Below are 47628 nucleotides of genomic sequence, written 5' to 3'. Positions count from 1 at the left end.
GGACCGTGAAACGACTCCACGCCGATGATAGTGCGGATACCCGTGTGAAAGTAGGTAATCGTCAGGCTCCTCATGCTTCAAACAAAAACCCCACCCCAAAAAGGTGGGGTTTTTGTGTTTGAAGCGCGGCAACCGTGAATCCGGATAACCCGCGCTGCGACTTGCCTCGCGCCCCATCGGCGCATCCTTCTATCCGCCAGCTGTTTACCCTCGCCCGCAAAAATACTGTATAAATATACAGTAAACCGGAGGCCCACCGAGCGCTTGCGCCATGAGCAGGCCCCTGTATTCGCGTCGGACGGGGAAAACTCATGGGTGCAGCACTTTCATTGCTCGACATCGGGCTGACATCGCATCTGCAGCGTCAGGTCTGGCAGGGCAGTCCGGTCAACGATCCCGATTCGAACATCATCTCGAGCGGCTTTCGAGCGCTCGACTTGGCCTTGCCCGGCGCAGGCTGGATGCCCGGCTCAGTCACCGAGTTGCTGATCGAAGAGAGTGGCGTAGGCGAAATCAGACTGCTCGCGCACTCGATCCGCGAACTGACAGCAAGCAAAGGCCGCTCCGTCATCTTCGTCGCGCCACCGTGGAAGCCCAATCTGGCCGCGCTTCGGACGATGAACATCGCGGTGAACAAGCTGGTCTGGGTCAAAGCGGCCGAGGATCAGGTGCTCTGGGCCGCGGAGCAGTCGTTGAAGCAGGAAGGCATCGGCGCAGTGCTGATCTGGCTACCACAAGTCGATGCCAAAGCCTTGCGAAGACTGCAGGTGGCGGCTCAGGAAGCGCAGTCGCTGGCATTTCTGTTCCGCCCGCTCAAAGCGGCGAAGCAATCCTCCGCTGCGCCGCTGCGCATGGTCTGCAAGCCGATACTTCCCGCCAACGCGCAGACGATGAACCGTCGCGAATGGATGCAGGCCGTCATGCTCGAAATCGACATCATCAAGCGGCGCGGCCCATTGCTCGGCAAGCCCTTGCAGTTGAACTTGCCGCTGCAGATGCCTGCGCTGCCCGAACATATTCGTCGGGCGCATCAGGCAAGGAAAGCACGAGAGGTCAAACATGTTGTGGATAGCGGTGACATTGCCGCTTTTATCGCTCGAAGCCGTCAGGCCGCCTTCGATGCCCTCAGCGCCGGCGAACTCGACATCGCCTGGAGCGAGCTCGACGGCGAATGACAATATCGATCAGTCATGCTTCGCGCTAGCCGATCACGCGCGCGTCCTGATGCCCGATCTCGTCGCGTTTCGGCTCGGCGTGCGGCCCGGCAGCACGCGCTCGCATGCGTTCGCGCTCGCGCCCCAACTGACGCTGCTTGCCGTCGACATTCGCGAGGAGCAGAACGCGCTCGAAGCCGTTGCGCTGGCGCTGCTCGCGTTCACGCCCAAAGTCGTGCTCGCGCATGCGAATACGGTACTGCTCGAAGTCGGCGCCAGCATGCGGCTCTTCGGCGGATTGCGCGCGTTGCTGTCCAGAGTGACATCGACGGTTAAAGGATGTGGCTTCACGTCCCGCATGGGCTGCGCGCCGACAGCGTGGGGCGCGTGGCTGCTGGCGCACGCGCGCACGCGCCGGGTCGCGCGGCGCGTACGCATCGTGAAAGAGACGACGCTCGTGCACGTACTCGATGAGTTGCCCGTATCGCTCATCCCATCGGCGCATTCGCACGGCAACGTGTTCGAGCAGATCGGTTGCGCGACGCTCGCCGATTTGCGTCGTCTGCCGCGCAAGGGCGTCGCGCGCCGCTTCGGGCAAGGCGTTCTGCAATGGCTCGCGCAAGCGTACGGACAGGCGCCCGACCCGCGCGAGGCATTTTGTGCGCCGGCGTCGTTCGAAGCGCGGCTCGAATTGCAGGCGCGCGTGGAAAGCGCCGAGGCGCTGCTGTTCGCCGCGCGCCGGCTCGTGCTGCAACTCGCCGGCTGGCTCTCTGCGCATCATGCGGCGGTCAGCGAATTTTCGCTCTTGCTCGAACACGAACTGGCCGCCCGTCACACGCCGAAAACGTCGACATTCAAGGTGGCGTGGGCCGTGCCGACGCGCGACGCCGACCACATCCTGTGGCTCTTGCGCGAGAAGCTGAATCAGACGACGCTCGCCGCGCCCGTCATCGAGATGAAACTCCTGGCCGACAAGGTCAGCGAGTATGCGCCGCCGCCCGACACCTTGTTTCCGATGCCTGGTTCCGACAGCGAATCGATGGCGCAACTGCTCGAACGCCTGAGCGCGCGGCTGGGCGCGGAGAACGTGGTGCAACTGGTCGCGCGCGACGATCATCGGCCCGAGGCGGCGATGACCGTCGAACCTTATAAGCCCGCAAGCGAAACGAAATCCAAGCGCGGAAAAAAGTCGCCGAAGACGCAAACGGCAAGGGCAGAAACAGAACCCGAAGTGCAAACGGAGTCAGACGAACCGCTCGAACTTCCCGATCTCGCCGTGCCTCAGCAGCCGCGTCCGTCGTGGATACTCGAAACGCCGCAAAAGCTGATGCTGCGCAACGAGCGGCCGTTCTATCGGCGTCCGTTGAAGCTGATCAGCCGGACCGAGCGTATCGAGGCGGGATGGTGGGACGGCAACGGCGTCCAGCGCGATTACTACGTCGCCGCCGACGATCGCGGGCGCATGTTCTGGCTCTATCGCGAACGTCTTACGGGCGACTGGTTCCTGCACGGTTTTTTCGGATGATGCGCGATGGATGATCTGAACGACATCATCGGTCTGGATGGAGACAACGCGTTTCCCGGCTCGATGTCGGCGTCGGCGTTGTTGCCCGGTTATGCCGAACTGCATTGCCTGAGTAACTTTTCGTTTCTGCGCGGCGCATCGCATCCGCAGGAACTGGCGGCGGCCGCGCTCGAACACGGCTACACCGCGCTCGCGATTACGGATGAATGCTCGCTCGCGGGCGTCGTGCGCGCGCATGCCGCGATCAAGGACATCGAGGCGAAGGCGCAAGCCGACGCCGAAGCCGCGCGGCTTGCCGGCGAGCCGCCGCCCAAGAGCCAGGATCTGAAGCTGATCATCGGCAGCGAACTGCATCTCACGGACGCCGATGGCGAGCCGTTCTGCACGCTTATCGCGCTCGCGACAAATCGGGCGGGCTACGGCAACCTGTCCGAGCTGATTTCGCACGCGCGCGCGCGTTCGCCGAAGGGCAGCTATCGGATCGGTCCGGAAGACTTCACCGATCCCGCCGCTTCATCCGATACATCGGACTTGCGCGGCGATATCGCGCATCTGAAGCACTTGCCCGATTGCCTGCTGATTCTCGTGCCGCAGCGCGCAGCGACGCTCGCCGATACGCTCGATCGCGCGCACTGGCTGGCCGGTTTCGCCGCGGGCCGCGCGTGGCTCGCGCTGGAGCTCTGGCAGGACGGCAGCGACGACGAGCGTCTCGCTTCGTGCCGCGTGATCGCGCAGGCGAGCGGATTGCCGCTCATCGCGGCAAGCGGTGCGCTGATGCACGCGCGCTCGCGCAAGCCCTTGCAGGACACGCTCACCGCGATTCGCCTGAACCGGCCGCTCGCCGAATGCGGCTATGCGCTCGAAGCGAACGCGGAGCGGCATCTGCGCACGCGGTTGCGCATCGGCGCGCTTTATCCGAAAGAGGCGATCCGGGAAACGTTGAAGGTGGCCGCGCGCTGCACCTTCTCGCTCGACGAACTCAAGTACGAATATCCCGAGGAACTGGTGCCGCCCGGCGAGACGCCCGCGAGCTATCTGCGCAAGCGGGTGATGGCGGGCGCGCTGCAGCGCTGGCCGAACGGCATGGACGCCGAGACGATCGGTCTCATCGACAAGGAACTGGCGCTCGTCGCGAAGCTGGAATACGAGAAGTACTTCCTGACGGTCTACGACATCGTCGCGTTCGCGCGCAGCAAAGGGATTTTGTGTCAGGGACGCGGCTCGGCGGCGAATTCGATCATTTGTTATTGCCTCTTCATCACCGAGCTCGATCCGGTGCGGATGGGTCTCCTGATCGAGCGCTTCATCTCGCAAGCGCGCAACGAGCCGCCCGACATCGATGTCGATTTCGAGCATCAGCGGCGCGAGGAAGTCATCCAGTACATCTATCAGAAGTACGGGCGGCATCGCGCGTCGCTGGCGGCGTCGCTCATCACGTATCACACGCGCAGCGCGCTGAAGGATGTCGGCAAGGCGCTCGGGCTCGATGCATCGCTGATCGAGCGCATCGGCAAATCGCAGCAATGGTGGGACGGGCCGTCGGCGGTGGCGGGTTATCTCCGGGAAGCCGGCTTCAGCGACGATTCGCACGTCACGAAGCATCTGATCCGGCTCACGCGCGAGTTGCGCGGCTTTCCGCGGCATTTGTCGCAGCATGTCGGTGGCTTCGTGATCGCGCGGGAACGTCTGTCGCGGCTCGTGCCGATCGAAAACGCCGCGATGAAGGACCGCTGCGTGATTCAATGGGACAAGGACGACATCGATCAGCTGAAGCTCCTGAAAGTCGACGTGCTCGCGCTCGGCATGCTTTCGGCGATCCGGCGCGCGCTCGAATTCGTCGCGCTGCGGCGCGGCGTGCCGGGCTTCGGGCTGTCGCATATTCGTCGCGAGGACAAGGCCGTCTACGAAATGTGCTGCCGCGCGGACACCATCGGCGTGTTTCAGATCGAATCGCGTGCGCAGCAGAGCATGCTGCCGCGCTTGCGGCCTCAGAAGTATTACGACCTCGTCATCGAAGTGGCGATCGTGCGGCCCGGCCCGATCCAGGGCGGCATGGTGCATCCGTATTTGCGCCGCAAGCAGGGCCTGGAAGAGGAGGATTATCCGAAAGAGGAACTGCGGCCGGTGCTCGGCCGCACGCTCGGCGTGCCGATCTTTCAGGAGCAGGTGATGAAGCTCGCGATGGTCGCGGCGGGCTACACGGCGGAACAGGCCGATCAGTTGCGCCGCGCGATGGCCGCGTGGCGCCGCGGCAGTCATCTGGAAAAGTATCAAGCCGATCTCATGCAGAAGATGCTCGCGCGCGGCTACGAGCACGATTTCGCCGCGCGCGTGTGCAAGCAGATCGAGGGTTTCGGCGAATACGGCTTTCCTGAGAGTCACTCGGCGAGCTTCGCGCTGCTCGTCTATTTCAGCGCGTGGATCAAGCGTTACGAGCCCGCGGCGTTTCTGGCCGGCCTGCTGAACAGCCAGCCGCTCGGCTTTTATTCGCCGTCGCAACTCGTGCAGGACGCGCGGCGTCACGGCGTGCCGGTGTTCGCGCCCGATGTTTCGCTGAGCGATTGGGAGTCGGTGCTGGAAGCGCGCGCCGGCGATGGCGAGCGCATCGGGTTCGATGCCGGCAAGGAGCGGCGGCGTCAACAGTTTTACGGCGCGGCAGAGTCGGATCGCGTGTTCCGGAAGACCGTGCAGCGAGCGGCGCGCAGGCTCAGAAAGCGCGTCGAGCTGGATGGACGGCAATACGGCGCGAAAGGGCCAGGCGTGCGGATCGGCCTGCAACTGATCAAAGGTCTGCCGCAAGCGGCGGCCGAGCGGATCATGGCCGCGCGCGCAGAAGCGCCGTTCATCGATGTCGACGATCTCACGCGCCGTGCCGCGTTGTCGCGCCGCGAACTCGAAGCGCTCGCGGCGGGCAATGCGCTCGCGAGCATTGCAGGACACCGGCGTCAGGCGTGGTGGGCGGTCACCGCACAGCAGCGCGCGCCGGAATTGCTGCGCGACGCGCCGATGAGCGAGGCGCCGCTGCTGCTGCCGGAAGCATCGGAAGGTCGCGAAATCGTCGACGATTACGCGAGTCTCGGGCTCACGCTCAATCGGCATCCGCTCGCGCTTTTGCGCGCGAAGCTCGCGCGTATGCGCTTCAAGACCGCGGCCGAACTCGCGGATATCAGAAACGGGCGCTTCGTGCGGGCGTGCGGCATCGTGACGGTGCGGCAGCGGCCGGGCACGGCCAACGGCACGATTTTCGTATCGATCGAGGACGAAACGGGCGCAATCAACGTGATCGTCTGGCCGGGGCTCGTCGAGAAACAGCGCAAGGTGCTGCTAGGCGCGTCGCTGCTCGGCGTGCACGGCGTCTGGCAAATGGAAGGCGAGGTGCGCCATCTGGTGGCGCAGCGGCTCGAAGACCATAGTGCTTTGCTCGGCCGCCTGGCCGCGCCGAGCCGCGATTTTCACTGAGATGAGACGTCCGGATACTTCGCGAGCAGTCTGCCGATCGCGATGTCGAACGGCGTGCGCCGGCCGATGCCCAGCGCTTCCAGCCGGCCGGAATCGAGATGACAGTCGCGCGGGCGCGGCGTCGCGTCCGCGGGCGTGCGCTGCGCAACGAGCTTCGCGTCCACTTTCAGTGCTCGCGCGATGCGTTCGGCGATATCGAACTTCGTCATCGGCTCGTCGCCGGACCATTGCGTGATCCCGGAGATCGTCGCGCCTTTCGCGTGATGTTCGAGCATGCCGCGAATCACCACGGCGACATCGGGCGTGTATGTCGGATAACGCGTCGCCCAGGCGTCCATCGAGGCGGGCGCGCCGGCAGCCTCGGACGATTTCACGATCGCGGGCGTGAGGCTCGTCACCGCAGATTCGCTCCAGTCGGTGAACGGCCCGTAAAGCAGCGGCAGACGCAGCACGCAGGACATCGGATCGCTCGCGAGCAGCGCGCGTTCGCCGTCGAGCTTGCTCTGGCCGTAGGCGTTGAGCGGCGCGGGCGCGTCGTCGGGCAAATAGGGCGGCGACGCGCCGTCGAAGACGTAGTCGGTCGAAATCGACAATACCCATGTGCCGAGCGCGCGCGCTTCGGTGGCGATCACGCTCAACGCCTCGACATTCAACGCGCGCGCGAGCGCCGGATCGTTTTCGCAGATGTCCGGACGCCGCTCCGCTGCCGCGACCACGATCGCATCCGGCGCGAGATCGCGCACGAACGCGCGTACCGCGTCATGGTCGAGCAGGTCGAGCTTCACGCTCGCGGCGTCGGCGCGCCGGTGAGCCGTATGCACGACGCGCCACGTCTGCGTGCTGGGCGCGCTCGCCAGTTCCGTGGCAACCGCCCGGCCCAGCAACCCCGACGCCCCGATCAGCGCAACGGTAAAGCGCTCGTTTTGCCTCATGCCGAAGCGACGCCGACGACCGTATAGCCGGCCTCGTCGATGGCTTCCTTGAGCGCATCGTTCGATTTTGCGGATTCGACGGCGACCTTGCCTCGCTCCAGATCGACGCGAACTTGCGCTTGCGGATCGATTTCCTGAATCGAGCGCGTCACAGCGGCGACGCAGTGCTGGCAACTCATGCCCTGAACTTCGAATTCGGTCATTGCTGTTTCCCCTTGAAAAAGTCCGGATCAACGACATCGTATACCTTGCCATCATGGGAAGGTGTAGAGTCGGAATGACATTTTTCAGGAGCAGACGATGAATATCGGCGAAGCGGCCCGCGCCTCGGGCGTGACCGCGAAAATGATCCGCTACTACGAGAGCGTCGGATTGCTCAATCCGGTCGGACGGACGTCATCGGGATATCGCGTGTATGGCGATCACGAGGTCCACGCGCTGCGTTTTGTGCGGCAGGCACGCCGGCTCGGCTTTCTCGTCGACGATATCCGCAAGCTGCTCGCCTTGTGGCAGGACCGGTCGCGGGCGAGCGCGGAGGTGAAGTCGATTGCGCTGGAACACGTTGCGGAACTTGACCGGCGGATCGCCGAATTAACCGAGATGCGCGACACGCTGTCGCATCTGGCTAATCATTGTCACGGCGACGCGCGGCCGGATTGCCCGATATTGGACAAGCTGGCGCAGTAATGCACGAAAATGGTGCGTGTGCAACGACCAGATTGTTGGCAATGAGCGAATTCATACGAGAAATCAGTGGATTAAGCAAGAATGCAGCCTGCACCATTCCGAATCCGAATGCACACTATTCAAGCATTTCACTACCCCGGCACGGACGTTCTCCCCTATAATCCGGGTATTCCCTAACGCGGGTAATCCCTGACCCGAACCGCCAGGGATCTTTCGAAGACCTTGGAGAACACCATGTTTGCATTCCTCATCGAAAAACTGAGCATCTGGTTTGAAGCCGCCGAGCAGCGCCGCCGCGAAGCCTATCTTGCGCAATCGACGGACATCGTCCAGCTTGAACAGCGCATCCGCTCGCTGGAAACGAACGGCTACAACGCTTAAGCGTTTCGTTCCTGGCGTCGAACACGCCCGATGTGAAAGCAAAAGCCCCGCGATTGCGGGGCTTTTGCTTTTTGCTCGTCACGTGGGCGGAGCGTTTTACTGCTTGTGCGGATGCTGCTCCAGCCACTGTTTCATGAATGCGATTTCCTTGTTCTGCGCGGCGATGATGTCCTTCGCCAGCTTGCGCAGCTTGGCGTCCTTGCCGTACTTCAGTTCGACCTTCGCCATTTCCACCGCGCCCTGATGATGCGGAATCATGTGCGCGACGAAATCCCGGTCGGCGTCCCCCGTGTACTCGATGCTCGACATGCCCGACATCATTTTCTGATCGGCGGCCTGGAACGCGGCGGTGGACGAGACGTCCGTCGGCTTCGGCGCGTGCTGTTCCATGTTCATGCCTGGCATTGCATCGCTCGCCGGCGCGGCGGTCTGGGCATTCACGCTTGCGCTGCAGAGGATGGTGAAGATGGCAAGTGCGATTCTTGTTGATTTCATCGTATCTCCTGTGGAAGGGGCGGTTGCAAGGCTGCTTATGTGTGGAACCACCTAGCCTAAAGCTTGCCACCGGGGTAAGGTAAAGCGGTTTCGTCTACACAAAAGAGCGCGCGATGCCAGGCCATATCAATGACACGACGAATATCGGGTTCCGCCATCGAATCACGAAAGTCACGCAGGTTTGCATCGCGCTCGCCGCAGTCTTGCCCGGCTCGCAACCGGCGCTCGCCAAGCCGGGCGGCGAACCGCTCGTACTCGATACGCAAACCGGTATCCACAGCGGCGTGAGCGGCACGGTGCTCCAGAGCGGCCCGCTCGGCGGCCCGGGCATGGTGCCGATGGCGACATTGCCCGGCATCCCGCAGGAGGCTCAACCGCCCATCGTCGTTTCACCATACGTCGAATATTCAAGCGGACAGAACACGGTGCCCGTTCAGCCTGGCGGCGGCGTGCGCCCCAGAACTCCGCGCGCGCCTCATCCCTGACCGCGAAACCGTGCTCAGTCGGCGCGATGTTCAAGCTTGAACGAAGCGTTGCCGTCCTCGCCGAGCGCGTCGACGAGGTAGGGCAGTGATTCCTTCAGTTCCTTCGCCAGCGTGTAGGGCGGGTTGATTACGAACATGCCGCTGCCGAACAACCCGAAGCCGTCCGTCGGCGGTTTCCTCACCGTGAGGGCCGCATGCAGCCAGCCGTTCGGCTGGATGGCCTTCAGCTGATCGGCGAAACGCTGCGACTCCTGGCGCGTGACGATCGGGTACCAGACCGCATACGTTCCGGTCGAGAAGCGCTTGATACTTTCTTCGAGGCACGTAATCGTGCGGGCGTAGTCGCGCTTGTCCTCGTACGACGGATCGATCAGCACGAGCGCACGCCTCGGCGGCGGCGGAAGAATCGCCTTGATGCCGTCGAAGCCGTCGCCTTCGTAGATCATCGCGCGCCGGCCGGCATCGCGGAAATTGTGGCGCAGCACGTCGATTTCCGTGCTGTGCAACTCGAAAAGCCGCATGCGATCCTGCTCGCGCATCGTGCGCCAGGCCAGATAGGGCGAGCCGGGATAGAAACGCAGACCGCCATCGGGATTCAATGCCTTCACTTCGTCGACATAGTCGGCGAGCAGCGCCGGCAGGTCGCCGCGATCCCAAAGCTTGCCGATGCCCGTCTCGAACTCGGCGTTCTTCGTCGCGAAGCCTTCGGTGAGCGAATACACTCCGGCGCCGGCGTGCGTGTCGACATACCAATACGATTTGTCCTTCTGGCCGAGATAGCGAAGCATCTGAATGACGATCGCGTGTTTCAGCACATCGGCGTGGTTGCCCGCATGAAAGGCGTGACGGTAACTGAGCATGACAGGAGGCCCGCGTCGGGCGCGAGAAGCAAAATGAAAAGGTGCGGCGGAAGGGCGCCTATTCTAGCCGACCCCGTGCGCTGCATGACTCACGACGCCCAGCGCGTGCTGCGGCGCATTGCGTCCTTCATGCACAATAACCGCTCCCGGACTTTCATGAACAGTCGGCCGAATGGCCTAAGCGTTCTGAGTTTCGCCCGACTTTTCCTATGCCGAACGGCCAGCTTGATAGCCGTGCCGACGGATGTTGTCATACACCCGATGTCTTCCCACTGGATAGGAGGTTCGCATGTCATCAAACGGTAAGCTCGACGGCAAGACCGCGATCGTGACGGGCGCGGCGAGCGGTATCGGCAAGGCTATCGCGTTCACGCTCGCCGGCGCGGGCGCGGCGGTCGCCATCGCCGATCTGAATCAGGCGGGCGCGGACGCGGTCGCCGAAGAGATCCGCGGCAAGGGCGGCAAGGCTATCGGCATCGCGATGGACGTGACGAACGAAGACGCCGTCAATCAGGGCATCGATCGCGTCGCTGCGGAACTGGGCTCTGTGGACATCCTCGTGTCGAACGCGGGCATTCAGATCGTCAATCCCATCGAAAACTACGCGTACGCCGACTGGAAGAAGATGATGGCGATCCACGTCGACGGCGCGTTTCTCACCACCAAAGCCGCGCTCAAGCATATGTACAAGGACGATCGCGGCGGGGTAGTGATCTATATGGGTTCGGTGCATTCGCACGAGGCGTCGCCGCTGAAGTCCGCCTATGTGACCGCGAAACACGGACTGCTCGGCCTCGCGCGCGTGCTGGCGAAGGAAGGCGCGAAGCACAACGTGCGCTCGCACGTCGTCTGTCCGGGCTTCGTGCGTACGCCGCTCGTCGACAAGCAAATTCCCGAGCAGGCCAAGGAGTTGAAAATCAGCGAGGAAGAAGTCGTCAGGCGCGTGATGCTCGGTGGCACGGTCGATGGCGTATTCACGACCGTCGAGGACGTCGCTCAGACCGTGCTCTTCCTTTCCGCGTTCGAAACGGCGGCGCTGACGGGGCAATCGTTCGTCGTGAGTCACGGCTGGTTCATGCAATAAGGAGAACGCGCGGGATGTCGGAAATCGAGAACGAAGAAGTCATAGGACGGGAAAGCGCGCGGACTCGGGCGTCCGCCGGGCAGCAAACCCGCGTGCACCTGCCGCCCTACGAGACGATCGCGCTCATGCTCCAGGGCGGGGGCGCGCTCGGCGCCTATCAGGCGGGCGTCTATCAAGGGTTGCACGAGGCGGACATCCATCCGAACTGGATCGCCGGCATCTCGATCGGCGCGCTCAACACGGCGATCATCGCGGGCAACGCGCCCGAGCATCGCGTGACGCGTCTGCTTGAATTCTGGCAGACGATCTGCCGGCCTGCGTTCGGTTTCCCGTTGCCCGCGTTCCTCGAGCGCGCGCTATTCGATTCCGCCGACGAAATTCGCAAGGCGTTCACCGCGATGCAGGCTTTCGGTGCGATCGTCGAAGGGCAGAAGGGATTTTTCATCCCGCGCTTTCCGCCGCCGTCGCCGATCGCGTCGAGCTCGCCGCAGACCGCGAGCTATTACGACACCACGCCGCTCAAGGCCACGCTCGAGCGGCTTTGCGATTTCGACCGCATCAATTCCGGCGAAACGCGCGTGTCGGTAGGCGCGGTGAACGTCGCGACCGGCAACTTCGCGTATTTCGACAACACGCAGATCCGCTTGCGCGCCGAGCATTTCATTGCCTCGGGCGCCTTGCCGCCGGGCTTCGCCGCAGTCGAGATCGACGGCCAGTTCTATTGGGACGGCGGTCTCATGTCGAACACGCCGCTCTACGAAATCGCGCAGGCGACGCCGCGCCGCGACACGCTCGCCTTCCAGGTCGATCTGTGGAGCGCGCGCGGGCCGGTGCCCGACAGCATCGTCGACGTGATGGGGCGCGTGAAGGACGTGCAGTATTCGAGCCGCACGCGTCTCGTCACGGATCAGATGCAGCGCGCGCAGCGCTACCGTAACGTGTTGCAGCACGTTCTCGATCTCGTGCCCGAAGACGTCCGCGAGAGCGACGAATGGTGCAGGCTCGCCGCCGAACTGGCATGTTCGAAGCGTTACAACATCATCCACCTGATATACCGGCAAAAAGAGTACGAGGGGCATTTCAAGGACTACCAGTTCGGCTTTTCGACGATGCGCGAACACTGGGAAAGCGGTCTCTCCCATATGCGCCGAACGCTTGCGCATCGTGACTGGCTCGACATGCCCAACGGCGAGTCGCGCTTCATCACGCACGACATCCATCGGGACGAGCGATGAAAGCGTTGCGCAAGATGGAATGAGCCGTGTGGGCGAGAATTTGTGCCCCTTTGTATAATTCGGGACGCATTCCGGTGCTGTTTCTATCGACGCCGGACATCACGACTTTTCCCGGCTTTAGATGAACTCGATCGCGGTCTGCTTCGTCTGTCTCGGCAATATCTGCCGCTCGCCCAGCGCGGAAGCGGTGATGCGCGACCTCGTCGAGCGCGCGAAACTGGCTGAGCGCATCGTGATCGATTCGGCGGGCACCGGCGACTGGCACATCGGCGAGCCACCGGACGAACGCGCGCAAAAGGCAGCGAAGAAGCGCGGCTACGATCTGTCGAAGTTGCGCGGCCGTCAGGTCGCCGCGGCCGATTTCGCGCGCTTCGATCTGTTCATCGTCATGGACGACGCCAACGCCGCCGCCTTGGCGGAAGTCTGCCCGTCCGAGCACCGCGACAAGATTCGCCTGCTGATGGAGTTCGCGACGCGCGACGACAGCCGCGTGGTGGTCGATCCGTATTTCGGTGGCGAAGAGGGCTTCGAAAAAGTGCTCGACCAATGCGAGGACGCATGTGAAGGCTTGCTGAAAGCCTTGCGCGCTCAGTTGACTGCCTGAGCGGCGGCGCGGCCGCGCGATCCGAAAAAACGCGTTAAAAGACTACTTATCTCGCCCCGGATACTTGACTAAAAACGTGGGCTATTTATACTTGACGAAAACCATCGAGTATTAGCGTTAGCCCCCAATTATGAGACTCACCACGAAAGGCCGTTTCGCCGTCACGGCGATGATCGACCTGGCGCTGCGCCAGGAGCAGGGCCCGGTGACGCTGGCAGGCATCAGTCAGCGCCAGCGCATCTCGCTTTCCTACCTCGAACAGCTCTTCGGCAAGCTGCGGCGGCATGAGATCGTCGAATCGGTTCGCGGACCGGGCGGCGGCTACAACCTCGCGCGCCGCGCGGAGAACGTCACGGTTGCCGACATCATCATCGCGGTCGACGAGCCGATCGACGCCACGCAGTGCGGCGGCAAGGGCACGTGCGAAGGCACGAAGCAGCACGACGGCCACTGCATGACGCACGAGCTCTGGGCGACACTGAACCAGAAGATGGTCGAGTATCTCGATTCCGTCTCGTTGAAGGATCTGGTCGACCAGCAGCGTGCGCGCGAAGGTTCGTCGGCGGTGCTGCGCGACCGGCGCGCGGAATCGGCTGGCGTCGAGGCCGCGCGTGTCGTGCCCAAGGGGCCGAATTCCATTTTCAATCTGGCCGGATGACATAAACCGCGCCGGCGCGAGCCGCGCGCGCAGACGAAAGCGTCCCAGCCAAGAGCTTTGACCGATTTTCCCGGAGCGACTGATGAACAACGATATTCCCCACCTGCCCATTTACATGGACTACAGCGCGACGACCCCCGTCGATCCGCGCGTGGTGGACAAGATGATTCCGTATCTTCGCGAGCAGTTCGGCAATCCGGCCTCGCGCAGCCACCAGTACGGCTGGGATGCGGAGCGTGCGGTCGAGGAAGCGCGCGAGAACGTCGCGGCGCTCGTGAATTGCGATCCGCGCGAGATCATCTGGACGTCGGGTGCGACGGAATCGGACAACCTCGCCATCAAGGGCGCGGCGCACTTCTACAAGAGCAAGGGCAAGCACATCATCACCGTGAAGACCGAGCACAAGGCCGTGCTCGACACCACGCGTGAGCTGGAGCGCGAAGGCTACGAAGTCACGTATCTCGACGTGAAGGACGACGGTCTCATCGATCTGGAAAAGTTCAAGGCGGCGATCCGTCCGGACACGATCCTCGTCTCCGTGATGAGCGTGAACAACGAAATCGGCGTGATTCAGGACATCGAGGCGATCGGCGAGATCACGCGCGAGAAGGGCATCATTTTCCACGTCGATGCGGCGCAGGCCACCGGCAAGATCGAAATCGATCTGCAAAAGCTGAAGGTCGATCTGATGTCGTTTTCGGCTCACAAGACGTACGGTCCGAAGGGCATCGGCGCGCTGTATGTGCGTCGCAAGCCGCGCGTGCGCATCGAAGCGCAGATGCACGGCGGCGGTCACGAGCGCGGCATGCGTTCGGGCACGCTCGCGACGCATCAGATCGTCGGCATGGGCGAAGCGTTCCGCATCGCGCGGGAGGAAATGGCGACGGAGAACGAGCGCATCCGCATGCTGCGCGACCGTCTGCTGAAGGGGCTGCAGGACATCGAAGAGGTGTACGTCAACGGCGACATGGAACGCCGCGTGCCGCACAACCTCAACATCAGCTTCAACTTCGTCGAAGGCGAATCGCTGATCATGGCGGTGAAGGACGTCGCGGTGTCGTCGGGTTCGGCGTGCACGTCGGCGTCGCTCGAGCCCTCTTATGTGCTGCGCGCGCTCGGCCGTAACGACGAACTCGCGCACAGCTCGATCCGCTTCACGGTCGGCCGCTTCACCACCGAGCAGGACGTCGACTATGTGATCAACCTGCTGAAGAACAAGATCGCGAAACTGCGCGATCTGTCGCCGCTCTGGGAAATGCACAAGGACGGCATCGACATCTCGACCATCCAGTGGGCTGCGCACTAAGCGACCACTGAGCGCCACGCGACACCGAATATTAGGAGAGTTTGAATCATGGCTTATAGCGACAAGGTTCTGGACCACTACGAAAACCCGCGTAACGTCGGCTCGTTTTCGAAGGACGACGACACCGTCGGCACCGGCATGGTCGGCGCGCCGGCGTGCGGCGACGTGATGAAGCTGCAGATCCGCGTGGGCGCGGATGGCGTGATCGAGGACGCGAAGTTCAAGACCTACGGCTGCGGCTCGGCGATCGCATCGAGCTCGCTCGTCACCGAATGGGTGAAGGGCAAGACGCTGGATCAGGCGCTCACCATCAAGAACACGCAGATCGCCGAAGAACTGGCGCTGCCGCCGGTGAAGATCCACTGCTCGATCCTCGCGGAAGACGCGATCAAGGCGGCGGTTGCGGACTACAAGCAGCGTCATGGCGTCGCGGCGCCGGAAGCGGCAGCGGCTGAATCGAAGCAGGCAGCGGCGTAATTGTGACGACGGGCGTCCGGGGCGGCGCCCCGAAGAGAGAAGCGAAGACTATGGCAATCACGTTGACGGATAAAGCGGCACAACACGTGCAGAAGTATCTGACGCGGCGCGGCAAGGGCGTCGGCTTGCGGCTGGGCGTGCGGACGACGGGCTGTTCGGGCCTCGCGTACAAGCTCGAGTATGTCGACGAGCTCGCACCGGAGGACACCGTGTTCGAGTCGTCGGGCGTGAAGATCGTGATCGATCCGAAGAGTCTTCCGTATCTCGACGGCACCGAGCTGGACTTCGCCCGCGAAGGCCTGAACGAAGGCTTCAAGTTCAACAATCCGAACGCGAAGGACGAATGCGGCTGCGGCGAATCGTTCCGCGTCTGACGGGAATGACGCCGGCGGTATCGGCAAAAGAGGCGGCGCGTGCCGCCTTTTTCATTCGCGCACACTGAATTCACAGACATAGCATGGCCACGCTCACCGACAGTCACTTCGATCTCTTCGATCTGCCGCAGACCTTCGCCGTCGACCAGCAGAAGCTCGACGACGCTTATCGCACCGTGCAGGCGCAAGTGCATCCGGACCGTTTCGCCGCGGCCGGCGATGCGCAGAAGCGTCTCGCGATGCAGTGGGCCACGCACGCGAACGAGGCGTATCAGACGCTGCGCGATCCGCTGAAGCGCGCGCGCTATATGCTCGCGCAGCGCGGCATCGACGTCGGCGCGGAGAACAACACCGCGATGGAGCCGGCGTTCCTGATGCAGCAGATGGAATGGCGCGAAAATATCGAGGATGCGGCGAACGCGAAGAACATCGGTGCGCTCGAAGCGCTGCTCGACGAACTGCGCGACGAAGAGCGCATTCGCTTCACCAAGCTCGAGGCGCTGATCGACAGCAAGTCGGATCAGGCGGCGGGCGAGGCCGTGCGTCAGTTGATGTTCATCGAACGCGTGGCGCATGAAATCGGCGCGCAGATCGAACGGCTCGAACACTAAAGGCAAACGCGCCGCATACAACCTCATAAGACCAACGATGGCTTTACTGCAAATCTCAGAACCCGGCATGGCGCCGGCGCCGCATCAAAGGCGCGTGGCGGTCGGCATCGATCTCGGCACGACGAACTCGCTCGTCGCGGCCGTGCGCAGCAGCGTGCCCGAAGCGCTGCCCGACGAGGACGGCCACGTGCTGCTGCCGTCGGTCGTGCGCTATCTGGAGAAGGGCGGACGGCGCATCGGCCGCGCCGCGAAGGAAGAAGCGGTCATCGATCCGCGCAATACGATCGTCTCGGTCAAGCGTTTCATGGGCCGCGGCAAGAGCGAGGTCGAGGGCGCGGAGAACGCGCCGTACGATTTCATCGACGCGCCGGGCATGGTGCAGATTCGCACCGTCGACGGCGTGAAAAGCCCGGTCGAAGTATCGGCGGAAATTCTCGCGACGCTGCGTTATCGCGCGGAAGACACGCTCGGCGAGGATCTCGTCGGCGCGGTGATCACGGTGCCCGCCTATTTCGACGAAGCCCAGCGTCAGGCGACGAAGGACGCGGCGAAGCTCGCCGGCCTGAACGTGCTGCGCCTGCTCAACGAGCCGACCGCAGCCGCGATCGCTTACGGTCTCGATAACGGCGCGGAAGGCCTCTACGCCGTCTACGACCTCGGCGGCGGCACATTCGATCTGTCGATTCTCAAGCTCACGAAAGGCGTCTTCGAAGTGCTCGCGGCGGGCGGCGATTCCGCGCTCGGCGGCGACGATTTCGATCACGCGCTGTATCGGCACGTCTTGACGGCGGCGGGCGTGTCGGTCGATGCGCCGGAAGACGTGCGCTTGCTGCTCGATCTCGTTCGCAACGCGAAGGAAGCGCTGTCGTCGACGAACGAAACGCGCGTCCAGGCGACACTCTCGACTGGCCAGCAGATCGATGTCGCCGTGACCGAAGCCGAGTTCGCCGCGCTGACCGAGGCGCTCGTCGCGCGCACGCTCACGCCGACGAAAAAGGCGCTGCGCGATGCGAAGGTCGCCGCGAAGGACATCAAGGGCGTCGTACTGGTTGGCGGCGCCACGCGCATGCCGGTGATCCGCCGCGCGGTCGAAACGTTTTTCGGCCAGCCGCCGCTCATCAATCTCGATCCAGATCAGGTCGTCGCGCTGGGCGCTGCGATTCAGGCCGATCTGCTCGCGGGCAACCGTCGCGGCGAAGGCGACGACTGGCTGCTGCTCGACGTGATTCCGCTGTCGCTCGGCGTCGAAACGATGGGCGGCCTCACCGAGAAAATCATCCCACGCAATTCGACGATCCCGACCGCGCGCGCGCAGGATTTCACGACCTTCAAGGACGGCCAGACCGCGATGGCGATCCACGTCGTTCAGGGCGAGCGCGAACTCGTGTCCGATTGCCGGTCGCTCGCGCGCTTCGAGTTGCGCGGCATTCCGCCGATGGCGGCGGGCGCGGCGCGCATTCGTGTGACCTATCAGGTCGACGCGGACGGTCTCTTGTCCGTGTTCGCGCGCGAGCAGATGTCGGGCGTGGAGGCGTCGGTGGTCGTGAAGCCGTCGTACGGACTCGCCGACGACGAAGTCGCCCGCATGCTCGAAGAGAGCTTCAAGACCGCCGAGACGGACATGCGCGCGCGTGCGTTGCGCGAGGCGCAGGTGGAAGCGGAGCGTCTCATCGAAGCGACGCACGTTGCGCTCGAAACCGACGGCGAACTGCTCGACGACGATGAACGCGCGCAAATCGTCGCGCTCGTGACCGAACTGGCGGCGCTCGCGAACGGCGATTCGGTCGAGAAGATCGAAGATGCGACGAAGACGCTCGCCACCGGCACCGATGAATTCGCCGCGCGCCGCATGAACAAGAGCATCCGCCGCGCGCTCGCGGGCCGCAAGCTCGACGACGTCTAAATCATCCTATTCGAGAAATACGAAACATGCCTCAAATCGTTGTGCTGCCTCACGTGGAGCTTTGCCCGGACGGCGCGGTGATCGACGCCGACACCGGCAAGAGCATCTGCGACAATCTTCTGGATCACGGCATCGAGATCGAGCACGCCTGCGAGAAATCGTGCGCGTGCACGACGTGCCACGTCATCATTCGCGAGGGCTTCAACGCGCTCGAGCCGTCCGAGGAAGACGAGGACGATCTGCTCGATAAAGCGTGGGGTCTCGAACCGACATCGCGGTTATCATGTCAGGCAATGGTGCCTGCCGACGAGGATCTGGTGGTCGAGATCCCGCGGTACTCCATCAATCACGCCAAAGAAAATCACTGACAGGAGGCTCGCCCATGAAGTGGACAGATACCCAGGAGATCGCGATGGCACTCACCGACGCGCATCAGGATGTCGATCCCCAATATGTGCGTTTCACTGACCTGCATCGCTGGATCACCGAACTCGACGGTTTCGACGACGATCCCGAAAAGTCCAACGAGAAGATTCTCGAGGCAATCCAGGCGGCCTGGATCGAGGACGCGGACTACTGACCGGTTCTAATTCGCCATGACGGCGGCTTCGTGAGAAGCCGCCGTTTTGTTTTGCGGGCATTCTTTTGCGCCGATGCTTCGCATTGCAGAAGTTCAGACCTTCGCGCCGCGCTCCGCGAGCTGTCGCTGCAACGTCGGCCACATCTTGGCGACGGCTTCCTCGCCCGCGAGGATCGATGCATTGCGCTGGCTGAAATCGCTGCTGCTCATCGCGTTGAGGTTGGGGCGGACGACCGCGTTCGCGTATTTGTCGAGCTCGTAGGCCTTGATGGTCTGGCCCATGATCGTGAAGGTCTGCATCAGCACGTCGAACGAGCTCGATGTCAGCCCGCTTTCCGGCCGTGCCGAAATATCGACGGCGATCACATAATCCGCGCCCATCTTGTGCGCGAACGCCGCTGGCACCGGACTCACGAGCCCGCCGTCGACATACTCGCGATCGCCGATCTTCACCGGCTCGAAAATCGACGGCACGCTGCACGACGCCCGCACAGCGACGCCCGTGTTGCCGCGCTGAAAGAGAATCGGCTGGCCGCTCTTCAGATCCGTGGCGACGATGCCGAGCGGCTTCGCCATCTTTTCGATCGGACGGTTGTCGAGCGTCCTGTTCAGGTAGTTCTGCAGCGCGACGCCTTGCAGGATGCCGCGCGCGCGAAAGGGCATCGCCCAGTCGCTGATCGAGGCTTCGTCCATCGTGAGGGCGAGCTTGTTGATCGCGATGCCGCTCATCCCCGATGCGTACAGCGCCGCGATGACCGAGCCGGCGCTCGTGCCCGCGACGAGATCCACGCGCACGTTGCGCGCCTCGAGCGCCTTGATCACGCCGATATGCGCGAAGCCGCGCGCGGCGCCGCCGCCGAGCGCGAGCCCGATACGCATCGGTTGTTGCGGTTCTGCCTTCGGCGGCGCCGGCGGCGTGACGATTGCCGTTTCGCCTGAATTGCCGCCGCTCGTGGTGGTGCAGGCGGCGAGAACGGACGACGCGGCCGCGAGCGAAAACGCGCGGCGCGAAAGACGGGGTGACGATGAACTCAAAGTGTGCTCCAGCGGTGCGGCGGGTTCCGGCAGGCCCGTCGATGCGGGCGTTCGGGGAGATCTTGAAAAGCGCGCACATCATAAAACAAAAGGCGCGCGGACCGGCGCGAAGCGGGCGGCGAGTATAATTTCGTCTCATTTTGCGCGGCATTTCAGCGCCTGGCGCACTGCCATTCATCGAGTAAACAGCAATGACCACCCAAGTCCGCACACGCTTCGCTCCGAGTCCGACCGGCTTCATCCATCTCGGCAACATCCGCTCCGCGCTCTATCCGTGGGCGTTCGCGCGCAAGATGAAGGGCACTTTCGTGCTGCGCATCGAGGACACCGATCTCGAGCGCTCCACCGATGCGTCGGTCGATGCGATTCTCGACGGCATGGCGTGGCTCGGGCTCGATTTCGACGAAGGCCCGTTCTATCAGATGCAGCGCATGGACCGTTATCGCGAGGTCATCGCGCAGATGATGGAAAAGGGGCTCGCGTATCACTGCTACATGTCGACGGAAGAGCTCGACGCGCTGCGCGAGCGTCAGCGCGCCGCGGGCGAGAAGCCGCGCTACGACGGTACGTGGCGCCCCGAGCCGGGCAAGGTGCTGCCGCCGGTTCCGGAAGGCGTGAAGCCTGTCGTGCGCTTTCGCAATCCGCTCTCGGGCACGGTCGCATGGGACGACGCGGTGAAAGGCCACATCGAAATTTCGAACGAGGAACTCGACGACCTCGTGATCGCGCGCCCCGACGGCACGCCGACGTATAACTTCTGCGTGGTCGTCGACGATCTCGACATGAAGATCACGCATGTGATTCGCGGCGACGATCACGTCAACAACACGCCGCGCCAGATCAACATTCTGCGCGCGCTCGGCGGCGAGGTGCCGGTGTACGCGCATCTGCCGACCGTGCTGAACGAGCAGGGCGAGAAGATGAGCAAGCGCCACGGCGCGATGAGCGTGACGGGCTATCGCGACAATGGCTATCTGCCGGAAGCGGTGGTCAACTATCTGGCGCGCCTCGGCTGGTCGCATGGCGATGCGGAGATTTTCTCGCGCGAGCAGTTCGTCGAATGGTTCGATCTCGAGCATCTCGGCAAGTCGCCCGCGCAGTACGACCACGACAAGCTGAACTGGCTCAACGCGCACTACATCAAGGAAGCGGACAACGCGCGTCTCGCCGAGCTGACGAAGCCGTTCCTGCTGCAGGCCGGTATCGATGCCGCGGCGATCGACGGCGGCGCGCCGCTCGATCAGGTGATCGGGCTCTTGAAGGACCGCGCATCGACGGTGAAGGAAATCGCCGATAACGCCGCCATGTTCTATCGTGAGCCGGTGATCGATGCGGACGCCTTCGCGCAGCACGTCACCGATGCGGTGCGTCCGGCTATCGCGGACCTGCGTGCGGCGCTCGCGAACGTCGAGTGGACCAAGGAAGCGATCGCGGCCGCGCTCAAGGCGACGCTCGCCGCGCACAAGCTGAAAATGCCGCAACTCGCGATGCCGGTGCGCCTGCTGGTCGCGGGCACGACCCACACGCCGTCGATCGATGCCGTCCTGATGCTCTTCGGACGCGATGTCGTGTTGGCGCGTCTGGAAAAGGCGGCGGGTTGAGGTCCGCGCAATGGATCGCGGGGCGTGATCCATTGCGCGCATCGGCGTCTGTCGAGGCAAAAAGTTTCACTGAAGTCGTCAGAGGGTATTTACAACTTCGAAAACGCCCTATACAATCTCGTTTCTGTTCTGCAAGGGGGTATAGCTCAGCTGGGAGAGCGCTTGCATGGCATGCAAGAGGTCAGCGGTTCGATCCCGCTTACCTCCACCAAGAACAGCAAAAAGCAGTTGAAGTAGTGCGAAGCTTGTTCTCCGGAAACGGAAGTCGCAAAAAATACTTCACAAGTAACACGAAGTTGTATAGAATTTCGGTCTTCGCTGATCGGCGGCAAGTAGATCAGCGGAGCAGTAGTAAAGACAGAATCACAAGTTTCTGTCCCCTTCGTCTAGAGGCCTAGGACATCACCCTTTCACGGTGAGTACAGGGGTTCGAATCCCCTAGGGGACGCCAGAACATCGGCGGCTGCTAGTAGAAAGCGCTGCAAGTTCACAGGTGACACTGTGAACGGATGAAAAGAAGTGGAGCGGTAGTTCAGTTGGTTAGAATACCGGCCTGTCACGCCGGGGGTCGCGGGTTCGAGCCCCGTCCGCTCCGCCAACACTTGCGAGCAGAAACACTCCGGCTAATGAGAGCCGGTTTTTTTTCGCCGCAGGGTGTGCAGAAGTTGAAGTCCCCTTCGTCTAGAGGCCTAGGACATCACCCTTTCACGGTGAGTACAGGGGTTCGAATCCCCTAGGGGACGCCAGAACATCGGCGGCTGCTAGTCAAAAGCGCTGCAAGTTCACAAGTGACACTGTGAACGATGAAAAGAAGTGGAGCGGTAGTTCAGTTGGTTAGAATACCGGCCTGTCACGCCGGGGGTCGCGGGTTCGAGCCCCGTCCGCTCCGCCAAGTTGTTTTAAGGAAATCCAGCCTTCGGGCTGGATTTTTTTGCCCGCTTTCCGCCGCTCGCCATATCCGATTCCCTTTCGTACGCGTTCCCTGCGCATTCGACCGTGATAATGGCCATTGCCAGCCCGCGCGCACTGTCTTAGTGTTTAGGCACCTGTTTCTCGTGCCCGTGCGATGCTCGACCCGACCGAAGACCTCTCGCTCTATCAACTGCGCCAGGCGAACATGGTGGACTTCGCCTTCGCCGAAGCGCTCACGCACGACAACATGGTCGGCTACTATCGGCGTCACAATCTCGTGTGGCGCGGCGATCTTTTCCTTTCCAGCTGGCGCGAGTCCGAAAATTTCATCCTACAGGCGGATGGCGTTCCCATTGGCGTCATGCGTGTCACCGAGGAAGACAATTCGCTCCATATTCGCGACGTGCAGATCGCGAAGGGCTATCGTGGACACGGCGCCGGGACCTTTCTGCTCAACACGGCGCATCGATGGGCGAGGGCGCGCGGGCTCGCCGAATGTCAGTTGCGCGTGTTCGTCGATAACCCCGCGGCGCGTCTTTACATTCGGCTCGGATACCGGCCGGCCGGACCGCGGCTCGCGCAGCTCGGCGCAATCCGGCACATGGTGCGGCGCGTCTGAAGAAAGCGCGCACACGCGCTAAGAGCCGTCGATGTCGCGCTCGTCGCGGCCATCGCGGGCGAAAAATGCGCGCGGGCTTTCGCCGAACGCACGGCGAAACATCGCGGAGAATGCGCTCTGGCTCTGATAGCCCAGTTCACGCGCAACTTGCGCGAGCGGACGGCCCTGGCTGAGCAGCGGAATGGCGCGCGCAAGAACGGCCTGCTGACGCCACTGGGAAAAACTCACGCCGAGTTCGCGTCTGAAAAGCCGCGCGATGGTGCGCGAACTCGCGCCGGCCTCCGATGACCACCGCTCCAGATCGGAATGCGACGGATCGGCGAGCACGGCGTTGCACAGGGCGCGCAGGCGCTTCTCGTTCGGCATCGGCACGGAGAGCGGCAGCGGCTGCGAGCGGATGATTTCATCGAGCGCGAGCGTGCCCAGCAGTCGCTCGCGCTGACGCGAGATCGGTTCTTCATCGAGCGCCGCGATGACTTCGCGCAAAAGCGGCGACACCTCGACGACGCGACACGCGCCGAGACCCGCCGGCACGACGCTCGCGTCGACGTAAAGCGTCCGCAGATAAGCGTCCTCGACGATCACGACCTCGTGCGTGACATTGGGCGGCACCCAGATCGCGCGCGAAGGCGGCACCATCCAAGTCGAATCCGCTGTCGCGACACGCAAGACCCCGCGCGACGTATAGGCGACCTGCGCCCACGGATGCGTATGCAGCGCGATCCGCACGCCGTAGGGAACGGGCCGCGAGCGCACGCGAATCGGATGATCGAGCGTCGGCGAATGCTCGACGGGAATGTCGAGATGCTCGACTTCTTCGCCCGACGAGTTCGATTCGACAAACGTGGCCATGTTCGCTCGAGTTGATGGTTGCAGGCGGCCGGATTCATCGACCGCCACGCGCCGATGGTAGCCGAAAGCGCGCGCCCGGGCGAACCGCGAATATTGCCCGGCGCATAATGCCCGTTGTTCACCTTTTGCGACAACAGGAGCGTTTTTCCCAATGCAATACGTTTTTGTCTACGGCACGCTGCGCGCGGGCGAGGCCAACGATATCAACCACGCAGCCGCGCGAAACGGCATCGCTACGCCCGAATGGATCGGTGCCGCCCACGTTCGGGGTCAGCTTTTCGACTTCGGCAACTATCCGGGCCTCGTGATCGATGAGAAGGGCGCGCCGATTCGCGGCGATGTCTACCGGATCGAGGACGCGCTCGTGCCCGTGCTCGACGAGATCGAACATGTGTATCCGGGCGTGGAAGGCTTATTCCGCTCGCATCGCCTGCATGTGGAGGTGGAAATCGAGGGGAGAAAGGATCGGGTCGATTGCCTGATCTATCCCGTCGGGGCTGCGTCCGCTGCCGGGCTGCCGTGCATCGAAGGCGGCGACTGGGTGACGCATCGCGCCGAACGCGCCTGAATGCGCGAAGCAGGGAAACTGATTTTGCTCGCGCCGCGGTGAGCCGATGCGTCGACTCACCGCGGCGTGAATGGCCCCGCGCCTTGCAGCGGGAACCGGCTTACTGGCTCGGGGCCGCCGGCTTGCTGTGCGATTTCTTGTGATGCATCGACTTGTGCGAAGAAGGCGTCTGCTCGGTCATCTTTTGGCTTTCCTGACGCGACTGCAGAGCCTGCGCGCGCGACTCGACATCAGCGATTTTGGCGGGATCGGTGCTCATGGTCACGCCTTGATCGCTCTGGGCATACGCGGCCGATGCGACCGCGCTGAGGGACAACAGAACAGCCAGGGACACTTTCTTCATTGTTACCTCCGAGTGGCAGTTGGAACCTGGGAATCGTCTGTCCGATCCGTTGGAACGACACTTGTGTCTGAGCAAAAATCGCTCCCGCTGTGCGGGTAGTCAGCCGCTAACCTCGCGCGTCTGACGATCAGACAACCTGAATCATAAGCCTTGAATCGGGCAAGGGTGTGTCGTGCGTCTGTCCGAAAAGCGGACGCGCATGATCGAGCACAAGCGTCGAATTATTTTCCAGTGCTTATCAATGCGCTTCGCTCCCGAATCACGAGGCGCTAATAGAGATGCAGCCAGCGATACACGTCGAAGCGCGCGAGCCCGACGAGTTCGTGCATCGCGAGCTCGCTGTTCGTGAAGCCCCGCACACGGGGAAAGAACGTCGGGCGAGTGGGCCATACATCCGACACATACGGCACCGGCGCATAGCCGAAAGCCTCGAAAGCACGCAACGCGCGGCGCATGTGATACGCGGATGTGACGACGATCAAACGGTTGTCATGTGCGTGGCCGAGAATACCGGCCACGTTTCGCGCGTTCTGGTAAGTATTGAGGCTTTGATTCTCGCGCACGAGGTCGTCCGCAGCGACGCCTTGCGCAAGCACGTATGGCGCGTAATTGTCGGCTTCGGCCTGCCCGTGATGTTCCGGATCGCCGCCGCTCAGAATCACCTTGCACGACGCGCCGGTTTCGCGGCATTCGCGATACAGCGTTGCCACGGCGTCGATGCGCCGCACCGCGTTGGACTTCGGAACGAGCCCCGCTTCGCTGCGATGCGTGCCGCCGCCCATCAGCACGATCGTCGTCTTCGGTGCGAACGAAGGCACGTCCGTGTGACGATAGCCGTGCTGGGCGAGATCGAGCAAAGGCGTTGCGAACCATCCCGCGCCGATCGCCCACGCGAGCGCCGCCACGATGATCGCAATCTGGATGCGGCGGCGTCGCCATAGTGCGAATAACGCAAAAAAAAGCAGCAATAAAGTGAATAGAACCAATTTGATTGGGGTAACGTATTGGTTTAAGGGCAATTCGTTCCGTCATCGCGTGCTTCGGAACGCATCGGCGGATGTCGCAGCAGAGCGCGTGATTAGCGCGCTGTCAACGGGGGCTTGTAATAGAAAGCAGCACCTAACGCAAGCGGTGGCCAAACATTCGGCTGCGAGTCGTTCGTCGCAATCGGAATTCGGCGCGCCGCGTTTAGTCGACGTCGCGGACCGTCTTGCGACCGTCACGAGCGTCGTCATGGCTGCACAGGAAGAAACAACGAGATGACCACGTATTCCAACGAAGTTGTACTCGAAGCACTTCGCCGAGCGCAGTATCGTCAGGTTCCTTGGGCGAAACGCCCCAACGTTTTCGATCTCTTGCGCGCGCTCGGTTTGCTCGAACTCGCCCGGCAGCGCACCGTGGCGCCCGCGCCCGGATTTCACGCACCGGTCGATATCGCGGTCGTGACCGAACGCGGCAAGCACGAATTCACGCGTCTTTCGCGCGACGAACGTGGCAGCGACTGGGACTTGCGCCGCATGGAACCTTATACGTTCGGTGGTCAGGAAGCGGTCCTGGAGGCGCGAGTCTAGCACTGCCGGACACGTCGGCAGCGAGGCCGGCAGCGGTCGACAGTCGACGCATGGGTCGAGGGAGCGTTGTCGTCGGATGAAAGAGCCGACAATCTGCCTGCAGCCAACGGCAATACCCCAAAAAAGTGCCCGTATCGCGAACGACACGGGCATACCGGATCTCACTGTCGCCATGCTGTGCTCATGGCACGAGGTGTGACTGCCGCGCGCCGGAGTGGTTCCGTCAAACGCGCATCGTTCAGACGAACTCAATGATGTTGTGAACGCGCATCGCGTTCGGTATCGGGACGCGCGCGCACGTTGCTCGCGATATCGCCGCGCAGGTCGCCGCGTGGCGCGGGCGGCGTCGCATCGCGATTGCGGCCGGCATTCTGCGGCGCGGCCATCGAAGCCTTCGTGCTGACGTGAAAGTCGGATGCGGGAGGTGGCGGCTGCGCCTGGCTCATCGCCGCAGTGCTCGTCAGCGCGACGAAGGCGCCATGAGCGAGCAGAGTCGATGCCTTCATGGTGAAATCCTCGAAGCCTTCGTGGGGCTTGTTCGATTAATCACCAAGCTATGCTGCGATCCGCCGGGGCGCTGTAAGGAATCGTAAAGAGTTGTTTCGTCGACGACGCAGTGCGCGCGACTGTGCTACGACATCCGAATGCGGCAACGCAAAGAGGAGAAAGATTCGCGCAGGCCGCGGCCCGCGCGAGAGGTGAAATGTCTGGGTGAAGCCAGCGAGCGCCGGCTTCGGTCGATGCAAAGAACCGTTCAGGCCATCTTGGCCGGAGCGCGCCACGATTCCGGGTTCGTCCAGAACGCGCCACGCAGGCGATCGCGGCTCGGCGGCGCGGGCGGTTTGGCGGCGCTGGAACCGATGCGTCCGCGCAGCGACACTTCACGGCCGTTGCTGGACAGGCGCTTCACGATCTCGGCCAGCGTGCCGTCTGCCTGCCACTCGTCGAAGCGGCGGCGGCAGGTCGGCGGGGACGGGTAGCGTCCGGGCAGCTTCGACCAGCCTTCGCCCGTCGACAGCACCCACAAAACCGCGTTGACCACGGCCCGCGCTTCGACGCGCGGACGGCCGCGCCGTTCGCTGCGCGCCGGCTCGGAACAGAACAACGCCTCAATCAGCGCCCACTCGTTATCTCTCAAATCGTCGAACAGCACCATATCTCACCTCAGCGAAGCTAACCCCGGTGCGCTGCCCCGCGCCGCGCACTCTGGTCGGAATCCGATGAACGAATACCTGGGAAGGCCAGAGCGATTGCGGCGGACGATGTTCGATGTAACCGCGAATGGCTCCAACCTCTGTGCGCAATGAAATGCGAGAACCGTGCCATGCTTGTTGCTAAATCCGGGAAACCCGCATGGCAGTAGGCTGACGCGATGCCAGCATGGCCCGTATCAGACCCGAAACACACTGATTAAGAAATCGGGACAATCACCAATCAAGTGCAATAGGCCCATCCAGCGTGCGTCGTGAGGATTTGCTGCACCGCAGCGAAACGCGCGTTCGGGCATGAGTTCAGACCAATGCTCGCTATAATTCGTGCATGAATTGTGGATATTGATGAGCATTCTGAATGAACGCGCCATTGAACGTGACGTTGCGGCAACTGCGCGTCTTTATAGCAGTATCGAGGCTGCGCAGCTTCAGCCGCGCAGGCGATGAAATCGGCCTCACGCAGTCGGCGGTCAGCCGGTGCGTGCGCGAGCTGGAAGGGGAGATTGGTCTCAAGCTGATCGACCGGACGACGCGCGAAGTTCAGCTGACCGATGTCGGCGTGAATCTCGTCGGCACGGTGTCGCGCCTGCTGGCCGACCTGGACGAAGCGCTGCGCGAGGTGCGCGATCTCGGCCAGCAGCGCCGCGGACGCGTGATCGTCGCGGCGAGTCCGACGGTCGCCTGCCGGCTGATGCCGCGCGTGATCGCGTCGTGCTTGCGGCAGTTTCCGCTCATCACGCTGAGTCTGCGCGACGACGTCCAGTCAGATGTCCTGCGCAAGGTGAAGTCGGGCGAGGTCGATTTCGGCGTCGTGATCGGCCCGTTTTCCTCCGACGAACTCCACGGCGAACCCGTGATGACCGATTCGTTCTGTCTCGTCGCGCGGCGCGATCATCCGCTCGGGCGCGAGACGGCGGTGCCGTGGGAAGCGCTCGCGGGCGAGCGGCTCGTGATGCTCGACTACGCGTCGGGCAGCCGGCCGATCATCGATGCCGTCATGCAGGAGCACGGCGTCGAGGCGCAAGTGGTGCAGGAGCTCGGACACTCGGCGACGGTGTTCGGGCTCGTGGAAGCGGGCGTCGGCGTGAGCGTGCTGCCGTGGCTCGCGCTGCCGCTGCCGGCGGATTCGTCGCTGGTCGCGTTGCCGCTCGAACCGCGCGCCGAACGGACCGTGGAGCTCGTGCGGCGGCGCGATCGCTCGCTGTCGCCCGCGGCGGAATCGGTGTGGTCGCTGATCGCCTCGCTGCCGCCGCGTGCGGAAGACCTCGGATAAGCCTCCGTTCATCGCGAAAATCACGGCGCGCGCGTTAGACTTCTTTTTTAAGACAAGACGACGGGGCGAGCGATGAGTGAATCGGAAGGCGCGGTGGTCAGCGAACTGAGTCAATTGGCGGGCGCGCACGCATCGGGTGCGCCGAATGCGCGCGACGCCGTGCGGGCGTTGAGGCCGTCGCAGATCCGCGAGGTCGCAAACGCGGGTTTCGGCGTCGCCGATGTGCTGCCGTTCTGGTTCGGCGAATCGGATCGCGTGACGCCGCAATTCATCCGCGATGCCGCAAGCCGCGCGCTTGCCGATGGCGCCACGTTCTACACGCACAATCTCGGCATCGCCCCGCTGCGCGAATCGCTCAGCCGCTACGTGAGCGCGCTGCACGGCGCGACGACGCCGGCGCACATCGCCGTGACGAGCGCCGGCGTGAACGCGCTGATGCTCGCGGCGCAACTCGTGGTCGGTGCGGGCGATCGCGTCGTCGCCGTGACGCCGCTATGGCCGAATCTCGTCGAGATTCCGAAAATCCTCGGCGCGAGCGTCGATACCGTTTCGCTGACTTACGGCCCGCGTGGCTGGACGCTCGATCTCGACCGCCTGCTCGCGGCGCTCACGCCCAACACGCGCATGCTGATGATCAACTCGCCGAACAACCCGACCGGCTGGACGATGACGCGCGATCAGCAGCGCGCCGTGCTCGCGCATTGCCGCCGTCACGGAATCTGGATCGTCGCGGACGAAGTCTACGAACGCCTGTACTACGGCGATGACGCTCGCGTCGCGCCGTCCTTTCTCGATCTCGCCGCGCGCGACGAGCGCGTGATCGCGGTGAATTCGTTTTCGAAGGCGTGGCTGATGACCGGCTGGCGCCTCGGCTGGCTCGTCGCCCCGACGCAACTGATGGACGATCTCGGCAAGCTGGTCGAGTACAACACGTCGTGCGCGCCGTCGTTCGTGCAGCAGGCGGGCGTCGTCGCGGTGGAAGAGGGCGAGCGCTTTACTCAGGCGCTCGTCGCGGATCTGCGTGCAAGCCGCGATCATCTCGTGCAGGCGCTTCAGGCGATCGAGGGCGTCGACGTGCGCACGCCCGACGGCGCGATGTACCTGTTTTTCTCGCTACCGGGCGCGCAAAACAGCCTCGAACTGTGCAAATCGCTGGTGCGCGAAGCCCGTCTCGGACTTGCGCCGGGCAGCGCGTTTGGCCCGGAAGGCGAAGGCTTCGTGCGCTGGTGCTACGCGTGCGATCCCGCACGGCTGGACGCGGGCGTCGAACGCCTGCAGCGATTCCTGACGGCGCGCGGCGTCGCCTGAGCCGTGCCGATCGACGTCGGCCGCGCACGACCGGCGTCGAGTGAGTCCGAGCGCCGATCAATCGATCACCTTTACGCCCCGGTTGTTTTTGCGTAATATGGCGCTCAGTCACGCGCTTTCGCCTAGGAAAGCGCCACCTCGTCCGGCTGGATGGCCCGGCGTTCGCTCACCGATCGCCCTTTACGCCTCTCCCCGGTGCGTGCTCCCAATCAATATGACCGATTACAATCGGGCGAGCGCGTCTTGAAACTCCGCGTCCAGCTTTATCGTTCGCACCATTTTGGTGGCGTTCGGTCCTGCGCAAGCTCGATTTGAATTGAATCATTGACCATATAGGGTTGACCCAAGCTGCATGAATACCCAAGAGGCGAAGATCGTCCTCGAGACTGCTTTGATTTGCGCGCAGGAACCGCTGAGGCTGAATGAATTGCGCAAGCTGTTCGCCGACGACATTTCGGCAGATACCGTTCGCACGTTGCTCGAAGCGCTCAAGGCCGACTGGTCGGGACGCGGCGTGGAACTGGTCGCGCTTGCCTCGGGCTGGCGTTTTCAGAGCAAGCCCGCGATGCGGGCCTATCTCGACAGGCTGCACCCGGAAAAGCCGCCCAAGTATTCGCGGGCCGTACTCGAAACGCTGGCGATCATTGCCTATCGGCAACCAGTGACGCGGGGCGATATCGAAGAGATCCGCGGCGTGACGGTGAACACGCAGGTCGTGAAGCAACTGGAGGACCGTGGCTGGATCGAGGTGATCGGTCATCGCGACGTGCCGGGCCGCCCGGCACTGTACGCGACGACCAAGCAGTTTCTCGACGATCTCGGCCTGACCGCGCTCGACGAGTTGCCCGCGCTGGACAATCCGTCGGCGCAGCTCGAAGCATCGCTGCTCGCGCAGCATTCGATCGAATTTCCCGACAGCATCGCCGGGAATGCGCCGCCGGCGGGCATCGAGCTGCCGGCCACGCCACAAGCGTCGAATGACGGGGAACCTGACGCCCCGGCGCAGGTCTTCGCCGTTGAAGCGCTGGAATCGGCGGAATCCGCCGAACCCGACGCTTCCGCCGATGAGCGCGCGGCCGCCGGGCCGGCGGAGCAAGAACAGACAGAAGAACAGCAGGAAAGACTCGGAACGGAACGTGCGGATGCGCTGGACGAGCGCGCCGCGTCGACAGCCGGGATTCACGCACAGCCTTTGGGCACCGCGCACGATGCGCCCGTTCCGATGCCGCGTGAAGACGAAAGAGATGCGAGTCCATCGAACGAAGCCGAACTGGACGACGACTCCGAAGAACCGAAGGCGCGCCGCGCCTGATGCAATTTGCATGGCCCCTGATCTGGCAATCCGGCTCTCCATAAAGATTATTTCGAGACGACCAGCCGGACCGGTCAGCGGATTTTTTGACGCGCCCGCGACGGGCGCGCGATTCGACATTTGAGGTTGTTTTGACACACTCCCACGACAGCGATTCGCCTGAATCCGCGCGCCCCGTGCACGCCGCGGACGCACCTGAGTCGGCCGATGCCGGCGACAGCACGCGCACCGACCGCGCCGATGAAGGCGGCGAGGGCGATGACCGTCCGCGCCGCGGATTGCGCCGCGGGCCGCGTAGCCTGATCGCACGGCGTCGCGCTGTCGCGAAGACCAAGGGCGCGGACGCTGCGCCAGGCGCGCCGGGCGCCGTCAACGAGACGCCGCCCGACGGCGTCGTGGCGGCACAAGTGCGTACCCCGCGCAAGGATCCGGGCGCGAAGCCGCGCAAGGGCGAAGGGGCGAGTCCGCGCGGCCGCAAGAGCGCGCGCGCGGAAGCGGGCGAAACCGGCGTCGAAGCAGCGGACGAGGCCGGCGTACAGGCCGCCGCGCCCGCGCCGCGCGAAGGCGGCCGGCGCAAGAATCCGCCGCAGCAAAAGCGCGGCAAGCGCAGCGACGCGGGACCGGCGACCGTCGAGAGCGCGGCTGCTGCAGCCGTCGACGACGTGTTCGCCTACGTGACCTCGCCGGCCTTCGACGCCGACAACGGTTCGGCCGGCGTGCGCGCCCCGATGCTGCGACGCGGCCGCAATGCACCGCAAAAGCGCGTGCTGGAACCGGACGAAGACGCGCCGAAGCTGCACAAGGTGCTCGCGGATGCGGGCATGGGTTCGCGGCGCGACATGGAAGAGTTGATCATCGCCGGGCGCGTATCGGTGAACGGCGAGCCGGCGCATATCGGCCAGCGCATCATGCCGACCGATCAGGTGCGCATCAACGGCAAGCCGCTCAAGCGCAAGCTCGCGAGCAAGCCGCCGCGCATCCTGCTGTATCACAAGCCGACGGGCGAGATCGTCAGCCATGCCGACCCGGAAGGGCGTCCGTCCGTGTTCGACAAGCTGCCGTCGATGAAAACCGCCAAATGGCTCGCGGTCGGGCGTCTCGACTTCAATACGGAAGGCCTGCTGTTGCTCACGACGTCCGGCGATCTGGCGAACCGCTTCATGCATCCGCGCTACAGCGTCGAGCGTGAGTACGCGGTGCGCGTGGTCGGACAACTGTCCGAGGCGATGAAGCAGAAGCTGCTCAAAGGCGTCGAGCTCGACGACGGTCCCGCCAACTTCTTGCGCATCCAGGACGGCGGCGGCGAAGGCACGAATCACTGGTATCACGTCGCGCTGGCGGAAGGCCGGAATCGCGAAGTGCGCCGTATGTTCGAGGCGGCCGGCCTGATGGTGAGCCGCCTGATCCGCACGCGTCATGGTCCGATCGCGCTGCCGCGCGGCCTGAAGCGCGGCCGCTGGGAAGAGCTCGAGGACAATCAGGTGCGCAGCCTGATGGCGTCGGTCGGGCTGAAATTGCCGACGGCCGAGAAGGGCGGACGCAGCGCCGCGCCGCGTGTGCAACCCGATCCGATGCAGACGTCGATGGGCTTCATCACGCGCGAGCCGGTGCTGAGCTCGCACTCGCGCATGACGCAGCAGCAGACGCCGGGACGCGGCGGCCGGCGCGGCCAGCCGGGCGGTGTGCCGGGCAGCTTCGGGCTCGGCGGCATGGGCGGATTCGGCGGCAACACGGGCAATGCAGGCAACGGGGGCGGCATGGGCCGTCGCGGCGGCCGGGAGCCGAACGGCAACCGCATCGGCAACGAGCCCAACGGCAATCGCGCTAACGGCGCACGGCCGGGTCCGCGCGGCGCGCGTCCGCAAGGCGGCGGTCCGCAGGGCGCGGGCGGCGCCGGCAAGCGTGCCGCCGGTGGCAACGCACCGCGGGGCAATCGCCAGGGCGGCGGACAGCAGGGCGCTGGCCAGAACAAAGCCGGCGGCGCGGGCCGGGGCGCGCGTAATCGCTCGCGCGGCCGCTGAGCGCGATATGTAAAAAATCGCAAAGACGTCGCCGGGAGAAGTCCAAAAGCGGGATGCGAAGCATCGGTCCGCCCCCGGCGACGAAAATCTCGCGTTTCGCTCGTTCTGATCGTTAGGACAAACCGGCGTGAAACCGGGTCCAACAGGGGCGAAAGTGCGCGTTACGTTTGCGTTTATCCTGAAAAATGGCTAAAATCATGAAGTCGCTGGGCACGTAGTTTTCTTTCGCTGCCCTGAGTGCGACCTCGGTTGAAAAATGTGGGCGTTGCGCCCATTTTTTTTTGGCTATTCGGTTCGGCATCTCGGGAGCAGGGGTGCGCGCCCGCATGAAGGCGCTCGCCCGCAGGTGTTTCGGCGTGGAGCGCGCGAACACCTTGGAGTTACTGTGCAACTGACGGAATTGATTGAAACCACGGTCTCGAGCCTTGGCTACGAGCTTGTCGATCTCGAGCGTTCGGGAGGCGGCATGCTGCGTGTCTACATCGACCAGCCGGCTGGTATCGCGATCGAAGACTGCGAGAAGGTCACCCGTCAGCTCCAATATTTGTTTGAAGTCGAGAACATCGACTACGACCGGCTCGAAGTATCGTCGCCGGGGCTCGACCGCCCGCTCAAGAAACTGGCGGATTTCGAGCGCTTCGCGGGGAGCGAAGTCGCCATTACATTGAAGAAGCCGCTGGACGGGCGCAAGTCGTTCCGCGGCATCCTGCACGCCCCTGACGGCGAAACGATCGGATTGGAATTTGAAGGGAAGGACGGCGCTGCGATGCTCGATTTCACGCTCGCGGACCTCGATAAGGCACGTCTCGTCCCCAAGGTTGACTTTAGGAGCCGCAAACAATGAGTCGCGAAGTATTGATGCTGGCGGATGCGCTGGCACGCGAAAAGAACGTCAACAAGGACGTCGTGTACGCAGCGCTGGAAGCTGCGCTTGCTTCGGCAACGAAGAAGCTCTTCGAGGAAGACGTGGATATTCGTGTCGCCATCGACCGTGAGAGCGGCGAACACGAAACTTTCCGCCGCTGGCGCGTCGTGCCGGACGAGGCCGGCCTGCAAGAGCCGGATCAGGAAATCCTGCTGTTCGAAGCGAAGGAGCAAAAGCCCGACGCGCAAGTTGACGAATTCATCGAGGAGCCGATTCCGTCGATCGAATTCGGCCGTATCGGCGCGCAGGCCGCCAAGCAGGTGATCCTGCAGAAGGTGCGCGACGCCGAGCGCGAACAGATTCTGAACGACTTCCTCGAGCGCGGCGAAAAGATCATGACCGGCTCGGTGAAGCGCCTGGACAAGGGTAATTTCATTGTCGAGTCGGGCCGTGTCGAAGCGCTGCTGCGCCGCGACCAGCTGATTCCGAAGGAAAACCTGCGCGTGGGCGACCGCGTGCGCGCGTACATCGCGAAGGTCGACCGCACCGCGCGCGGCCCGCAGATCGAACTCTCGCGCACCGCGCCCGAGTTCCTGATGAAGCTGTTCGAACTCGAAGTGCCGGAAATCGAGCAAGGTCTGCTGGAAATCAAGGCCGCCGCGCGCGATCCCGGCGTGCGTGCGAAAATCGGCGTGATCGCCTACGACAAGCGCATCGATCCTATCGGCACTTGCGTCGGCATCCGCGGTTCGCGCGTGCAGGCCGTGCGTAACGAGCTCGGTGGCGAGAACGTCGACATCGTGCTATGGTCGGAAGATCCCGCGCAGTTCGTGATCGGCGCTCTCGCGCCGGCAGCCGTCCAGTCGATCGTCGTCGATGAAGAAAAGCATTCGATGGACGTCGTCGTGGACGAAAACGAGCTCGCCGTCGCCATCGGCCGCGCCGGCCAGAACGTGAGGCTCGCGAGCGAACTCACCGGCTGGCAAATCAATATCATGACGCCGGACGAGTCCGCGCTGAAGCAGAACGAAGAGCGTGGCAAGTTGCGCGACCTGTTCATGGCGCGTCTGGATGTGGACGAGGAAGTCGCCGACATCCTGATCGACGAAGGCTTCACGAGTCTCGAAGAAATCGCCTACGTGCCGCTCAACGAAATGCTCGAAATCGAAGCGTTCGACGAAGACACCGTGCACGAGCTGCGCAATCGCTCGCGCGACGCGCTCCTCACGATGGCGATCGCCAACGAAGAGAAGGTGGAAGGCGTCGCCCTCGATTTGAAGAGCCTCGACGGCATGGACAACGAGCTTCTCGCAAAGCTCGCCGAGCACCAGATTCAGACCCGCGACGATCTCGCGGAGCTGGCAGTAGATGAACTGGTCGAAATGACCGGAATGCAAGAGGATGCCGCTAAGGCGTTGATCATGAAAGCACGTGAACACTGGTTCCAGTGAGAAATGACCATGGCGCACTGATATTTGGCGGCCTGTCTGGCCGCGTGACCCCGATCTAACCGCAAGGATTGGTCCTTGCATCAAGAGGAATGAATGGCGAGTAACAACGTAGCCCAATTTGCCGCGGAACTCAAAATGCCTGCGGGCGTCCTGCTCGAGCAGTTGCAGGCGGCTGGCGTCCAGAAAGCGAGCGCGAACGACGACCTGTCCGAGACGGACAAGGCGCGTCTGCTCGATCATTTGCGCAAGTCGCACGGTTCCGCCGACGCCGACAAGCGCAAGATCACTTTGACCCGCCGGCATACGTCGGAAATCAAGCAATCCGACGCAACGGGTAAAGCTCGCACCATTCAGGTCGAGGTGCGCAAGAAGCGTGTTTTCGTGAAACGCGACGAAACCGGTGTGGAGCAGGCCGAGGCCGCGCCGAATCACGTCGAAGAGCCGGAAGTCGACGAAGCCGAACTGCAGCGTCGCGAGGAAGAAGCGCGCCGTGCCGCCGAGCAGCTCGAGCGCGAAGAGCGCGAGCTGAAGGAACAGCAGGCGAAGCTGGAGCGCGAAGAAGCCGAGCGCCGCGCTCGCGAGGAAGCGGCGGAAGCCGAGCGCAAGAAGCAGGAAGAGGAAGCGGCGCGCCGCGCGGCGGCTGCGGCTCAGGCTGCCGAAATCTCGCGTGCGGCGCAGGCTGCGCGTCAGGAAGCGCGCACGCAACCGGCCGTCGAAGCGAAGCCGGAACCGAAGCAGGACGACACCGCGCAGCGCGAAGCCGCCGAAAAGGCAGCGGAAGAGAAGGCTGCGAGCGAGCGTGCCGCGCAGCGTGAAGCCGCGAAGAAGGCGGAAGAAGACGCGAAGGCGAAGGCCGAAAAGGCTCGCCTCGAGCAGGAAGCCATCGCGAAGCGCCGTGCGGCGGCGGAAGCCGAAGCCCGCGCGATCCGCGAAATGATGAACACCCCGCGCAAGGCGCAAGTAAAGGCGCCGGAACCCGCGCCTGCACCGAAGCCCGCCGAAGCGGCGAAGGCCGCCGAAGCGAAGGGCACGCTGCACAAGCCCGCGAAGCCGGAAGGCGCGCAGGCGGCACGTCCCGCAGCGGCGAAGAAGCCGGCTGCAGGCGCGCCGGCACCCGCATCGACGGCTCCCGCAGGCGCCGGCGACAAGAAGAAGGCTGGCAAGGGCGGCTGGCAGCAAGACGACGCATCGAAGCGTCGCGGCATGAAGACGCGTGGCGATTCGAGCGGTGGTGTCGATCGCGGCTGGCGCGGCGGTCCGAAGGGTCGCGGCAAGCATCAGGAACAGACGTCATTCCAGGCGCCGACCGAGCCGATCGTCCGTGAAGTGCACGTGCCGGAAACCATTTCCGTCGCGGACCTCGCGCACAAGATGTCGGTGAAGGCTTCGGAAGTCATCAAGGTGATGATGAAGCTCGGCCAGATGGTCACGATCAACCAGGTGCTGGACCAGGAAACGGCGATGATCGTCGTCGAGGAACTGGGCCATCGCGCGGTCGCGGCGAAGCTGGACGACCCGGAAGCGTTGTTGATCGAAGGCGAAACCACCGAGGAAACGGCAGAGAAGCTGCCGCGTCCGCCGGTTGTCACCGTCATGGGTCACGTCGACCACGGCAAGACCTCGCTGCTGGACTACATCCGTCGCGCGAAAGTGGCGGCGGGCGAAGCGGGCGGCATCACGCAGCATATCGGCGCATATCACGTCGATACGCCGCGCGGCGTCATCACCTTCCTCGACACGCCGGGTCACGAGGCCTTCACGGCCATGCGTGCGCGCGGCGCGAAAGCGACCGACATCGTCATTCTGGTGGTCGCAGCCGACGACGGCGTGATGCCGCAGACGAAGGAAGCGATCGCTCACGCGAAGGCGGGCGGCGTGCCGATCGTCGTTGCGATCAACAAGATCGACAAGCCGGAAGCGAACCCCGACCGCGTGAAGCAGGAACTCGTCGCGGAAGGCGTGGTGCCGGAAGAGTACGGCGGCGATTCGCCGTTCATCGAAGTGTCGGCGAAGACCGGCCGGGGCATCGACGATCTGCTCGAAAACGTGTCGCTGCAAGCCGAAGTGCTGGAACTCACCGCGCCGGTGGAAGCCGCTGCGAAGGGTCTCGTCATCGAAGCGAAGCTGGACAAGGGCAAGGGCCCGGTCGCGACCATTCTGGTGCAGTCGGGCACGCTGAACCGCGGCGACGTGGTTCTCGCGGGCAGCGCCTACGGTCGCGTGCGAGCCATGCTCGACGAAACCGGCAAGCCGACGAAGACGGCGGGTCCGTCGATCCCGGTGGAAATCCAGGGTCTGTCGGAAGTGCCGGCGGCGGGCGAGGAAGTCATCGTGCTGCCGGACGAGCGCAAGGCGCGCGAAATCGCGCTGTTCCGTCAGGGCAAGTTCCGCGACGTCAAGCTTGCGAAGCAACAGGCCGCCAAGCTCGAGAACATGCTCGAGCAGATGGGCGAAGGCGAAGTGCAGAACCTGCCGCTCATCGTCAAGGCGGACGTGCAGGGCTCGCAGGAAGCGCTGGTCCAGTCGCTGCAGAAGCTGTCGACCAACGAGGTGCGCGTGCAGATCGTGCACAGCGCGGTCGGCGCGATCAGCGAATCGGACGTCAACCTGGCGACGGCATCGAAGGCGGTCATCATCGGCTTCAACACGCGTGCGGATGCTCAGGCGCGCAAGGTGGCCGAGGCGAACGGCATCGACATCCGCTACTACAACATCATCTATGACGCAGTGGATGAGGTGAAGGCGGCGATGTCCGGCATGCTCGCGCCGGAGAAGCGCGAAACGGTGACGGGCATGGTCGAGGTGCGCCAGGTCATCCGCGTGCCGAAGGTCGGCCTGATCGCGGGTTGTATGGTCACGGACGGCGTGGTCAAGCGTTCCTCGTCGGTGCGCGTGATCCGCAACAACGTCGTGATTCACACCGGCGAGCTCGATTCGCTCAAGCGCTTCAAGGACGATGTCAAGGAAGTGCGTCAGGGCTTCGAGTGCGGTATGTCGATCAAGAACTTCAGCGATATCGTCGAAGGCGATCAGTTCGAAGTCTTCGAAGTGACGGAAGTGGCTCGCACGCTGTAATGCGCTAGCCGCTGAAAAAAGGGCGGGGTGAGCCTTGCGGCTCGCTCCGCCCTTTTTGCTTCAGGCGGCGCGACAAGAATACGGAAACGAAATCATGGCTAAAAAACGGACATCCGCGAACCGCAACGTGCAGATTGCGGATCAGATCCAGCGCGATCTTTCGGAACTGATGCGCGAGGTGAAAGACCCGCGCGTCGGACTCGTGACGATTCAGAGCGTCGAGCTCACGCCTGACTACGCGCACGCGAAGGTCTACTTCACGACGCTGACGGGCGATCCGAAGCAGACGCAGGAAGGGCTCAATCATGCGGCGGGACATCTGCACAATATGCTGTTCAAGCGCCTGCACATCCACACGGTGCCGACGCTGCATTTCCACTATGACCAGACGATCGAGAAGGCCGTCGAGATGTCGCGCCTGATCGACGAGGCAAACGCGACGCGCGCAAAAGATGACGAAGAAGGTGCGTGAGTGAAGGGCGGTCCGAAGATTCCCCGTCGCGCGCTCGACGGCGTGCTCTTGCTGGACAAGCCGCTCGGGCTGTCGAGCAACGATGCGCTCATCAAGGCAAAGCGGATTTATCTGGCGAAGAAGGCGGGCCACACGGGTACGCTCGATCCGCTCGCAACCGGTCTGCTGCCGTTGTGCTTCGGCGAAGCGACGAAGTTCTCGCAAGACCTGCTCGATGCCGACAAGACCTACGAAGCGACGATGCGCCTCGGTATCCGCACGACGACCGGCGATGCCGAAGGCGAGGCGGTGGATACCCGCGACGTGACGTGCGACGAAGCTGCCGTCGTCGAAGCGATGACGCGGTTCATCGGCGAAATCGTGCAAGTCCCGCCGATGTACTCGGCGCTCAAGCGCGACGGCAAGCCGCTCTACGAATACGCGCGCGCCGGTCAGACGGTCGAGCGTGAGGGCAGGCAAGTGACGATTCACGCGCTGCAGTTGATCGCGTGCGCGCTGCCCCTCGTGACGTTTCGCGTGACGTGCAGCAAGGGCACTTACGTACGGACGCTGGCCGAGGACATCGGCGAAGCGCTCGGCTGCGGCGCGCATCTGACGGCGTTGCGGCGCACCGGTGTCGGCGCGCTGACGCTCGAACACGCGGTCACGCTCGATCAGCTCGCGAGCCTGAGCGAAGCGGAGCGCGACGAGCGGCTTCAGCCCGTCGATGCACTGCTATCCACGTTTCCCGCGGTTCAGTTGAACGACGAAGCGACGCAGCGCTTCCTGCACGGCCAACGTCTGAAGCTCGCGGACGTCGTGAAAACGCGTCTCGAAGCAGGCCGCGTGCGCGTTTATGCGCAAGAAGGCGGCCGTCTGCTGGGCGTGGCGCGCGCGGGCGAGGGTGTGCTCGCGCCGGAACGGCTCATCGTCACGGCGCAATGAAAAAGAGCCCGGTCGATGTCGACCGGGCTCTGTTCTTTTGGGAGCAGTCAGGCGATCAGTGCGCCGCCGATGCCGCCGCCGCCGAATCTCCACCGCCCGAACGCTCGGGCCGCGTGATCCAGATCAGCACGATCAGCGCGACGAAAATCCCCGCCGAAATATAGAACATGTCGTTCACGCCGAGCTGCGCGGCCTGCTGCGTCGCCATGCTGTTATAGAGGCCGACGGTCTGCTCGTGCGTCAGGCCGAGCGCGCCCATCTGCTGCATCGAATTCGCGAACACCGGGTTGTACGAATTGGCGCTTTCGACGAGTTGCGCGTGATGCACGATCGAACGATGCTCCCACGCCGTCGAGAAGATCGACGTGCCGATGCCGCCGCACATGATCCGCACGAAGTTCGACAGCCCCGACGCCGCCGGAATTCGATGTCCCGGCAAGCCCGACAGCGTGATCGACACGAGCGGAATGAAGAAGCCCGCCATGCCGATGCCCTGAATCAGCGTCGGTATCGTGAGCGCCCAAGTGTCGACGCCGGTCGTGTAGCGTGAACGCATCCAGAAACACAGCGCGAAGACGAGGAACGCGGCGGTCGCGATGTAACGCGGATCGGTGCGCGGCAGGAATTTGCCGGTGATCGGAGAAAGCAGGATCGCGAACACGCCGACGGGCGCCATCACGAGACCGGCGTTCGTCGCCGTGTAGCCGATATCCGTCTGCAGCCACAGCGGGAGCAGAACGAGATTGCCGAAGTAGAGCCCGTATCCGATCGACAGCGCGATCGTTCCGCCGGTGAAGTTGCGCAGCTCGAAGAGCGACAAATCCACGACCGGATGCTCCGCCGTCAGCTCCCACACGATGAAGAACGCGAACGCGATCACGGCGATGAGCGCGAGCACGACGATCGTCGTCGAGTTGAACCAGTCGAGATCCTTGCCTTTGTCGAGCATGATCTGCAGCGAGCCGACCCAGACGACGAGCAGCCCGAGCCCGACCGTGTCGATCGGCGCCTTGCGGATCGCGGAATCGCGGTCGCGGAAGATCGCGAACGTAGCGAGCGCCGCCGCGATGCCGACCGGAATGTTCACGTAGAAGATCCACGGCCACGAGATGTTGTCCGAGATCCATCCGCCGAGGACCGGCCCCGCGACCGGCGCGATCAGCGTGGTCATCGACCACATCGATAGCGCCATCGGCGCTTTTTCGCGCGGATAGCTCGCGAGCAGCAGCGTTTGCGACAGCGGGATCATCGGGCCGGCGACGGCGCCCTGGAATACGCGCGCGGCGAGCAGGAAGGGGAGCGTCGGCGCGAGACCGCAGAGCCACGACGCGATCACGAACAGGATGATCGAGCCGAGAAAGAGCCGCACCTGCCCGAGACGCTGCGTGAGCCAGCCGGTCAACGGCACCGAGATCGCGTTGGCGACCGCGAACGACGTGATGACCCACGTGCCCTGATCCGACGACACGCCGAGATCGCCGGAGATCGACGGAATCGAGACGTTCGCGATCGACGTGTCGAGCACGTTCATGAACACCGCGAGCGATACGGCGATCGTGCCGATGACGAGCTTTCCGCCCGACAGCGGCGGATGTACGACGTTTTGGGAAGACATGTGGCGAGTCCGCTTACATCAGCTTGGCGGCCGACGCCGACTTCGTCGCGCGCCCGTGCGCCGGCGACGCGCTCTGCGCCGACGACCCTGCGCCCGCACCCGTACCCGCGTTCTGCTGGATGATGCGCGCGATTTCCTGATCGGCCTGCGCGCCGTAGTTGTCGAACACATTCGTCTGGTAGACCGTGTTCTGCGCGTTGCCGAGCTGGCCGCCTTGCTCGTCCTTGATGGTGACGTCGACGTTCATCGACAGGCCGATACGCAGCGGATGCGCTTCCAGTTCCTTCGGATCGAGCTGGATGCGCACCGGCAGGCGCTGCACGACCTTGATCCAGTTGCCGGTCGCGTTCTGCGCGGGCAGCAGCGAGAAAGCCGAGCCCGTGCCGGCCGAGAAACCGACCACCTTGCCGTGATACACGACGCCCGAACCGTACAGATCGGCCGTCAGCTCGACCGGCTGGCCGATCCGCATGTGCTTGAGCTGCACTTCCTTGAAGTTCGCATCGACCCACACGGCGTTGAGCGGCACGATCGCCATCAGCGGATTGCCCGGCGACACGCGCTGGCCGACTTGCACCGAGCGCTTGGCAACATAGCCCGTGACCGGCGCGGGCAGCGTGTTGCGCGCGTAGTTGATGTAGGAATCGCGGACCTTCGCGGCGGCGGCGAGCACGTTCGGGTGATCGGCGATCGTCGTGTTGGCCGTGAGCGAGCGGTTCGACGCGAGCTCCTGCTCGGCGGCGTCGAGCGCGGCCTGCGCGCTGCGCACCGCGTCGCGGGCGTGCGAGATTTCTTCCTGCGAGACCGCACCCGTCTGCGCGACCTGCATGCGGCGCTTCAAATCGTCCTGCGCGCGCGACAGATCGGACCGGCGCAACGCGATCTGCGCTTCGTACTGGTTGTTGTTGACGAAGAACGTGCGTACCTGGCGCACCGTCTGCGCGAGATTTGCCTCGGCCTGATCCAGCGCGACCTTGGAGTCGGCCGGATCGAGCGCGACGAGCGGATCGCCTATCTTCACGGTCTGCGTGTCGTCGGCGTTCACCGAGATCACCGTGCCCACGACCTGCGGCGTGATCTGCACGACGTTGCCATTCACGTAGGCGTCGTCGGTGGCTTCGTGGAAGCGCGCGACGAGGAAGTAGTACAGCCCGTACGCGATAGCCGCGATGATGATGACGAGCACGATCAGCGTCATCAGCGCTCGGCGTTTGCCGTTGCTCTGTTTCGGCGCGGGCGCGGCGGCCGCGGCTGCGTTTTGTTGAGGGTCGCTCATGAAAGACTCCGAAAAATCCGTTTTTGGTCCGATGCGTGTTCTTGTGGGCGCTTAGTTCGACGGCGTGGCCTGATTGGCCGCCTGCGTCGTCGTCTGACTTTGTCCGCTGCCTTCGATCGCGAGATTGCTGCTCGTCGCGTCGAATCCGCCGCCGAGCGACTTGATCAGCGCGATCTGCAGATCGGTGCGCTTCAGGCGCAGATTCGTCACGGTCTGCTCGTTGGCGAGGCGGTTTTCGTCGGCGTTGAGCACCTGCAATTGCGGCGACAGGCCGGCCTTGTAGCGGATCACGGCGAGCTGATACGCGCTCGACGCCGCCGCGAGCGCGCGCTGGGCGTCGGCCATTTGCTTGTCGAGCGAGCGGATTGCGGAGATGTTGGTCGCGACATCGTTCATCGCGTTGATGAGCGTCTGGTTGTAGTTCGCGACGTCGCCTTCGAAGTCCGCGTAACGGCCTTTCAACTGCGCGCGCAAGGCGCCGGCGTCGAAGATCGGCAGATGGATCGCCGGACCGGCCTGGATCTGGCGGCTGCTCGCCTGCAGGAAGCGGCTCCAGCCGAACGCGTCGAAACCGAAGGCCGCCGCGAGGTTGATGTCCGGGAAGAACTCGGCCTTCGCTTCCTTGATGTTGTGGGTCGCGGCTTCGACCTGCCAGCGCGCGGCGACGATATCCGGGCGGCGCGCGACGAGATCGGCGGGCACGTTGTCGGGCAGCGTCACGTTGACGTTCGGGTCGATCACGGGTTTCGCGATCTTGAGGCCGCGATCCGGGCCTTTGCCGAGCAGCGCCGCGAGCTGATAGCGGACGGTTTCGATCTGGCCGTCGAGTTCCGTCGAGTTCGTCTGGCTCGTCGCGACGTTGCCCTCCGCCGTGCGGCGCTCGACGTTGGTGTCGAGCCCGGCCGCGACACGCCCGTTCGTGATGCGTCCGACGTCCTGACGGTTCGCGATTTCGCGTTGCGCCACGTCACGCAGCGCGTAGAGCAGCGCGAGCTGGTTGTACGTGCGCGCGACCGACGCCGCAAGCGTCACGCGCGCCTGCTGCATGTCGGCTTCGGCGGCTTTCTGCTGCGATACCGCCATGTTGAGGCGCGAGCGGTTCTTGCCCCACAGATCCAGTTCCCACGACGCGCTCGCGAGCACGTTGTTCTCGCTGAACCACGTCCCGCCATAAGGCGGCGGGAAGAGGGCGTTGGCGGAATAGAGTTCGCGCGTCCACGAATACGAGCCGGTGACCTTCGGATAAAGCGCCGAGCGCGACGTCTCGATATACGACGACGCCTTCGCGATGCGCGCTTGCGCCTGCGCGATGCTCGGATTGTCGGCGAGCGCTTCGTCGATCAGTTGCGGCAGTTGCGGATCGCCGAACTGCTTCGCCCAGTCGAGCGTGGGCCATTGGCCGCCTTGGCCCGGCACGCTTTGCGTGGCCTCGAAGTTTTCCGGCGCGGCGATCTGCTTGTCGCTCGAAATGCCCGAATAGTTCGCGCAGCCGGCGAGCGCAAGCGCGGCCACCGCGGCGGCGACGGCGCGCTTCGCACGGCTTTCGCCGCGAATGGCGGACAGGAAGTGCTGGTTCATATCTCGTCTCTCGAGATGCAAATTAAAGGTGGACGTTGCAATCTTTTTGTAGGGTTGCGATGACGAATTTGCTTGTCATCGCAATGACGTACCAGGCTTATCGTTGCCGCCCAGCAGTGGCGCGACGGATGGATCGCACGAGTTCGCGAGAATCCGCCGCAGCATGCTTTTCAGGAAGCCGACTTCCTCCGGCGTGAAACCGGCGAGAAGGTTGTCCAGTACGCGCGTGAAGATGGCGGGTATCTTTTCCGCGGTCGCGTGACCTTCGTCCGTCAGCGCGAGGCGCACGACGCGCCGGTCTTCCTCGCTGCGCACGCGCGAAAGCAGGCCGCGCTTTTCCAGTCTGTCGATGAGACGCGTGACCGCGCTCGCATCGATGCCGTATTCGCGGGCAATATCCGCCGCCGTCAGGCATTTGCCGACCGCCAGCATGAACAGGATGCTTGCCTGCGTGCTCGTGATGCCCAGTTCGGACGTCGTGTGTTGCGTGACCATGTTCCACATGGTCGAGCGGACCCGGCTGATCAGATAGCCGACGCTCTCGGCGAGCACGTAGTCGCCGATCGCCGCGGATTTCGGAGCGTCGCTCATAAGAATATTTGTGCGATTGCAATAGTTGACTAGGCAGGATTATAGGGAGGCGTTTCGCGGCGTGCAAGGATCTTTTCTGAATATGCTTAACAATCCGCCCGCGCCCGGCCTGCGGTTCGTCGCGACCCGACGCCGCGGACATGCGGCATTTGCTGGCCCGATTTACGGGTTGAGTCCTATTGCCAGGTTTAGCCATCCGTGCGTGCTATACTCTTCGGTTCTCACCGCGCCGGGCCCGCGTAGTCATGCTTGCATGACGCTTTCCAGAGGGGGCTTGCCGAGCCACGGAGTCTCGCAACAGAAGGGACTCGCTCTTACGGCGCACAACCAAGACACTTTCTATGACTCGCGCCCTCCGCAATATCGCCATCATTGCCCACGTCGACCACGGCAAGACCACGCTCGTCGACCAGTTGCTCCGCCAGTCGGGCACCTTCCGGGAAAACCAACAGGTCGCCGAGCGGGTCATGGACTCGAACGACATCGAAAAGGAACGTGGCATCACGATCCTGGCGAAGAACTGCGCCGTCGAATACGAAGGCACGCACATCAACATCGTCGATACGCCGGGACACGCGGACTTCGGCGGTGAAGTGGAGCGCGTGCTGTCGATGGTCGACTCCGTGCTGCTGCTCGTCGACGCCGTCGAAGGCCCGATGCCGCAAACGCGCTTCGTCACGAAGAAGGCGCTCGCGCTCGGTCTGAAGCCGATCGTCGTCGTCAACAAGGTGGACCGTCCGGGCGCGCGTATCGACTGGGTGATCAACCAGACCTTCGATCTGTTCGACAAGCTCGGCGCGACCGAAGAGCAGCTCGACTTCCCGATCGTCTACGCGTCGGGTCTCAACGGCTTCGCCGGCCTCGAACCCGATGTCCGCGAAGGCACGATGCGCCCGCTGTTCGAAGCCATTCTCGAACACGTTCCCGTGCGTCCGGCCGATCCGGACGGTCCTTTGCAGCTTCAGATCACGTCGCTCGACTACAACTCGTACGTCGGCCGTATCGGCGTGGGCCGTGTCGCGCGTGGCCGTATCCGCCCGGGCATGCAGGTGGCCGTGCGCTCGGGTCCGGACGGCGCGATCCTGAATCGCAAGATCAATCAGGTGCTGTCGTTCCACGGCCTCGAGCGCGTGCAGGTGGAAGAGGCGCAGGCCGGCGATATCGTGCTCATCAACGGTATCGAGGAAATCGGCATCGGCGTGACCATCTGCTCGCCGGACAATCCCGAAGCGCTGCCGATGATCACCGTTGACGAGCCGACGCTCACGATGAACTTCCTCGTGAACTCGTCGCCGCTCGCAGGCAAGGAAGGCAAGTTCGTGACGAGCCGCCAGATCCGCGATCGTCTGACGAAGGAACTGAATCACAACGTCGCGCTGCGCGTGAAAGACACCGGCGACGAAACGACGTTCGAAGTGTCGGGCCGCGGCGAACTGCATCTGACGATTCTCGTCGAGAACATGCGCCGTGAAGGTTACGAGTTGGCCGTGTCGCGTCCGCGCGTGGTGCTGCAGGAAATCGACGGCGTGAAGTGCGAGCCGTATGAAAACCTGACGGTCGATATCGAAGACCAGCATCAGGGCGGCGTGATGGAAGAGCTCGGCCGCCGCAAGGGGGAAATGCTCGACATGACCTCGGATGGCCGTGGCCGCACGCGTCTCGAGTACAAGATTTCGGCGCGCGGGCTGATCGGCTTCCAGAGCGAGTTCCTGACGCTCACGCGCGGCACGGGCCTGATGAGCCACACCTTCGATTCGTACGCGCCGGTGAAGGAAGGTTCGGTCGGCGAGCGCCGTAACGGCGTGCTGATCTCGCAGGACGATGGCGCTGCCGTCGCCTATGCGCTGTGGAAGCTGCAGGATCGCGGCCGCATGTTCGTGTCGCCGGGCGATGCGCTCTATGAAGGCATGATCATCGGCATTCACAGCCGCGACAACGACCTCGTCGTGAATCCGATCAAAGGCAAGCAGCTGACGAACGTGCGCGCATCGGGCACTGACGAAGCCGTGCGTCTTGTTCCGCCGATCCAGCTTTCGCTCGAATACGCGGTCGAGTTCATCGACGACGACGAGCTCGTCGAAGTCACGCCGCAGTCGATTCGTCTGCGCAAGCGTCATCTGAAGGAACACGAGCGTCGCCGCGCAAGCCGCGAAGCCAACGCCGAATAAGCTGCGCATGCATCTGTGAGCAACGTCGGAACAAAAGCCGCCTTCGGGCGGCTTTTGTCATTCTTCGGCGCGCTGCACGAGACCCTTGCTTATCTCAGAATAGCCCGCACATCCTTGTTGCGTAAAGGATGGCGAGGCGACGACGAGGCGAGGGCACATGCGGCGATACGTCATATG

The 47628-nt window shown here is 63.5% G+C and carries 45 protein-coding genes and 5 tRNA genes; 36 read left to right on the top strand and 14 right to left on the bottom strand.

Annotation, left to right across the window (positions count from 1 at the left end; translation table 11 throughout):
• Positions 1–311 precede the first annotated feature (311 nt).
• The 3 genes from imuA to NCS03_RS08885 are packed head-to-tail and all read left to right on the top strand — an operon-like array spanning position 312 to position 6138.
• A complete protein-coding gene (imuA, locus tag NCS03_RS08895; protein WP_008349189.1) occupies positions 312–1175 on the top strand; it encodes a translesion DNA synthesis-associated protein ImuA in 864 nt (287 codons plus the stop codon).
• Positions 1120–2679, top strand: a complete 1560-nt coding sequence (locus NCS03_RS08890) for a Y-family DNA polymerase (protein ID WP_502801516.1) — start codon at positions 1120–1122, stop codon at positions 2677–2679. Before imuA ends, NCS03_RS08890 begins: the two co-directional genes overlap by 56 nt.
• 6 nt (positions 2680–2685) lie before the next feature.
• Entirely contained in the window at positions 2686–6138 is a 3453-nt protein-coding gene (locus NCS03_RS08885; protein ID WP_008349191.1) for an error-prone DNA polymerase, read from the top strand.
• On the opposite strand, the gene NCS03_RS08880 is transcribed toward NCS03_RS08885, so the two are convergent.
• Positions 6132–7070 (bottom strand): dTDP-4-dehydrorhamnose reductase family protein, encoded by a 939-nt coding sequence (locus NCS03_RS08880; protein ID WP_250529066.1) that lies wholly within the window; start codon positions 7068–7070, stop codon positions 6132–6134. The genes NCS03_RS08885 and NCS03_RS08880 overlap by 7 nt on opposite strands.
• Complete coding sequence (locus tag NCS03_RS08875) at positions 7067–7273, bottom strand: heavy-metal-associated domain-containing protein (RefSeq protein WP_008349193.1); 207 nt, start codon at positions 7271–7273, stop codon at positions 7067–7069. The genes NCS03_RS08880 and NCS03_RS08875 overlap by 4 nt, the downstream gene beginning before the upstream one ends.
• Before the next feature lie 97 nt (positions 7274–7370).
• On the opposite strand from NCS03_RS08875, the gene cueR reads away from it, so the two are divergent.
• The gene (gene cueR, locus NCS03_RS08870; RefSeq protein WP_008349194.1) at positions 7371–7757 is read left to right on the top strand and encodes a Cu(I)-responsive transcriptional regulator; all 387 of its coding nucleotides are present in this window, start codon (positions 7371–7373) and stop codon (positions 7755–7757) included.
• Between the two features lie 234 nt (positions 7758–7991).
• Positions 7992–8138 (top strand): DUF3563 family protein, encoded by a 147-nt coding sequence (locus NCS03_RS08865; RefSeq protein WP_008349196.1) that lies wholly within the window; start codon positions 7992–7994, stop codon positions 8136–8138.
• A gap of 96 nt (positions 8139–8234) precedes the next feature.
• Here NCS03_RS08865 and copM read toward each other — a convergent pair whose 3' ends face one another.
• The gene (gene copM, locus NCS03_RS08860; protein WP_250529065.1) at positions 8235–8633 is read right to left on the bottom strand and encodes a CopM family metallochaperone; all 399 of its coding nucleotides are present in this window, start codon (positions 8631–8633) and stop codon (positions 8235–8237) included.
• Between the two features lie 113 nt (positions 8634–8746).
• Between copM and NCS03_RS08855 the strand changes: the two genes are divergently transcribed.
• Entirely contained in the window at positions 8747–9118 is a 372-nt protein-coding gene (locus NCS03_RS08855) for a hypothetical protein (RefSeq protein WP_008349199.1), read from the top strand.
• Between the two features lie 14 nt (positions 9119–9132).
• On the opposite strand, the gene NCS03_RS08850 is transcribed toward NCS03_RS08855, so the two are convergent.
• The gene (locus NCS03_RS08850; protein ID WP_008349200.1) at positions 9133–9978 is read right to left on the bottom strand and encodes a 23S rRNA (adenine(2030)-N(6))-methyltransferase RlmJ; all 846 of its coding nucleotides are present in this window, start codon (positions 9976–9978) and stop codon (positions 9133–9135) included.
• Positions 9979–10267: 289 nt separating this feature from the next.
• Here NCS03_RS08850 and NCS03_RS08845 point away from each other — a divergent pair, with 289 nt between their 5' ends.
• The 11 genes from NCS03_RS08845 (at position 10268) to iscX (ending at position 18810) form a co-directional block, all read left to right on the top strand.
• A complete protein-coding gene (locus NCS03_RS08845) occupies positions 10268–11062 on the top strand; it encodes a 3-hydroxybutyrate dehydrogenase (protein WP_250439913.1) in 795 nt (264 codons plus the stop codon).
• Between the two features lie 14 nt (positions 11063–11076).
• The gene (locus tag NCS03_RS08840; RefSeq protein WP_250529064.1) at positions 11077–12297 is read left to right on the top strand and encodes a DUF3734 domain-containing protein; all 1221 of its coding nucleotides are present in this window, start codon (positions 11077–11079) and stop codon (positions 12295–12297) included.
• Between the two features lie 121 nt (positions 12298–12418).
• A complete protein-coding gene (locus NCS03_RS08835; protein WP_008349203.1) occupies positions 12419–12901 on the top strand; it encodes a low molecular weight protein-tyrosine-phosphatase in 483 nt (160 codons plus the stop codon).
• 130 nt (positions 12902–13031) lie between these two features.
• Entirely contained in the window at positions 13032–13559 is a 528-nt protein-coding gene (gene iscR, locus NCS03_RS08830) for a Fe-S cluster assembly transcriptional regulator IscR (protein ID WP_008349204.1), read from the top strand.
• 82 nt (positions 13560–13641) lie between these two features.
• On the top strand, positions 13642–14865 hold the full coding sequence (locus NCS03_RS08825; RefSeq protein WP_008349205.1) for an IscS subfamily cysteine desulfurase: 1224 nt from the start codon (positions 13642–13644) through the stop codon (positions 14863–14865).
• 48 nt (positions 14866–14913) lie between these two features.
• A complete protein-coding gene (iscU, locus tag NCS03_RS08820; RefSeq protein WP_008349206.1) occupies positions 14914–15342 on the top strand; it encodes a Fe-S cluster assembly scaffold IscU in 429 nt (142 codons plus the stop codon).
• A 50-nt stretch (positions 15343–15392) separates the two neighbouring features.
• Positions 15393–15716 (top strand): iron-sulfur cluster assembly protein IscA, encoded by a 324-nt coding sequence (iscA, locus tag NCS03_RS08815; RefSeq protein ID WP_008349207.1) that lies wholly within the window; start codon positions 15393–15395, stop codon positions 15714–15716.
• Positions 15717–15799: 83 nt separating this feature from the next.
• A complete protein-coding gene (gene hscB, locus NCS03_RS08810) occupies positions 15800–16327 on the top strand; it encodes a Fe-S protein assembly co-chaperone HscB (protein ID WP_175982302.1) in 528 nt (175 codons plus the stop codon).
• A gap of 37 nt (positions 16328–16364) precedes the next feature.
• On the top strand, positions 16365–18230 hold the full coding sequence (gene hscA, locus NCS03_RS08805) for a Fe-S protein assembly chaperone HscA (protein ID WP_034473214.1): 1866 nt from the start codon (positions 16365–16367) through the stop codon (positions 18228–18230).
• A 26-nt stretch (positions 18231–18256) separates the two neighbouring features.
• Positions 18257–18598, top strand: coding sequence for an ISC system 2Fe-2S type ferredoxin (gene fdx, locus NCS03_RS08800; RefSeq protein WP_250434862.1), 342 nt, complete (start codon positions 18257–18259; stop codon positions 18596–18598).
• Positions 18599–18612: 14 nt separating this feature from the next.
• Positions 18613–18810, top strand: coding sequence for a Fe-S cluster assembly protein IscX (gene iscX / locus NCS03_RS08795; protein ID WP_008349212.1), 198 nt, complete (start codon positions 18613–18615; stop codon positions 18808–18810).
• Between the two features lie 93 nt (positions 18811–18903).
• On the opposite strand, the gene NCS03_RS08790 is transcribed toward iscX, so the two are convergent.
• Positions 18904–19878, bottom strand: coding sequence for a patatin-like phospholipase family protein (locus NCS03_RS08790; RefSeq protein WP_409017209.1), 975 nt, complete (start codon positions 19876–19878; stop codon positions 18904–18906).
• 158 nt (positions 19879–20036) lie between these two features.
• Here NCS03_RS08790 and gltX point away from each other — a divergent pair, with 158 nt between their 5' ends.
• The 7 genes from gltX to NCS03_RS08755 all read left to right on the top strand — a co-directional run bounded on the left by gltX (position 20037) and on the right by NCS03_RS08755 (position 22977).
• On the top strand, positions 20037–21446 hold the full coding sequence (gltX, locus tag NCS03_RS08785) for a glutamate--tRNA ligase (protein WP_250529063.1): 1410 nt from the start codon (positions 20037–20039) through the stop codon (positions 21444–21446).
• A gap of 135 nt (positions 21447–21581) precedes the next feature.
• Positions 21582–21657: transfer RNA gene (locus NCS03_RS08780), tRNA-Ala, on the top strand.
• A 164-nt stretch (positions 21658–21821) separates the two neighbouring features.
• A tRNA-Glu gene (locus NCS03_RS08775) sits at positions 21822–21897 on the top strand.
• Positions 21898–21967: 70 nt separating this feature from the next.
• Positions 21968–22044: transfer RNA gene (locus tag NCS03_RS08770), tRNA-Asp, on the top strand.
• A gap of 72 nt (positions 22045–22116) precedes the next feature.
• Positions 22117–22192 (top strand) — tRNA-Glu (locus NCS03_RS08765).
• Between the two features lie 69 nt (positions 22193–22261).
• A tRNA-Asp gene (locus NCS03_RS08760) sits at positions 22262–22338 on the top strand.
• Between the two features lie 174 nt (positions 22339–22512).
• On the top strand, positions 22513–22977 hold the full coding sequence (locus NCS03_RS08755; protein WP_250529062.1) for a GNAT family N-acetyltransferase: 465 nt from the start codon (positions 22513–22515) through the stop codon (positions 22975–22977).
• Positions 22978–22995: 18 nt separating this feature from the next.
• Here NCS03_RS08755 and NCS03_RS08750 read toward each other — a convergent pair whose 3' ends face one another.
• Positions 22996–23829 (bottom strand): AraC family transcriptional regulator, encoded by an 834-nt coding sequence (locus NCS03_RS08750; RefSeq protein ID WP_008349217.1) that lies wholly within the window; start codon positions 23827–23829, stop codon positions 22996–22998.
• A 151-nt stretch (positions 23830–23980) separates the two neighbouring features.
• Here NCS03_RS08750 and NCS03_RS08745 point away from each other — a divergent pair, with 151 nt between their 5' ends.
• Positions 23981–24397, top strand: a complete 417-nt coding sequence (locus NCS03_RS08745) for a gamma-glutamylcyclotransferase family protein (RefSeq protein WP_034473211.1) — start codon at positions 23981–23983, stop codon at positions 24395–24397.
• Positions 24398–24497: 100 nt separating this feature from the next.
• Here the strand turns inward: NCS03_RS08745 and NCS03_RS08740 are convergent, their stop codons facing one another.
• Both NCS03_RS08740 and NCS03_RS08735 read right to left on the bottom strand, forming a co-directional pair.
• Positions 24498–24740, bottom strand: a complete 243-nt coding sequence (locus NCS03_RS08740; RefSeq protein ID WP_008349220.1) for a hypothetical protein — start codon at positions 24738–24740, stop codon at positions 24498–24500.
• 269 nt (positions 24741–25009) lie between these two features.
• Positions 25010–25645 (bottom strand): YdcF family protein, encoded by a 636-nt coding sequence (locus NCS03_RS08735; RefSeq protein ID WP_235366243.1) that lies wholly within the window; start codon positions 25643–25645, stop codon positions 25010–25012.
• A gap of 354 nt (positions 25646–25999) precedes the next feature.
• Here NCS03_RS08735 and NCS03_RS08730 point away from each other — a divergent pair, with 354 nt between their 5' ends.
• Positions 26000–26311: a hypothetical protein gene (locus tag NCS03_RS08730; protein WP_008349222.1), complete on the top strand. Its 312-nt coding sequence runs from the start codon at positions 26000–26002 to the stop codon at positions 26309–26311.
• A gap of 248 nt (positions 26312–26559) precedes the next feature.
• On the opposite strand, the gene NCS03_RS08725 is transcribed toward NCS03_RS08730, so the two are convergent.
• Positions 26560–26817, bottom strand: a complete 258-nt coding sequence (locus NCS03_RS08725) for a hypothetical protein (RefSeq protein WP_008349223.1) — start codon at positions 26815–26817, stop codon at positions 26560–26562.
• 248 nt (positions 26818–27065) lie between these two features.
• Positions 27066–27467: a transposase gene (locus NCS03_RS08720; RefSeq protein ID WP_250529061.1), complete on the bottom strand. Its 402-nt coding sequence runs from the start codon at positions 27465–27467 to the stop codon at positions 27066–27068.
• A gap of 425 nt (positions 27468–27892) precedes the next feature.
• Here NCS03_RS08720 and NCS03_RS08715 point away from each other — a divergent pair, with 425 nt between their 5' ends.
• From NCS03_RS08715 to truB, 9 genes are all read left to right on the top strand, one after another.
• Positions 27893–28795 carry a LysR family transcriptional regulator gene (locus NCS03_RS08715; RefSeq protein ID WP_250457759.1) on the top strand — a complete coding sequence of 301 codons (903 nt, stop codon included), beginning with the start codon at positions 27893–27895 and terminating at the stop codon, positions 28793–28795.
• A gap of 72 nt (positions 28796–28867) precedes the next feature.
• Entirely contained in the window at positions 28868–30103 is a 1236-nt protein-coding gene (locus NCS03_RS08710) for a pyridoxal phosphate-dependent aminotransferase (protein WP_034473209.1), read from the top strand.
• Positions 30104–30455: 352 nt separating this feature from the next.
• Positions 30456–31415: an SMC-Scp complex subunit ScpB gene (gene scpB, locus NCS03_RS08705; protein WP_250529060.1), complete on the top strand. Its 960-nt coding sequence runs from the start codon at positions 30456–30458 to the stop codon at positions 31413–31415.
• A 131-nt stretch (positions 31416–31546) separates the two neighbouring features.
• The gene (rluB, locus tag NCS03_RS08700; RefSeq protein ID WP_034473207.1) at positions 31547–33436 is read left to right on the top strand and encodes a 23S rRNA pseudouridine(2605) synthase RluB; all 1890 of its coding nucleotides are present in this window, start codon (positions 31547–31549) and stop codon (positions 33434–33436) included.
• 385 nt (positions 33437–33821) lie between these two features.
• The gene (rimP, locus tag NCS03_RS08695; protein WP_008349230.1) at positions 33822–34280 is read left to right on the top strand and encodes a ribosome maturation factor RimP; all 459 of its coding nucleotides are present in this window, start codon (positions 33822–33824) and stop codon (positions 34278–34280) included.
• Positions 34277–35752, top strand: a complete 1476-nt coding sequence (gene nusA, locus NCS03_RS08690; protein WP_008349231.1) for a transcription termination factor NusA — start codon at positions 34277–34279, stop codon at positions 35750–35752. The genes rimP and nusA overlap by 4 nt, the downstream gene beginning before the upstream one ends.
• Before the next feature lie 93 nt (positions 35753–35845).
• Complete coding sequence (gene infB / locus NCS03_RS08685) at positions 35846–38827, top strand: translation initiation factor IF-2 (protein ID WP_033536385.1); 2982 nt, start codon at positions 35846–35848, stop codon at positions 38825–38827.
• 94 nt (positions 38828–38921) lie between these two features.
• Positions 38922–39299: a 30S ribosome-binding factor RbfA gene (gene rbfA, locus NCS03_RS08680; protein WP_008349233.1), complete on the top strand. Its 378-nt coding sequence runs from the start codon at positions 38922–38924 to the stop codon at positions 39297–39299.
• Entirely contained in the window at positions 39300–40223 is a 924-nt protein-coding gene (gene truB / locus NCS03_RS08675; RefSeq protein ID WP_008349234.1) for a tRNA pseudouridine(55) synthase TruB, read from the top strand.
• Positions 40224–40278: 55 nt separating this feature from the next.
• Here the strand turns inward: truB and NCS03_RS08670 are convergent, their stop codons facing one another.
• The 4 genes from NCS03_RS08670 to NCS03_RS08655 all read right to left on the bottom strand — a co-directional run bounded on the left by NCS03_RS08670 (position 40279) and on the right by NCS03_RS08655 (position 45283).
• A complete protein-coding gene (locus tag NCS03_RS08670) occupies positions 40279–41838 on the bottom strand; it encodes a DHA2 family efflux MFS transporter permease subunit (RefSeq protein ID WP_034473204.1) in 1560 nt (519 codons plus the stop codon).
• 13 nt (positions 41839–41851) lie between these two features.
• Positions 41852–43114 carry an HlyD family secretion protein gene (locus tag NCS03_RS08665; RefSeq protein WP_008349236.1) on the bottom strand — a complete coding sequence of 421 codons (1263 nt, stop codon included), beginning with the start codon at positions 43112–43114 and terminating at the stop codon, positions 41852–41854.
• 51 nt (positions 43115–43165) lie between these two features.
• A complete protein-coding gene (locus NCS03_RS08660) occupies positions 43166–44692 on the bottom strand; it encodes an efflux transporter outer membrane subunit (RefSeq protein ID WP_250529059.1) in 1527 nt (508 codons plus the stop codon).
• 75 nt (positions 44693–44767) lie between these two features.
• A complete protein-coding gene (locus NCS03_RS08655) occupies positions 44768–45283 on the bottom strand; it encodes a MarR family winged helix-turn-helix transcriptional regulator (RefSeq protein ID WP_008349239.1) in 516 nt (171 codons plus the stop codon).
• A 341-nt stretch (positions 45284–45624) separates the two neighbouring features.
• On the opposite strand from NCS03_RS08655, the gene typA reads away from it, so the two are divergent.
• A complete protein-coding gene (typA, locus tag NCS03_RS08650) occupies positions 45625–47451 on the top strand; it encodes a translational GTPase TypA (RefSeq protein ID WP_008349240.1) in 1827 nt (608 codons plus the stop codon).
• The last annotated feature ends 177 nt before the right edge of the window (positions 47452–47628 follow it).

It is taken from the genome of Caballeronia sp. ATUFL_F1_KS4A (assembly GCF_023630905.1).
GTDB classification, from domain to species: domain Bacteria; phylum Pseudomonadota; class Gammaproteobacteria; order Burkholderiales; family Burkholderiaceae; genus Caballeronia; species Caballeronia zhejiangensis.
The sequence above is the reverse complement of the archived record's forward strand: the minus strand, read 5'-3'. Positions and strand labels throughout refer to the sequence as shown.

Excerpts from the sequence above, each read along its gene's own strand:
- imuA (WP_008349189.1), top strand. The coding sequence starts at position 312 with ATGGGTGCAGCACTTTCATTGCTCGACATCGGGCTGACATCGCATCTG.
- NCS03_RS08890 (WP_502801516.1), top strand. The coding sequence starts at position 1,120 with ATGCCCTCAGCGCCGGCGAACTCGACATCGCCTGGAGCGAGCTCGACG.
- NCS03_RS08885 (WP_008349191.1), top strand. The coding sequence starts at position 2,686 with ATGGATGATCTGAACGACATCATCGGTCTGGATGGAGACAACGCGTTT.
- NCS03_RS08880 (WP_250529066.1), bottom strand. The coding sequence starts at position 7,070 with ATGAGGCAAAACGAGCGCTTTACCGTTGCGCTGATCGGGGCGTCGGGG.
- NCS03_RS08875 (WP_008349193.1), bottom strand. The coding sequence starts at position 7,273 with ATGACCGAATTCGAAGTTCAGGGCATGAGTTGCCAGCACTGCGTCGCC.
- cueR (WP_008349194.1), top strand. The coding sequence starts at position 7,371 with ATGAATATCGGCGAAGCGGCCCGCGCCTCGGGCGTGACCGCGAAAATG.
- NCS03_RS08865 (WP_008349196.1), top strand. The coding sequence starts at position 7,992 with ATGTTTGCATTCCTCATCGAAAAACTGAGCATCTGGTTTGAAGCCGCC.
- copM (WP_250529065.1), bottom strand. The coding sequence starts at position 8,633 with ATGAAATCAACAAGAATCGCACTTGCCATCTTCACCATCCTCTGCAGC.
- NCS03_RS08855 (WP_008349199.1), top strand. The coding sequence starts at position 8,747 with ATGCCAGGCCATATCAATGACACGACGAATATCGGGTTCCGCCATCGA.
- NCS03_RS08850 (WP_008349200.1), bottom strand. The coding sequence starts at position 9,978 with ATGCTCAGTTACCGTCACGCCTTTCATGCGGGCAACCACGCCGATGTG.
- NCS03_RS08845 (WP_250439913.1), top strand. The coding sequence starts at position 10,268 with ATGTCATCAAACGGTAAGCTCGACGGCAAGACCGCGATCGTGACGGGC.
- NCS03_RS08840 (WP_250529064.1), top strand. The coding sequence starts at position 11,077 with ATGTCGGAAATCGAGAACGAAGAAGTCATAGGACGGGAAAGCGCGCGG.
- NCS03_RS08835 (WP_008349203.1), top strand. The coding sequence starts at position 12,419 with ATGAACTCGATCGCGGTCTGCTTCGTCTGTCTCGGCAATATCTGCCGC.
- iscR (WP_008349204.1), top strand. The coding sequence starts at position 13,032 with ATGAGACTCACCACGAAAGGCCGTTTCGCCGTCACGGCGATGATCGAC.
- NCS03_RS08825 (WP_008349205.1), top strand. The coding sequence starts at position 13,642 with ATGAACAACGATATTCCCCACCTGCCCATTTACATGGACTACAGCGCG.
- iscU (WP_008349206.1), top strand. The coding sequence starts at position 14,914 with ATGGCTTATAGCGACAAGGTTCTGGACCACTACGAAAACCCGCGTAAC.
- iscA (WP_008349207.1), top strand. The coding sequence starts at position 15,393 with ATGGCAATCACGTTGACGGATAAAGCGGCACAACACGTGCAGAAGTAT.
- hscB (WP_175982302.1), top strand. The coding sequence starts at position 15,800 with ATGGCCACGCTCACCGACAGTCACTTCGATCTCTTCGATCTGCCGCAG.
- hscA (WP_034473214.1), top strand. The coding sequence starts at position 16,365 with ATGGCTTTACTGCAAATCTCAGAACCCGGCATGGCGCCGGCGCCGCAT.
- fdx (WP_250434862.1), top strand. The coding sequence starts at position 18,257 with ATGCCTCAAATCGTTGTGCTGCCTCACGTGGAGCTTTGCCCGGACGGC.
- iscX (WP_008349212.1), top strand. The coding sequence starts at position 18,613 with ATGAAGTGGACAGATACCCAGGAGATCGCGATGGCACTCACCGACGCG.
- gltX (WP_250529063.1), top strand. The coding sequence starts at position 20,037 with ATGACCACCCAAGTCCGCACACGCTTCGCTCCGAGTCCGACCGGCTTC.
- NCS03_RS08755 (WP_250529062.1), top strand. The coding sequence starts at position 22,513 with ATGCTCGACCCGACCGAAGACCTCTCGCTCTATCAACTGCGCCAGGCG.
- NCS03_RS08750 (WP_008349217.1), bottom strand. The coding sequence starts at position 23,829 with ATGGCCACGTTTGTCGAATCGAACTCGTCGGGCGAAGAAGTCGAGCAT.
- NCS03_RS08745 (WP_034473211.1), top strand. The coding sequence starts at position 23,981 with ATGCAATACGTTTTTGTCTACGGCACGCTGCGCGCGGGCGAGGCCAAC.
- NCS03_RS08740 (WP_008349220.1), bottom strand. The coding sequence starts at position 24,740 with ATGAAGAAAGTGTCCCTGGCTGTTCTGTTGTCCCTCAGCGCGGTCGCA.
- NCS03_RS08730 (WP_008349222.1), top strand. The coding sequence starts at position 26,000 with ATGACCACGTATTCCAACGAAGTTGTACTCGAAGCACTTCGCCGAGCG.
- NCS03_RS08725 (WP_008349223.1), bottom strand. The coding sequence starts at position 26,817 with ATGAAGGCATCGACTCTGCTCGCTCATGGCGCCTTCGTCGCGCTGACG.
- NCS03_RS08720 (WP_250529061.1), bottom strand. The coding sequence starts at position 27,467 with ATGGTGCTGTTCGACGATTTGAGAGATAACGAGTGGGCGCTGATTGAG.
- NCS03_RS08710 (WP_034473209.1), top strand. The coding sequence starts at position 28,868 with ATGAGTGAATCGGAAGGCGCGGTGGTCAGCGAACTGAGTCAATTGGCG.
- scpB (WP_250529060.1), top strand. The coding sequence starts at position 30,456 with ATGAATACCCAAGAGGCGAAGATCGTCCTCGAGACTGCTTTGATTTGC.
- nusA (WP_008349231.1), top strand. The coding sequence starts at position 34,277 with ATGAGTCGCGAAGTATTGATGCTGGCGGATGCGCTGGCACGCGAAAAG.
- infB (WP_033536385.1), top strand. The coding sequence starts at position 35,846 with ATGGCGAGTAACAACGTAGCCCAATTTGCCGCGGAACTCAAAATGCCT.
- rbfA (WP_008349233.1), top strand. The coding sequence starts at position 38,922 with ATGGCTAAAAAACGGACATCCGCGAACCGCAACGTGCAGATTGCGGAT.
- NCS03_RS08670 (WP_034473204.1), bottom strand. The coding sequence starts at position 41,838 with ATGTCTTCCCAAAACGTCGTACATCCGCCGCTGTCGGGCGGAAAGCTC.
- NCS03_RS08665 (WP_008349236.1), bottom strand. The coding sequence starts at position 43,114 with ATGAGCGACCCTCAACAAAACGCAGCCGCGGCCGCCGCGCCCGCGCCG.
- NCS03_RS08660 (WP_250529059.1), bottom strand. The coding sequence starts at position 44,692 with ATGAACCAGCACTTCCTGTCCGCCATTCGCGGCGAAAGCCGTGCGAAG.
- NCS03_RS08655 (WP_008349239.1), bottom strand. The coding sequence starts at position 45,283 with ATGAGCGACGCTCCGAAATCCGCGGCGATCGGCGACTACGTGCTCGCC.
- typA (WP_008349240.1), top strand. The coding sequence starts at position 45,625 with ATGACTCGCGCCCTCCGCAATATCGCCATCATTGCCCACGTCGACCAC.